The organism is Arthrobacter sp. S39, from assembly GCF_004320525.1.
Taxonomy (GTDB): Bacteria; Actinomycetota; Actinomycetes; order Actinomycetales; family Micrococcaceae; genus Arthrobacter.
On sequence record NZ_SIHX01000003.1, the window covers coordinates 513,596 to 570,805 of the forward strand.

Below are 57,210 nucleotides of genomic sequence, written 5' to 3' on the forward strand. Positions count from 1 at the left end.
CGTGCCACCAGCGCGCTTTCCTCCTCGTTCAGAATGCCGGTGCCCAGCAGGTGGCCCATGTTGCTCGCGACTCCATCCACTGGCCGCTTATCGACGTCCAGGGCTATCGCCGGGTAGGCCCCGAGATCGTCGCTGCACCAGAAAGCGTTGCGGAACTTCTCGGCCATCTCTGATGCATAAGCCCTCCATTCCCCAGCACCTTTGAGGCCGAACGCCTCCAGCAGGTCGGCCGCGTTGGTCGCGGCCTGGTAGGCATATCCCTGCACCTCTGCCAGTGCGATGGGACCGGTGGCAAGGGAACCGTCGTTCCAGCGGATCGAGTCGGCCGAGTCTTTCCAGCCTTGATTGGCCAGCCCGAATCCTGTTTCGTCGATGTACTCAAGGAAGCCGTCACCGTCGGGGTCCGCCCAGTCCCGGAGCCACAGCAAGGCCTCTTCGAGGTTGCTCATCAGGTCCTTGACTTCCTCCTCCGGCATCCCCCATTTCCAGGCGTCGTGGAGAAGGGAAATCCAGAGCAGCGTGGCGTCCACTGTTCCGTAATACACGGGCGGAAGGCGGAGTTCGCCATTGCCGGCATCCCCGGGCATCCGAAGCTCGCCGCGGCGCACTTCGTGAAGGATCTTGCCCGGTTGTTCAGCCGTCGCAGGGTCGTACTTTGTGCCTTGGCGGGCTGCGAGTGTGCGGAGGGTCCCGGCTGCCAACGACGGATCAACGGGAAGGAGCATTCGGGCTGCAATCAGCGAGTCCCGTCCAAACAGAGTGAAGAACCAGGGAGCCCCGGCGGCGAGGAAAACATCCTGGGGCGAGGAAGCAGCGGACATCCGCAGCCCTTCGAGGTCCCCGAGTGCCCTTTCTGCCAGGGCGGCCAGGCGCCGGTCATCGGCCCGGACGCGGAATGATGCCGGCATGGGCTGGGCTGCGGCAACGAAGGGGGCAAGGCTGTCCTCGGCCTGGATCTCCCAGCCAACCCTGGCGGTACCCCGCGCTGGAATCGTCAATTCCCACCTGAGACGAAGCTGGCTGTTGGTCTGTTCAGCCTGGGCCCCAGGCGCGCTGATCGACGAGGTGACGCCTTCCTCCGCTGCATGCCAAACGCCACCTTCAAACACCGGTGGGACAGGGTGGGCGCGGCCGCCGCCTTTGACCGACTCCAACGGTGAAAAGTCGGATCCGAGCTCCATCTCAACCACCGCGGTGACGTCCTTGCTCAGATCGGATCGCAGGATGATTTCCTCGCTGACGCGATCGGTGAGGATGCTGCGGCGGCGGGTCAGGCTGACCAGTGGATCGGGATTCTCACTTCCCAGGGTCCGGACAAGGGCCTGGAAGGAAATAACGGAGCCTTCCGCCGAAGTGGAGCCCACCGGTTCGGGTTCCTCGCCATTGACAGTCAGGACAGCCTCATCGATCACCCGGGTATCAGCACAGTAGATGCCCTGGACGCCGCCGCTGCGCCGCAACTGTCCATCATGGCCGGACCAGACCTGCATCGGGGCGGCCAGAAGGACATTCAAATCGTGAAGGAAGGGCTGCCTGTTGTTCATTGATACTCCTTGGCCGCAAGCGCGGAACGTTGCTTTCGGGCACTGCACGTGCGCGGATGAAAATTGCTGGGGAAGTGAGCCCGGATTCCCGGCTCACCGATGCTGACGTCTCAGGCCTTGACAGTGGCGGAACTCACAACCATCATTGTGAAACACCCATTTGATCGTTCAAATACAGTTTTACAGCATAATTTGATCGATCAAAAGCCCCCCGGTCCTAATGAGATAACCCCGGCGCCCGCTGCATCAACAGCGGAGTGCGCTACCCGGGGCCGAGGAAACCTGGTCAGCCCGGCACCACGGACCGGCCACCCGAAGTGCACGCAAGCCACGTTCAGTGCGCCCATTGACGGACGCATTCCGAAACAGAGGATCCCCACGAATGAAAACACCACGCGCCTCACGCCTCGCCGCAGTGATCACCATTTGCGTTAGCGGGGCCCTGGGCCTTAGCGCCTGCGGTTCCGGCTTCGCCAGCCCCTCCGCCAACGAATCATCCGATGCGGGCTCCGGACCGATCAGCGTTCTGATCGCCTCCTCTGGCGATGCCGAGGCAACTGCAGTGAAAGCTGCCGTTGCTGACTGGTCCAAGACATCAGGCACGGAAGCCTCCGTGAACGTAGCCTCAGATCTGATCCAGCAGCTTAGTCAAGGCTTTGCCTCGGGAAAGCCCGCCGACGTTTTCTACCTGTCGCCGGACCAGCTCAGCGGCTACGCCTCCAACGGTTCCCTGGAGCCCTACGCAGACTCGCTTGCCAACAAGGGCGATTTCCAGCCAAGCCTGACCAGAGCCTTCACGTTTGACGGGAAGTTCTACTGCGCACCCAAGGACTCCTCCACCCTGTCCCTGGTCATCAACAACGACCTATGGCAAGCGGCGGGCCTGACCGACGCCGATATTCCCGCCACGTGGGACGAACTCGAGGCTACGGCCAAAAAACTTACCTCCGGCAATACCGTCGGCCTCTCTTTCAGCCCTGAAGTGGCTCGCGTCGCGGCTTTCTTTCCCCAGGCGGGCGGGTCCCTGCTCAGCTCTGACGGCAAGACAGCCACAGTCAACAGCACCGAGAACGTGAAGGCACTGACCTTCGTCAAGAAAATGCTCACCGACGGATCAGCAAAGTTCTCCTCTGACCTGGGCGCAGGCTGGGGAGGCGAAGCCTTCGGCAAACAGCTTTCCGCCATGACGATCGAAGGGAACTGGATCTCAGGAGCCCTGTCCAAGGACTTCCCTTCCATCAAGTACCGCACAGTAGAACTTCCGGCAGGCCCGAAGGGCAAGGGCACCCTGCAGTTCACGAACTGCTGGGGAATCGCGGCGGACAGCAAGAACAAACCCGCAGCTAAGGCATTGGTTGAGCAGCTGACAGGCACCCAGACCCAGATGACCTTCGCGAAGGCCTTCGGCGTCATGCCTTCCGTCATCTCCGCAGAGAGCGAATTCAGGAAGGAATTCCCCGAACAGGAAGCATCGATTGCAGGCGTCGAGTATGCCCAGACCCTCCCGTCGCAGCCCGGCGCCGCTGACGTCCTCAAAGACTTCAACGCCAAACTGGCAACCCTGCAGACTTCAGATCCGAAAGCCATCCTGGATGCAATCCAGGCCGAAATGACAGCGACGCTGTCAAAGTGAACACCCTGACCCGCAGTACCCACAGCAGCGGGACGCGAGGCAGCGGGACCCGGGGCAACCATAACGCTACCGGGTGGCTCTTCACGGCTCCCGTGCTGATCATCCTCGGCCTCTTCCTGGTCCTGCCTGTCATCATGGCAGCCTGGGTCAGCATCTCGGACTGGACCGGAAGGGGGAGCCCGTTCGCCGCCGGCACGCAGTTCGTGGGAGCAAAGAACTTCGAAGCGGTTATCTCCGGCGGCGGCCTGGCCGAAAGGGACTTCGGGACCGCCCTGCGGAACAACCTGTACTACGTCGTGCTGGTTGTTCCGCTGCAGACGATTGCGTCCCTCTTCTTGGCGGTACTCGTCAACAGCAGAGTTCTGAAGGGAAAGGGCTTCTTCCGGACCGCCTTCTACTTCCCCTCCGTCACCAGCTCAGTGGCCATCACGGTCCTCTGGCTGTTCCTGTTCAGTGCCACAGGAGCTGTGAACAAATTCCTGTCACTGCTCGGGATTACCGGCCCGAACTGGTTCCAGGAACCTGCAGGGATCATGCATCTCCTGGCGCAGTCGGTTGGCATCGACAGCCCGCCGCCGGCAATGGAGTCCGGAACGTTCCTGGGCGTGAGTTGGTGGGACTGGCTTTCCGGGCCGTCGGTGGCCATGTCCGCCTTCATACTCATGGCGATCTTCACCACCTCCGGGACGTTCATGCTGCTATTTATCGCAGCACTGCAGAACCTGCAGGGCGAGCTTGAAGAAGCGGCAATGCTCGACGGCGCCGGCGTTTGGCAGCGCTTCTGGTACGTAACCCTTCCCATGCTCCGCCCCACGCTCTTCACCGTGATCACCCTCGGCCTGATCGGGTCGTGGCAGGTGTTCGACCAGATCTACACCGGCACGGAGGGAGGCCCCGCCAAAACCACTGTCACCCCCGCCTACCTTTCCTTCAGCACCGCATTCAACAATCAGCAGTGGGGGCAGGGCGCGGCCATCGCATTCCTGCTGTTCGCCATCATCATCGTCTTCACCGTGATCCAGCGGGTGTTGCTCCGAGAGAGCGACTCCGTGCCCCGCCGTAAACGAATGAATCCAAAACCGAGCCGAGGGAGATCACTGTGGCCACGCTGATATCGGATACGCCGGATACCACCGCTCCGGCATCCCCTGTGCCGGGCAAGAGCCGCCGGCAACGCCAAGGGAAATTCATCTGGCTGGCCTACGTGGTTCTCATTTCGCTGGCCATGGTCTACATCTTTCCGTTCCTCATCAACCTCGCGACATCATTCAAGACCGAACCCGACGCCGCGAGCGATCCCCTGTCCCTGTTTCCGGCAACCTGGTCCACGCTGGCCTACGAAAAGCTCTTCCTCAACTCGGATTTTCCCTTGTGGTTTGGCAACTCTGTAGTGGTAACGGTCCTCGTCACCTGCGGACGGGTCTTCTTCGACCTGCTCGCCGGCTATGCCCTGGCCCGGGTCCCCTTCCGTGGAAGATCAGTCATTTTCGCCGGAGTTGTGGCTGTCATGGCCGTGCCCGGAGTGGTTCTCCTGATCCCGAAATTTCTGGTGATCAACCAGTTGGGACTTTACGACTCCTACGCGGGCATGATTATCCCGCTCATGGCAGACGCGGCCGGGGTGTTCATCATGAAGAACTTCTTCGAGTCCATTCCGGCCAGCGTCGAGGAACAAGCCCGAATCGACGGTGCAGGCACTTTCCGCACTTTCTGGTCGGTGGTCCTGCCCATGTGCATGCCGGCCGTTATGACCATAGTCATTCTGTCGTTTCAGGGTTCCTGGAACGAGCTGAGCCACTTCATTGTCGCCGCCCAGAGCCCGGAACTGACGACGCTCACCAAGGGCGTGGCCCAGCTATCCTCCGGCCAACTCAGCGCCGGAACGCAGTATCCGCTCAAACTGGCTGCGGCGGCCATCATGACCGTCCCGGTGGCCATCGTGTTCTTCATCTTCCAGAAAAAGATCATGAACAGCACTGCAGGAGCACTCAAGGAGTGAGCGCGCCGTCGGTCTAGGGCCGTTGCCTTTGGACTGGAATTTGCGATCCAGGCTCCAGTCCAAAGGTTCCCGCCTATACCTGTGGGAGTCCTACACTGGTCAAAACAGGGTTTGATCGTTCAATGACCATCCCCGATGTTCACTTCTATCCGCAAGGAAGCAGAGGATCCATGGGTTCCCGACCAACGCTGGCGAGCCTGGCCGGGCAGCTGGGAGTGTCCCGGCAGACAATTTCGAATGCCATCAACGCTCCCGAGCGTGTCAGCCCTCCCACTCTGGAACGGGTTAAGGAGCTGATTGCCGCTTCCGGATACCGGCCAAACAGTGCCGCGCGTCAGCTGCGCACACGCCGATCCCGGAACCTTGGTTACCGGCTCTTTCCGTCCGCGGACGGGATCAACGGAGCGGTTATGGACCGGTTTCTTCACGCGCTTACGGAGAGGCTGTATGAGCACGGCTACCGCGTCACTGTATTTGCCGTACCAAACGACGACGCCGAAATCGAAGCCTATGAGGAGCTTCTGGAGACCGCCGACCTGGACGGATTCATTCTCGCAGACACGCGGCCAGACGACCCACGGACGAGCTGGCTGTTGGACAGGGGCGTCCCCTTTGTCACTTTCGGGCGACCTTGGACCGCTGACCGCAGCTCCCCCCACTCCTGGGTGGACGTCGACGGCCGGGCCGGAACAGCGGAGGCCACCAACTACCTGCTCAGTCAAGGCCACCGTCAGATAGGCTTCGTCGGCTGGCCGGAAGGCAAAGATCTCCCCGGCGGCCGGCCCGCCGGGTATGAGCTCGGACGCGACCGGATGGAAGGCTGGAAAGGGGCCCTTTCACCTCATCTTGAGCCAAGGGAGCTGGAGCGATTGTTCGTGGGCGTCCCTGACAGGATCCGCGACGGTGCAGCCGCAGCCCTGACCCTGCTTGGGAACGGCGCCACCGCATTCGTCTGCGCCAGCGACTCCCTGGCGCTGGGGGCCTCGGAACAGCTCAGGGCCGTGTTCCCGGACAAGCCCCCGGCTGTTATTGGCTTTGACGACACCCCCGTCGCCGCAGCAGTAGGGATGAGCAGTGTCTCCCAACCGGTTGAATGGGTGGCCGAGGAGATAGTGGGGATCATAAGAACCACGCTCGACGGTCCTGCAACCCAGACGAAAGCACCTCAGCATCTGTTGCTTCCCCCGCGGCTGGTGCTGCGCGACGGCGGAGGACCGTTGGCCACCACTCCAGCCGGCTAGAGCCCACAGCCGGATAAGCGTGGCCGTGCCCTGATAAAGGACCTAAGCCGAAACCTCAGGCTCTGTGCCGTGCGAGCAGGCTGAACGCATTCGGGACCTGGCCGTTCCAGGCGGCCGCGTCCACGCCGTCGGGCCGCCAGAACGGTTCGGGGTGCTCCTCGAGATGCAGGATCTCGAAGCCTGCACCGGTGATCGCCATGATCGTCTCCGCGAATGTCCGCTGATACTCCACGGCCTCGCCTGCAGGAAAAGAATCATTGACATGGCTCCGGGCGAAGTACCCGCGGTCGCTCCGAACCTCGACCTTGTCACGATCCCAACTCCACAGTGGCGTCAGGGGGTGCGCTTCGTAGATGAAGAGGTGGCCTCCCGGTCGCAGCAGGCGGCGCATCTCGGCCAGCCATGCCTCCAGATCCTCGACCCAGATCAGCGCACCCTTGCCGGTGTAGATGACGTCGGTTGAGTTGCCGATGAGGCCACTCGCCGGCAGCGTCGCGGTCACATACCTGCAGTCGACGCCGAGTTCGTCCGCCCGGCGCTGCGCTGCGGACGCGGCTGTGGGACTGTAGTCGACCCCGGTGACGCTGCGGGCACCGAGATGTATCAGCGCGACGTCGTCGATACCGTGGCCGCTCATCGGATGCACCACGTCGGCGCCGACGACGATGTCGCCGAGCACAGTTTCCTCGATGGGGAGCAGACGGGCGTACTTCGCCTCGTCGAGCAGCTCGTTGTACTCGCGGATATGCTTCTGCGACGCTGACTCCCACGCCTGCTGCGTGTTGCTGTGAACGCTCATCTCCCCCACCCTGTCAGAGAATCGGGGTTGACACCATCACCCGGTCGCCTGCGATCACGGCGTGGGCAGCGCTACTCCGCGGCCCTTCTGGAACGGGCTCCCGCCCGCCCGTTCCGGCCACACGTCGAAAACCGGCAGGGTCTCACCCCCGCATGATGCGGTCTCCATGCTCAACTCCCCCTGCACCAGCGGGCGCGTATCAAGGTCCGCCATGTAGATGAAGCCCCATTCGTTGAGAATGACCGCCCTGTTGGCCAGCGTGGTCCCAAAGTAGGAAACGTGGCCTTCGGCGTCCACCATCAGGGGCGTGACCTTCGCGGTGAACCCCGCCGGCCAGCGCAGGTAGACCTTCTCGGTACTGTTCGAAAAGGTGAAGCAGGCCTCGGACGCTGCAACGTAGCCGCGCACCTCGCCGTCCCGCTGACCGTCTGCAGCCTGGGTGCCCAAGATCCTGTCAGGCGCGGACGCAGCCAACGAACCGCCGCCGTGCGTGGCAACGGGTACGTCCCCAACCGGCGCCACATTGATGCGCGACTGCAGGTCTGCACCAATTTCCACCGGTTCATCCGTGGCGGGATCCACGGTGGCCGCCGTCCTGATGTTCTGGATCTGCAGCAGCGCATGAGGCGCCTCAATGAGATGCAGCCCGCCATCGGCTCCCCGGGCAAAGAACCCGAGGTACGTAAACGGCGCTTCGTTCCGGCTGTCCCGCCACAGAAGGGATCCGTTGATGCCTTCCTCCGCTGATGCCACGTCAACAGCCGTTTCGCCGGGGGTCAGGTCGCCTTTCAGCACCTGCCGCACGTTGACGGGTTCGACGCCGAGCCCCGCCCGGAGGTTCCGGGCCGCGTTGGGCAGCGCCTCCAGGACGAGCACTTCGTCTGCAGAGAGGAAGAGGTCGTGGAACGGCCCGGCGGGAGGGGTGGGCGCCGGCGCGCTGGTGGGAGCCGGCGAGGGAGCTGAGACGGATTCGGTGGCGGCCGGTGTTTCCACGGGGACGGCCTGCAGGAAGTTGGCCGTGAGGACAGCTGCGGCCACGGCAGCGGCAGCCAGGAAGGCTCCGGCCGCCCGCCAACGTCTTGCGGGGGGCCTGCTGTAACTTTCCGGGCCGCCGGCGAAGATGTGGGTCGCGTCGGATTCCATGAAGGCCAGGCTTCGGGACCGGCTCCGGGCCAGCTCGGGCTCCGTGACGTTGGCCGCGGGGTCGGCGGAGAGGATGCGCTGCTCGTCGGCAGCGGACAGGTCCTTCATCGTTGGTACTCCTCTGACTCTTGTTCAGCCTGAAGCAGGCGGCCGAGTGCTTTGCGTGCCCGGTGGAGGCGCATCCTGATGGCCGTGGCGGTGGTGTTGAGCAGGTCGGACAGCTCACTGGAGCTGAAGCCGTCCCAGTACGTGAGCAGCAGGACTTCCCGCTCGTCGGGCTTGAGCCGGGCCAGCGCCTCATGGACGGAGCCGTCGGCGTCGCGGGCCTGCCCGGTTCGTTCCAGCTGGAGCTGCAGCATCAGATTGGCCGAGCGGGCGGCGGACCTCAGGTGGTTGCGCAGAACGTTCTGTGCGACCCCGAAGAGGAACATCGCTGAGAGCTCCTCCCCATGGCCCGACTTCTCCCAGGCGATCCGAAAGACCTCCGCGCACAGGTCCTCGGCGGTGGAAGCATTCTCAGCGCGGCGGCGAAAATAGCGGTAGATGCGGTCGTGGCAGGCAGCGTGGGCCGCCATGAACCGCTTTTGTCGTTCCAGTTCCACACGCTCCCCCAGAGGCGTTTGTAAGCTCATACCCCGTTAATGTCCGGCAGCCCGGCAAGTGTAACGGGGATCCTTGATTTCCCTCGGCCCGGCCCAGGCCTGACTCAGCTACACGCCAGTTAACAGTTCTTGTCACGCAGTTAACCGCCCATTCACGCCGTCCTCAGGACCTGTCCAACCGGCATCCGTAGGTTCGAAGCCATGGACAACATCTCACGCAGATCCCTGATTTCCGCCGGCCTCGGGGCCGGGCTGGTCGCCGCCCTGCCGGGTGCCGCCGTCGCCGTTTCGACCGCGGACGACGCCGGTCTCCGCACCGATCCGTTCCTGCTCGGCATCGCCTCGGGCGAGCCGTGGCCGGACGGCTTTGTCATCTGGACGCGGCTGGCGCTGGATCCGATCGCGGAGGACGGCCTGGGCGGCATGCCTTCCCGCGACGTCGCGGTCGCCTGGGAAGTGGCCGAGGACGCCGGCATGCGCACCGTAGTAGCCCGCGGCGTCGAAACCGCCCGGATCGAAACCGGGCACTCGGTCCACGTGGAGCTCAAAGGCCTGCGCCCGGGGCGCGAGTACTTCTACCGGTTCCGCACCGGCCGGCACGTCAGTTCGGTGGGGCGCACGCTGACCAGCCCGGCGCCGCACGAGACGCCGGCGGCGCTGGCCATGGCGTTCGCCAGCTGCTCGCAGTACGAGCACGGCTACTTCACCGCCTATTCGCGGCTCGCCGAGGACCACCCGGACCTGGTGCTGCACCTCGGCGACTATATGTACGAGTACAAGAAGGGCAGCTACGTGATCGGCGGCGGCAACCCGCGCGACCACCAGGGCCCCGAGACCTCCAGCCTGGCCGGTTACCGGCAGCGGCACGCGCAGTACAAGTCCGACGCCGACCTGCAGGCCGCGCACGCGGTCGCGCCGTGGCTGGTGGTCTGGGATGACCACGAGGTGGACAACAACTGGGCGGACGAGGTCCCGGAAAACACGGATGCCGCCCAGCTGAACGACTCCACCGAGCGGTTCCGGCAGCGCCGTGCCGCGGCGTTCCAGGCGTACTACGAGAACATGCCGCTGCGGGCCTCGTCCGTGCCGGCCGGGTTCGACATGAAGATCTACCGGACCATCCAGTGGGGCCAGCTGGCCAACTTCCACATGATGGACACCCGGCAGTACCGTGACGACCAGCTCGCCGGGGACGGCTGGCGGAAGAACGTGGCGGAGCGCCTCGCCGAGGACCGCACCATCACCGGCGCCGAGCAGGAGAAGTGGCTGCTGGACGGGTTCAGGAACTCAACCCAGCGCTGGGACGTCCTGGGCCAGCAGGTGTTCTTCGCCGAGCGGGACCGCGCCCAGGCCCTGGATGTTGACGACGTCTCCATGGACGGCTGGGACGGCTACGCCGCGTCGCGCCGCCGCATTACCCAGGGCTGGGTGGACGCGAACGTCCGCAACGCCGTGGTCCTCACCGGCGACGTGCACCGCAACTGGGCCAACGACCTCAAGGTGGACTACAAGGACCCGGCCTCCCCCGTGGTCGGCTCGGAACTGGTCTGCACGTCCATCACCTCCACCGGCAACGGCACCGGCTCCACCACGGACCCCACCATGGCCTGGAACCCGCACCTGAAGTTGTACAACGACAACCGCGGCTACGTAAACACCCGCATTACAAAGGATGCTTTGACCGCGGACTTCCGGACGCTGGACTACGTCACGACGCCGGGATCCCCCGTCAGCACGAAAGCCTCCTTCGCGATCCAGGACAGCGTGCCGGGTCTGCAGGCACGCTAACCGAAGAACCCCTGCACCAAGGAGGCGGACGACGGCGGGCGCGAACCCGCCGTCGTCCGCCCACTTTCCCGACGGGTTGTTGTGCCCATGGCCGGATACGGCGCAGGTGTGACAGCATTCCTTGTGGGCCGGTCACCGAGCCCGTCATCAGCAGTGGGGGGAAAATGAACGGCCGAAGACAACCGCACCTGTCGCACCGCGCAGGGGCAGCCCTCATGATCCTCGGGACAACCCTCATGGCTGGCTGCACGGCACCGGAGGAGCCCAAAGCGGTGACAAGCAGCGCTCCGCCGGTCACCGTGGCCCCCGCGCCAGTGGCGGAAAGCTTCCCCGAATACGATGCCCTGCGTGCAGAGCTCATTGCGGCACTGGAAGCGAAGATGCCGGACATCAGCTGGACCATGGACAAGCCAGCCACGCTGGCCACGCTGAAGGACGGCAGATGCATGCTCTACCCGCAAACCATGAAGAGCAGCGCCGACGTAGTAGAGCCATCCAACCAGTTCGCTGACATTTTCGCCGCTGGTGATCCCGTTCTGACGAGGCACGGATTCCCTCCCTTCGATGGAACGGACGCAGTTCCCGGGGGGTGGGTGGTTGCCCGCAGCACGGACGCCGCCGGTGCCACCCTGACCATCGAATCAAAGAGCCCGGCCTACCTGCGCATCAGCGTCCCGGTGGACTCCCCCACGTGCAGCGCGGACGAGATCCCGCCAAGCTGACGGCGGCATTTTCTCCCGGAGCGCGGGAACGGCAGCATGCAAACAACCAGTGTGGCTTGAACATTATCTAAAGGGGGCGGGCGGATGCCTGGAATTTATGGCGCCGACATTGAACAGTTGCGTGCACTCGCAAAAACGATGTCGCAGCATTCGGACAAGGTGAACTCGTTGTCCACGGAACTGGGCCAACTGCTTTCCCGGGCACCTTGGGACGGGCGTGACGCCGTCGCGTTCCGGGCCGCCTGGGACTCGGAACACCGGCCGGTGCTCAAGCGCGTTGCCGCGGAACTCCACAGCCAGGCACAGGAGCTGGCCCGCAATGCGGACCAGCAGGAGAAGGCCAGCACGGGAGCAACGGAGCCTGGGAGCTCAGGAAAGCCTGACTCGAACCCTCCCGGGGATCCGAGACCGTTGGACCCGGCCCGCCCCGACGTGGACGTGCCGGGCGATGTCCGCGAGGACCCGGACGCTGGCGATCCCCGCGATATCAAGCAGGGACAGATCGGCGACTGCTGGCTCCTGGCAGGCATAGGCTCCGTTGCCCAGACCCTGGAGCGGGACGGCAAACTTGATGAGTTCCTCGCCGAACACCTGAGCCCCGTGGGTGATCCGCCGACGCACTGGGTGGTAACCCTCTATGAAGACGGCAAGCCCGTGGAAGTCACCGTCGAGGCAAAGTCCACCGACGGCGGAGTCCGCGGTGCCGATGGCCAGCCGAACTGGCTGTCCATCTACGAACGCGCCGCGGCGGAGCACCGGGGTGGTTCCTATGACGACATCGACGGCGGATTCAGCCACGATGCGATGGAGCTGATGACGGGTAGGTCCGCGGACAGGGACGGCGAACTGGACCTGGCTGAGATCGAGGACAAGCTCGCCGGCGGCCAGGCTGTGTCCGTGGGCACCGAAGCTACCAAGGACGACGATTTTGACTGGGTCTGGGAGTCCGACGAAGTCAACCGCACCGATGTGGTTCCCAACCACGCCTACGTTGTTGTTGAGGTCAAAACCAACGACGACGGCGAGAAGGTAGTGGTTCTGGCCAACCCGTGGGGACCGGCCGGCGGCCGCATGGACGGCGACGACGACCTCAAGGCGGGCACGCTGGAACTGACCGAGGATGAGTACAAGGAAAACTTCGATTCCGTGTACTCCGTGGACACGAAGTAAGGATGGCCGTGGAACAGCTTGTAACAGTTAAACAGGGCATGCAGCCCACGTTCGGCGGTGTCCAGGTGGGAATCGTCAAGATCGGCTTGGCTGATGGCGCCCCCGCAATCCAGGTGTGGATCCGGACCGCCGAGCAGGAGCGCAAGCAGGCCTTCCGGGAGGGCCACTCGGTGGCCCTGCCCGGCGCAGGAACCTTGCGGTTCGATTCCATCCGGCCAGCCGATGGCAGCACTGCAGCCTCGGCCGTCCTTGCTTACGACGCCCCGGACTGACCCCAGTCCTGGGACCTGCGCCCGCCCGGCGCCTCAGAGACTGAACACGCTTTATCAGACTCAGTCCAGGACCGGCGTCGAGCGGCGCCCAGGCGAGAACATGAGTACTACGGCCGCGATCGTGATCAGGACGGCTACGCCAACCAGCAGCTTGATGCCTGCTGGCACGTCGACGAAGAACGCCGGCAGTGCGGTGAGGGTCATGATGATGATCGCGCCGGCCGCGACGCGGAGCGCGGCGCGGTTGCCCGTACGCCACGTGATGATCACGGCGACCAGGCCAACCAGGCCGAGCACGGCGTCGATGATGAGGATGCCGATAGGCGGGCCCTCCTGGCCGTCCGGGGTGGGGAACAGCACGCCCAGGACGTTCAGCGCGCTGTACAGGCCGGCCAGCACGAGGCCGACCTGCTGTCGTTTCGATGTGGTGTTCATGGTTTGCTCCTCGGATGGGTCGGATGAAGTGGACCACTCCAGTGTCGGCCCGCGCCGCTTCCCTGAACGAGGGACGGCCTGCCTCTCCATTTTCCCGCGTATCCCGGGTGAAAGGGAGGAAGTTCCCGGATCAACCCGGAGCGGACGCGCCCATAATGGGTTCATGAACCTCAGGGTGCTGATCGCGGACGACCATCCTGTCGTCCGCGGCGGGCTCCGGGCGCTGATCGAGACCCTGGAAGGACTCGAGGTGGCCGGCGAGGCAGGCGACGGCGAGACCGCCGTGCGGGAGGCCCAACTCCTGCGGCCCGACGTCGTGCTTATGGACGTCCGGATGCCCGGTCTCGACGGTGTGGAGGCCACCCGCCGGATCCGTGCGTCGGTGCCTGAGACGGCCGTGCTTATGCTGACCATGTACGACGACGACGCGACCGTCTTCACCGCGATGCAGGCCGGAGCCCGTGGCTACCTGCTCAAGGGGGCCGGGCAGGAAGAGATCGTCGCGGCCATCCGCGCGGTCGTCACCGGGCAGGCGATCTTCGGGCCGGGCGTGGCGGCACGCATACTGGGCTACTTCACTGCACCACCCACACCACGGCCCACCCCCTTCCCGGAGCTCACCGCGCGCGAGCGCGAGATTCTCGACCTGCTCGCGTCCGGACGGCGTACGACGGCGATCGCGGAGGCGCTGTTCCTCTCCCCCAAGACGGTCAGCAACCACCTGACCAGCATCTTCGCCAAGCTCGAGGTGCTGGACCGGGCCGCCGCGATCATCCGCGCCCGTGAAGGCGGGCTCGGCACGTGACCGCCTCTCCTGCACTGCTCGCGCTGGCCGCCCTTGGGTTGAGCGCGGCCATCAGCGGGTTGGCGCTGCTCGGCGTGCGCCGGGTCCGGCCCAGCGCCGTACTCATGGTGTTCGCAGGACTGGCCACCATCGTGGGGACCGTTCTGGAAGCGACGGGCGGAGCCTACGCGTCCTTGGCATTCATTATCGGCGGCATGTTGCTGGCGCCGCTCGCACTGACCGCGTACCCGGCGATCACCTGGCGTCACCCGGTGGACTTCGTCTCGCTGGTCGTGATCGGAGGCTCGGGCGTCCTGGCGGTGGTCTGGGCAGGGAGCGAAGCGGCAGTGTTGACGATGGTCCTGGTCATCGCCTGTGCCCTGATCGCGCACACCTGGTGGAAAATCGAACGCGCCACGGGCCGCGACCGGTGGGCCCTCAACTGGATGGCGCTCGCGGGTTCACTGGTGGGGATAACCATGTTCATCACCCCGTTCATGCCGCTGGGCACAGTCGGAGAGGTGATTGCCTACCTCGCCATGAGCACCGTCGCACCGGCCCTGTACATCGGGGTCCGCCGGCCCGAGGTGGTCGATGTCAGGGGTCTGATGGTGCGATCCGTGGTTTTTGTGACCGCGGTTGTCGGCTACGTGGCCCTCTTCATGACCCTCGAGTCTCTGGTCGAAATCCTGGGCGGCCGCGTCCCGGCTCCGGGCACGCTGGCGATCATCGGCGCCGTCGCGGCGACAACCTTCCATCCGCTGCAGGTCGTTCTGCGCGCCGTTGTCGACGAGCTCCTCTTCGGCACGCGTCCGGACCCGCTGGGGGCGGCCACCCGGGTCGTCGGCCACATCGGTGACGACCCGGTGCTCGCACTGCGGGCGATTCGCGAGGCGCTGGTCCTCCCGTACTCTGCGCTCCGCCTGGACGGGAAGACCGTCGCCGAGTCCGGGGCAGAGGTCACCCACACCCGGACCCTCGCGCTCGCCCTGGGCCCGGACCGGACCGGAGAGCTCGCAGTGGGGCTGCGGCCCGGTGACCTGACGCTGTCCGCGGGCGACAGCCACGTGCTCAGCCTCGTCGCGCCGCTGCTGGCCCAGACCCTGCGCGCCCGGGCACTGGCCGACGAACTGCGGGAGTCACGTGGCCAGGCCATCACCGCCATCGCGGAGGAACGCCGTCGGCTGCGCCGCGACCTCCACGACGGCCTCGGCGCCCGGCTGTCCGGGATCGCGTTCACGTCGGACGCCTTGCGTAATACCCTGCGCAGCGACCCTTCCGGAGCAGAGGACCTGCTGCGGACCCTGCGCCAGGAGACAGTGACCGCGCTTGAGGACATCCGTGGACTGGTCTACGCGATGCGGCCACCTGCTCTCGACGAGCTCGGTCTCGTCACCGCCCTGCGGCAGCAGGCACTGGCCCTGCGAACTCCTGACGGGACACCACTGCGGGTCGATCTGCGCGCAGACAGGCTGGAGGCGCTTCCCGCGGCCGTCGAGGTGGCGGTCTACCGCATCGTCATCGAGGCGCTGACCAACGTGGCCAGGCACGCCAAGTCGACCAACGCGACGGTCAGCCTCGCACTCCGTGCGGAGGCCCTCGAGATCGAGATCACCGACGACGGGAGCACCGGTACGCCGTGGCAGGCCGGCGTCGGCATCGCCTCCATGGGAGAGCGGGCGGCCGAGCTCGGCGGCACGCTCTCCGCCAAGGGCACCCCCCGGGGCGGCCGAGTGTATGCAGTGCTACCAATCCCGCCGTGACACCATGCGGCATATTGGTTGGTGTCGGCGGCCAAACAGCCATGGTCCGTCCGAGGCATTACCTTCCCTGGACTGCGGCTTCGAGGACCTGCTGCAGGCCTGTGACGGGAATGTCGGGGAATTCCGCCCGCGAGGGTTCCCACTCGAAGCCGGCGGCTCCCGTTTCCTCCAGGATCCCGGCCCGTGCGACTCGGGCGAGGAAGGGTGAGAAGGGCTTCGCTGCGACAGACAGGACGCGCTCGGCCGCGACCGGGATCCGCTGGACTGACCCGTGGCCGGCCCGGCTGAGCAGCGCCTCCGCCAACTCGTTGGCTGTGAGTGTCAGCGAACCCCATTCGAGGACACGGTTCCGCAGCGCAGGGTCCGTGAGCGCACGGACCACAAGGGCGGCTGCGTCCCGGACAGATGTGAAGGTGACCGGGGCAGACCCGGAACCGAACACCAGCACCTTGCCCTTGGACTCGAGCGGGGCGGTCATGGTCTCAAGCCGCTGCTCAAGGAGCGACCCGATCCTGATGATCGTCCACTCCATGCCGGATGTGCGGACGGACTCCTCGGCCGCGGCCTTGCAGCGCAGGAAGTCGATGGGTCCGTCAGGGGCGGCACCGTGCATGGACATCATGACCAGGTGCTCCACTCCGGCGGCTGCCGCCGCACGGACGAGCCGGATGGCGCCGTCCCGGTCCACGGTGCGTGGATCGGAGTCCTTGATGCCAAACCCGGAGGCCGCGAACACTACCGCGTTGCAGCCAGACACCGCTTCCCGGCAGTCCGCTTCGGAGGCGAGGTCACCGCGCAGGAGCTCGACGCCGTCGCCCGCCGTATCGGGGAAGGGCTGGGAAGAGCCGCGGGCCATGACGCGGACCGGATGCCCGGCGTCCACAAGCAGGGGAACCAGCGCGCGGCCAAGCCGGCCCGTACCGCCCACCACGAGGATCATGACCGGTCACCGCTTCCTGCTGCCCCGCGGACGGCCATGGCCACCGCAGCGTTTACGTCCCCGGACTCGCGCTCCACCGGTTCGAGGTAGAAGTGCGCCGCAGCGATCCTGTCATCACGGACGGTGAAGATGGCCACCCCCGCGGACTGCGTTACCGAGCCATCAGGCCGGGTACCCCTATTGCTCCATTCCATCCAAACCTTGTTGCCGGCTCCCGTCGTCGCGTCGTGCACGGTGAGTCTCAAATCCGGAAGCCCGGCGAAGAGCGCGGCCCAGTTCTTTTGCACCTGCGCGGAGCCCGTGAAACCGCGGGCAGGGTGGGCGGGGGTGGTGTTCTGATAGTCCTCGGCGAACTCTGCCACCATCGCCTCGAGATCGTGGCGGTTCGCGGCGGCCATCATGCGCCGCACCGGACCCTCGGGAAGGCGATCGATTCCTGAAGCGTCCATGATTTGCTCCTCTATTTATCCGTCGCGGGTGGACGGGGACGCTGGTATGCTAAATTTGATACAGTCAGCTGTAATTAACTGATACAAGGAGTCTAAGCCTCGTGGGATCCGTGGTCAATGAATCGCATGGCCGGGCTTCCCGCCCTCGCGCCTACGACGCCCGGCGTCGCCAGGAGGCAGCTGAAGAGGCGAGGATGTTGGTTCTCACGCGGTCGCGCGAGCTGTTCCTGACGGGTGGATATGGCCGGACCACCATTGCCGCGATCGCCCGGGCTGCCGGGGTCTCAAAGGAGTCCGTGTACAAGGGCTTCGGCGGAAAGCCGGGGCTGGTGCGGGCAATCTATGAGCAGAGCCTGCTCGGAGCCGGCGGCCCACCCGCTGAGGAACGGTCGGACCACGCGCAAACCACCGTTACCGACCCCCGTGAACTCATGGAGCGGCTCGGCCGGTTCACCACCGAAGTCAGTCCGCTCGGCTCCCCAATCTTCCTTCTCATTCGGGACGCCGCCGCCAGCGGGGATCCGGACATGGCCGCGCTCCTGCTCGACGTCGACGACGCGCGGTATCGCCGGATGCTGCACAACGCGCGGCAGGTCCTCGCCCGGGGGTTCCTGAGGGCGGACCTGACAGAGGAGGAGGTAGCCGACGTTATGTTCACCTGCACCTCGGCTGAGCTCTACGAAAACCTTGTTCTCAAGCGCGGCTGGACCGCGGACCGCTACGGCCGCTTTATCGCCAGAACGCTGGCAGCGAACCTCCTGCCCGAGCCTCCGGCCTAAGCCCCGGGCACCCCCCACCCACCCCCGGAGTCCCTTTTCGGTAGGTGGTGAAGTCCTTCCCCACCACGGCGGCGTGGCGGCCATCTCGGCTGGCCGCCCCTTCGCTGTTGTTCAGTCAGCCGTGGCGGGCCTCCGACCATTGTGCGGCATGAAGGCCCGGCGATACGATGCTGCCGGGGAGAGGTCCTCGTCTCGCACGTCGACCGTTAGGGGCCAATCTAATGACTGATTTCTTCACCATGCAGCCCGGCGAGACCGCAGCGCCGCTACCACCGGGACCCGTCCTGTGTGCCGGAACGGCCGGCATGCGGCGCATCCACCGCTTTTTCCTGTGGGCCTACAACGAGGCGCCGGGTCTGGTGCGCTCCGCCGCAGCCGGCGACACCGCCCGCGCCGCTTATGTGGGCGACGTGCTGGGGAACTTCGACAAAGTGCTCCATTTGCACCACGAGGGCGAGGACCAGCTCATGTACCCGCAGCTCGCGGCAAGGGCACCGGCGTGTGCCTTGCACGTAGCGCAGATGCTTGAGCAGCACCGTCAGGTGACGCAGCGCCTTGAGAGCATCGAGCCGGTGCGCCTCCGGTGGATGGAGACGGCAGATGCAGGAGTTGGCCGGGAACTCGCAGAGCGCTACGAAGACTTAAAGGCCGTCCTTAACGTTCACCTGCGCCGCGAAGTCACCGAGGTGATGCCCGTCGTGGACAGGGTGCTGACCGAGAAGGAACTGGAGGAGGGCGCGAAGCACGGGATCGACCAGCTCGACAAGAAGTTCCTGGTGGGCTACCTCGGGATGGTGCTGGCCACGAATCCGCCCGAAGACCAGAAGGAAATGATCAAGGACATCCCCGCTCCGGTGCGCCTTGGCTACCGCCTCGTGGGGCGCAGGATGTACCGGAAACAGTACGCGACACTTTTCCCTGGGCGCCCGATTCCCGAGACACTCTAGAATCGGCAATGGCGCCGATCCCTCGGCAAGCCTCCGCGTGTCCAACAAGCGCGTCACACCGGTAGGCTGGGAATCCCCAGACCACGAAGCGAGGCAAACGTGCACGAGGACGCCGCCAGGTTCCTGTCCCAGCCGGTGGAGGCCCAGCCCGGCTCGCCGCTCCGGGTTGCCGTGTACTCCCGGATCGCCGAGGCCATCCGCAACAGCCTGCTGACGCCCGGCTCCATGCTCCCCACCGAAACCGAACTCGGCGCGGACATGAAGGTCAGCCGCACCGTGGTCCGCGAAGCACTCATGCTACTCGAAGAGGACGGCCTCATCCGCGCCCGCCGCGGCGTCGGCCGCTTCGTCGCAGACACCCTCCCCCGCATCGGCATCGAGCGGATCCGCCCCTTCGAGGAAGTCCTCGGCGGCCCCGGCCAGCACCTCGAAATCAAACGCATCCAGCGCGAGCGGCAGCCCGCCTCGGAATTCGTCGCCCCCGGCGTCGGCGTCGAACCCGGCGCCGACTGCTGGCTCTGGGAATCCGTCCTGATCCGCGACGGCGAGGCCATCGCCCACCTGCAGGAAAACATCTCCGCGCTGCCCGTGAGCCTGGGCAGCGGTTCCGCGGCCGCCGCGCCGCTGGAAATAGAGGACGACGGCGGCAGCACCCTGCTTGCCAGCCTGAACACCCGCTTCGGCAAGGTCCTCGGGCCCGGCGAGTGCCAGATCAGCCTCAGCCAGGTGGGGCCCAGCCGCGCGAAGCTGCTGGACCTGCGCGCCCCGGACCCGGTCCTCGTGCTGACGCAGTACGTCAGGCACGCGAACCGGCCCTTCTACCTGGCCAAATGCCTCATCGCCGCCCGCGCCGGGCACCTCTCAGTCATGCAGTCCCTCCAGTCCTAGAGCCGGGGACCGGAAACTACCGGACGCAACCCACCGCATCGCAGGCGTTCACGAGGCCGTTGGCCCAGTATGTGCCGGTGCCGTAAATATTCTCGTTCGCGGATGATTCGACTTTTGCGCGGACTGACGTGTTTGTTGTGCCCGCCGGCGTGCTCCAGACCAGCGCGGCAACGCCAGCCACAACCGGTGAAGCCATCGAGGTGCCGCTGGCGATGTCGTAGCCCTCGGAGCGGCCGCCCGGGCCACCAAGGGCGAACGGGTGCTTCGGGAACGTCGAGTACACGCTGACCCCGGGAGCTGCGATATCCACCCACTTGCCGAAGGTGGAGAAGGAGGCTTTGGCATTCCTGTTGTCGGTGGCGGCGACGGCAATAACGTTGGGGTAGGCGCCCGGGTAGATCTTGGCCTGCGTACCGGCGTTGCCCGCCGCAGCAACGATCACCACGCCCTTGTTCCAGGCGTCATTAACGGCATTTTCCAGGGTCCGCGAGGAAACGCGCTGCCCCAGGCTCATGTTGATGACCCTGGCACCATTATCGACAGCCCAGCTGATGCCCTTGGCAATGCTGGAGGTGGAGCCTGCCCCCTGGTTGTTCAGGACTTTGCCGTCCAGAATGTCGCAATCCGGGCACACACCGGAAACCCCGGCCGCATCTTTGGTGGCGGCAATGATGCCGGCCACATGGGTGCCGTGGCCGTAATAGTCCACCAGGTCCGCACCGGCCGGCGGAGCCGAGTCACTGAAGTTCGCGCGTGCAACAACGTTTGCCGAGATGTCGCTGTTGTCGGTGGTGACGCCGGTATCGAGCACGGCAACCCTGATGCCGGCACCTGTGATGCCGACACCGGTCGTCTTCGTCCACGCCTCCACCGCGTCCACATCAGCGTCCGGCGTACCCTCTGCCACCTTTACGTTTCCCAGGGTGTTGGTGAAGGACTGACCGGTATTGTGCAGGGCGTACTGGCGGGGGAAATAGTCCGGGTCAGCTGCAGCGACCGTAACCACCTCGTCCGGCTCGGCGTACTCAACGTTCGGGTTCCGGCTGAGCGCGTCGATGAGCTGGAGTTCCTTGCCGGCCGGAACCTTGATCAGGTGGGCGCCGGTACTGCCGATCCCCGGCCCGTCGCCGAGGCCATGGCGGCGCAGGACCCCGGCCGCCGCCGCATCGTCACGGAACTTGACCATAATCTGCCCCGCGGCGTGCGACGGCCCGGGGGCTGCGTTGCCCGGGCCGGCGAAGGTGATGGCGCCGAGCCCCATCATGAGCGCCGCGAAACCGGCGATAACTGTCTTCTTCATGGGGTTATCTTCCGCCTGCCCGGACCGGCTGGATAGTGGTTGCGGAAAAGTCTGCGGATAACTCAGGCGGCCGCCGCACCCGCGGCGAGTGCCGCCGTCGTACTTTCACCAAACGACAGCAGCGTCTCCACCAGGTGCGGCGCGAAGTCCCCCTCCAGCGAGAGGACCACCCGGCACCGTGCGCCGGGCTGGCCCGGGTAGCCGAGGTAGGAGCCGCGCAGGTCGCAGACGGTCTGCCCGCGGCCGGGACCGTCGGTGGTGTCGACGGCGGCATGCACCACCGGGGCCACCGCGGCTTTGACGCCGCCCACCGCGAGCGCCGCCGCCAGCGGATCGTGCATGGCGGAGCAGGGCCGGCCGAAGATCCCCTCGTAGAACCGGAAGTAGTAGCCCAGCATCTCCCCCAGCGCCTGCGGCACCGGACCCGAAGACAGCAACAGCTCCTGCCGGTGGCTTTCCTCCAGGACGTTGGCCATGGTCACGTCCAGCGGAACCAGCGTGACGTCCCAGTTTGCGGCCAGGACCTCGGCGGCGGCCTCGGGGTCGTTGTGGATGTTGGCCTCGGCCACGGGAGAGATGTTGCCCGGGGCCAGGGCCGCCCCGCCCATGATGGTGACCGAATCCACCAGCGTAGGCAGTGCCGGTTCCAGCCGGAGGGCTTCGGCGATGTTGGTCAGCGGGCCGATGGCCAGCACCCGCAGCGTTCCCGGATACGAACGGGCGAGCCGGACCAGCATCTCGGCCGCGGACTCCGGCGCAAGCCCGGCAGACGCCGTCGTCAGCGAAACCCCGCCGATGCCGTTGTCCCCGTGGACCCACGGCGCCCCTCCGCCGAACTCCCCGGCCAGCGGATCGTGGGCGCCGAGCGCCACGGGAATGTGCGCGTGGCCGGCGAGCTGGAGCAGGTCAAGGGTGTTGCGGGCGCCGACGGCGGCACTGACGTTGCCGCTGACGGTCCCGATCCCCACAACGTCGGCCGTGGGCGCGGCGAGCAGGTAGGCCAGGGCGAGGGCGTCGTCGATCCCGGTATCGCAGTCCAGGTAGAACGGGTGGCTGGTGGTGGTCATGGCGGTATCTATCTTTCGTTGGAGGGGCGGGTTGGTCAGAGGGTCTCGCCCTTGGGGGCGGCGACGAAGAGGCTGACGATGAACGCGGCGGCCGTGATGGCCACCGAAATCCAGAGGGCGGTGGCGTAGCCGGCGGCGGTGGCCTGGGCGGCGAACGGCGCCACAAGGACGACGCCGAGGCTCGCCCCGATGCCGAAGGAGGCACCGTTGATGCCGGGCAGGGCAGCCGGGGCTTCCTTGGGTGAGAGCAGCACCGAGAGCCCGTTGATGGCGGTGAGGAAGAAGCCGTTGTAGAAGATGCCCAGGGCCGCGACGGCGATCAGCACCGCCACCTGGTTGTCGGAGAACGTGGCGGCAACGATGGCGCAGGCCAGGCTGAGTCCGGTGCCGGCGCGGAGGGTTTTGATCCAGCCGCGGCGGTCGGCCAGCCAGCCGGCAAGGGGTGCGGCGAAGACGCCGATCAGGGCGGCCGGGGTGAGGAACAGCAGCGCGGAAACTGATGCGGTGAGGCCGAAGCCGGCGCCGGCGTCCTGGCTGAGGAGCACCACGGTGAAGTTGATGATCGCGAAGATGCCGGCGAGGGTCAGGACGGTGGTGGCGATGACCGGCCACACCTGGCGGGAGCGCAGGTGGTGCACGGCGATCAGCGGGTGGCTGCGGCGCTTTTCGATGATCCAGAAGGCGGCGAAGGAGGCAACGGTGCCGGCGAGCAGGGCCAGGGTGCTGGGGGCGGTCCAGCCTGCGGCCGAGCCGCCGGAGACGAAGTAGGTGACGAAGACAAGGAACACGGACAGGGATCCGGCGCCCCACCAGTCCATGGCGCCGCGCACGCCGGCGGGGCGTCCGGCCGGGACGATCCTGATGATGCAGGCCGCGGCGATGGCGGTGAGGACCAGGACGACGACGAAGATGGACCGGAAGCCGAGGGTCTCGGCCATGAGCCCGCCCACGTAGCCGTCCACGCCGCCCACTCCCCCGTTGATGGCGGCGATGATGCCCACCGAGGTGCCGAAGACTTTGGCGTGCAGGTTCTCGCTGAGCACGATGTAGGCGAGCGCGAAGACGGCGCTGGAGACGCCCTGCAGGAACCGGCCGGTGATGAGCAGCGGCAGGGTGGGGGCGGCGATGCAGAGGATGGTGCCGGCGCCCATGATGCCGAGCACCAGGAGCAGTGCGGCGCGGCGGCCGATGAAGTCGCTCCAGCGTCCGATCACGGGCCCGGCGATGGCGCCGGCGAGGAAGAACATGGACTGGACGGGGGCGGCGCTGTCGGCGCTCTGGCCGAAGCTGGCGGCGATCTGCGGCAGCGCGGGGGTGACCATGCTGGCGTTGAGCTGGAAGGACAGCACGCCGAGCAGCAGGGTGGAGATCAGCAGGGCGGCGCGGCGTCCGGCGAAGGCGGGCTGGGCCGCGGTGGCCGGCGGGGAGGCGGTGACCGGGGTGGGGGTGTTCACATCAAACTCCTTTGTTCGAACGGGGATCGTCCGGAAGGGCGATTCGAGTTGTTATACAACCATGTATGACGCACAAGTACAACCATGCCGTACACTATTTCCTAATCCGGCCGCTTCCGGTTTCCCCTCGAGAGAGACTTTCCATGAGCAATCGACTTCCCGCCGTCGCCGTCGTCGGCAGCATCAACCTGGACCTGATCGCCACCGCCGAAAGGCTCCCGACGGCGGGCGAAACCATCGGCGGCGCCGTGCTCTCCGAACAGCCCGGCGGCAAGGGCGCCAACCAGGCTGCGGCGGCCGCGCGGCTGGGCGGCAGCGCCCGCATGGTGGGCGCCGTGGGCAGCGACGCCCAGGGGCAACGGATGCTGGACGCACTGGCGGGTGCCGGCGTCGGCACCGCTGATGTTGAGGTGCTTCCAGGCGCGACCGGGACGGCCTTGATTGTGGTGGACCGCGACGGCGAGAACCAGATTGTGGTCTGCCCGGGCGCCAACTCGAACCTGTCCCTCGACGGCGTGGAGTTCGGCCGGGAGGAGACGGTGCTGTGCCAGCTGGAGGTGGGCCTGCCCGTGGTGCTGGAGGCCGCCAGGCAGTCCGCAGGGTTCTTTGTGCTGAACGCCGCCCCGGCGATGGACCTGCCGGCGGAGCTGCTGGAACGCTGCGACCTGGTAATCGTCAACGAGAGCGAGTACGCGCTGATCCCCCCCCTCGCGTCGGCCAAACTGGTGGCCGTGACATACGGCGGGCACGGCTCGGCGATGTTCGAGCACGGACGGAAGGTGGCCGAGGCCCCGGCGGCTGCCGTGAACGTGGCGAACACCGTGGGCGCCGGCGACGCATTCTGCGCCGCCCTGGTCCTGGCCCTCCGCAGCGGGCTGGACTACACCCGTGCGCTGGCGGTGGCCAACGCGGTGGGGGCCGACGCCGTGGGCGATCCGTCCTCGCAGCCGGATTTGGCACAGCTGGGCCATTACGTGGAGCGGACCGCGGCAAACACGGGCGCACGGTGAGTGTCGCACTCAGGCGGGCGACGCCGTCGGACTTTCCGGACGTCCGCCGGATCACGCGTGACGCGTACCTGCGGGCCGGGCACTTCGCCGCGGACCATCCCTATATGAGCGTCCTGGAGGACGTGGAACACCGCGCCGAGCACGCGCAGGTGTGGGTGGCGGCGGCCGCCGGGCAGGTGGTGGCGGCGGTGACGCTGACGTTCGCCGGCGAGCCGTACAGCGAGATCGCGGCCGACGGCGAGGTGGAGTTCCGGATGCTGGCGGTGGACCCGGCGTGCCAGGGCGGCGGCGTGGGGCGCGCGGTGGTCCGCGCGGTGGTGGACCATGCCCGGCAGATGCCCGGCATCGGGGCCATCAGCATCACCAGCGCCACGTTTATGAAACGCGCCCACGGCCTCTATGAGTCGCTGGGCTTCCGGCGAGCACCGGAGCGGGACTGGTACGTGCCGGGCGAGGACGTGCTGTTGTGGGTGTTCCGACTGGAACTATGTGGGCCCATCGTGCACTCCCGGGCCCGGGTGTAAATGCGGGCTGACTGAGATGGAAGCCGCTCAGGTGGTCGGGTGTTCTATCGGCAGCCCTTCCGCCTTCCACTCGGGGAAGCCCTCCTCGAGCCGGGCGGCCCGGCGCCCTTCGTCCGTGAGCATCTGCACCGCTTCGTCCGCGTAAAGGCAGTATGGTCCGCGGCAGTAGGCGACGATTTCGCCCCCCTGGGGAACCTCACGGAGTCGCGACTTCAGGTCCGAGACGGGGAGGGAAAGCGCACCCGGGATATGCCCGGCGTCGTACTCCGGCTGCGGCCGCACGTCCAGCACAACGACATCGCCCTGCCGCAGCCGCCGCCGCAGCTCGTCGCGCGTGATCATGTTTAGGTCGGCGCGGTCGCCGACGTAGGCACGGACAAGGTCCCCCAACGCCTCCGTGTGGGCTTCGGCCGTGTCCCGAAGTGCCCGCCATAGCCGCTCCACCGCCGGGCTTGCAAGCGAGTAGTAGATCCGCGTCCCGGAGCGTCGGGAGCAGACGAGGCCGGCGCGCAGCAAGCGCTGCAGGTGCTGGGATGTGTTGGCTATGCTCTGGTTGATCTCGGCGGCCAGCTCGTCAACCGGCCGCTCGCCCTGGGCAAGGACATCGATTAGCTCCGCCCTTCTTCCGTTCCCCAACGCCCTGGCGGCTTCTACCAGGCCGTCGAAGAGCGCCTCTTTTTCCTGATGGTGTCCCATTCACGCCTCCTATTCAAGAGTTCTCTTGACAAGCCTACCGCCTTGGGGTTCTTATTCAAGTATCCACTTGAATAAGAAAGGGGGTGGTGGCCATGTCCACCATCCAAGCTCCCCAGGGTCAACAGTCCCGCCTCCGGACAGGAGCCGCTCTCATGACACTGGCCGGCCTGGCGTTCGTGGGATACGCCGTAATTTTCCTGGTCCTCAACTTCACGGACGCCTTCCTCGAACTGGGGATCGGCCCCGATCAAGTGGACAAGGGAAAAGCGGAGATCGAGGCCTTCAGCCCGCAGCTATACCACTACATCAGCCACCTGCACATCGCGGTCAGCGGCTTCATTGCGGCCACCGGCCTCGCCGTCGCGGGCCTGTCCTGGTATGGCGTGCGCCGCGGCGAACGCTGGGCCTTCGCCACAGCCGTCATCGTCCCGGTCGTCGGACTCGCCGTGGCCCTCCCCGCGCACTATCCCTGGGGCCTGGCAACACTTGGACACCTCGGCCTGATCTACCTCGCCGTCTTCATTTTCCTCGTCGGAGTCGTCGCAGCCTTCAGTGCAATGCGAAGCCCCGCGGTGACACACCACTGACATTCCACTCGACGGCCTTGCCCGCGAATTGGAGGATCGACATCACGGCCGCCCGACTGCGCTGGAGATCTTTTGGGGCAATACACCCATCCGACATGCGATAACGCCCGAATAGCTGGCATAACACCTTGGGTTGGCATTCAGTTACCGGCCGGCCCAGGACCACATATCGCATTCAGGAGATCACCATGGCAACACACACCAGCACCGGCATCGCGGCCCGCAGCAACGTCCAGAAGGCATCCCTGGCCGTGGGTGCCGTGTTCCTTCTGGTCGGCGTCTTGGGCTTCATCCCGGGCATCACGGCCAACTTCGACCAGCTGCACCTGGCCGGCCACCACTCCGAGGCCATGCTGCTGGGCCTCTTCCAGGTCTCGGCCCTGCACAACATCGTCCACCTGCTGTTCGGCGCGGCAGGCATCGCCCTGGCCAGGACCGCCGGCGGCGCCCGTTCCTTCCTGCTCTACGGCGGCGTCATCTACCTCGTCCTGTTCGTCTACGGCCTGGTGGTCCCGCAGGATTCGTCCGGGAACTTCGTGCCGCTGAACGGATTCGACAACGTCCTGCACCTGCTGCTCGGCGTCGGCATGGTGGCCCTGGCGCTGGTCCTGACCAAGAGCCAGAAGGCACGGGCTTAACCCCGCACCAACTTAGGCAGGGCAGTGGCCCCGATCGCAGCTTCGGCTGTTATCGGGGCCATTTCCTTTACCGCTCTACCCGTGACCCGGTCCCCGCGAGCTCACCAATCTCAACGCCCGCCGGCACCAGCGCGGCAGCGTATTTCCTGCCTACCCCGACGGTGGTTGAGCCTGTCGAAACCCGAATCCGATCCCCAGAACGAGGGTTAAATCGATAAAATGGGCCATGGTGCTCTTCGCCGCAATCGGGCTCCTCATGTGGATCGGCTTTCTGTTCGCTGCCTGGGTTTTGTGCATGATCCTCTGGCTCCTGTGCCAATCAGTGGTTTGGCTTATGGACCTGCACGCCGCGCACGCCCGCCGAAAGAAGGCTTCTGCCCCCAAACGGGTGGTACAGCCAGCCCGCAAGGCGCCGGCCCGCAAACCTGCCGTCCGTGAAGTCACGTCCGACATCATGCCCAAATGGACACCGGCGCATCGGCGGTACGTGAACCGCGACCGGGCCGACTGGCAGAAACAGTTCGACGCCCTGGACTCCCGCAGGTAGTGCGCGGCCCAAACCAGCAATCGCGCGGGTACCGGTAAAACCACAGACGGAAGGCATTTTCATGCTGAAGCAAGTCGCTAAGGGCGTTCTGGTTCACGAAAGCGAGTTCATCCAGAGCAATTCCGTTGTCGTTCAAGGCCGGGACGGTGTGTTGCTCATCGACCCGGGCATAACCGGCGACGAAATGGCGGCCCTCGCGGACGACCTTCGCGGACTGGGCCAGCCCGTCGTGGCAGGCTTCTCCACGCATCCGGACTGGGACCACGTGCTGTGGCACCCGGACTTCGGCGATGCGCCCCGTTACGGTACGGCCCGCTGCGCGGCCTCGATGCGGGATCTGCTGTCGAACGCGGGCTGGAGGGAGCGCGTAGCCGAGGGGCTGCCGCCGGAGTACGCCGAGGAGATCCCGATGGATCTGCTAGGTCTCATTACCGGTTTGCCCGCCGGCGCTGCGCAGATTCCCTGGGATGGCCCTACAGCCCGCATCATCGAGCATCAGGCCCATGCCCCCGGCCACGCTGCGTTGTTGATCCAGGAGCGCCGCATCCTCGTCGCCGGCGACATGCTTTCTGACATCCTGATGCCGTTCCTCGACCTGGAGGCCGCGGATCCGCTCGGGGAATACCTCGACGCGCTGCGGCTATTCGAGGGTGTGGCCGACGGCGTTGATGCCGTCATCCCCGGTCACGGCTCAGTGGGCGGAGCCGGGCAGCTGCGGGCCCGAATCAAACAGGACCGCGCGTACGTCCAGGCTTTGCTCGATAGCGGTGTCCCCGACGACCCGCGGATCGGCCCGTCGGCTCCGTTGGATTGGCTGCCCGACGTGCATGGATGGCAGCTGCAGCGGCTCGCCGAAAGAAGCGAGCGCGGCGACACGGCCGGCTAGACCACATTCGTCAGGGCAGATGTACCCATCGCGCGTGCGGAAGTGCCGCAGAATGATCGCGGGCCTGCGACGGGCACCCGGATGATGAGTCCGCTACCGATAGTGATTGGGGAATTTTGTGAAACTTTTGATCCGTAAGACTGCCACTGCAGGGGCTGTGCTGGCTTTGGGGGCTGTTGGATTTCTGGCAGGGGCGCCGGCAGCCAGCGCTTCGGGCTCGGGGACGGAGTGTCCGTCAGGACGGGTGTGCTTCTTTTTCAGTTCAGATTTCCAGGGTGCACGGGCGGACTACATATACAGCGACGCCGGGATGGGAATGAGTTGTTCACGGACGGCCCGGCCGGGCGGAACGGATGGGGCGTCCAGGTTAACAACAACGCAGCCTCGGTGATCAACAACAGCGGCCACACCCTCTACCTGTACACGGAAGCCAACTGCGCCTACTACAGCATGGTTGGCGGAGGCGGCCTGTTTCCCGGCACCCGTTACAATCTGTCCGCCTTCAACGCCAAGAACGACATCTCTTCAATCCAGATCGCTGGGGTCGGGTCGGACTGCATCTCGCGGGACCAGTCCTGGGCTTAGCCCTGCAGTACGCGGGTGGTGGCCCTGTCACTTCTCAAGGGGCAGGGCCACACCTGTTGGCACACCCCAGCATGTGCACCCGGTTGGAGTCCGCGTTCTCTGAAGGGAGGCCGTTCAACCTCAAGCAAAGGCCAATTGCACCGTCGGGAGATTGGTAGGAAGGCAGCGGAGGAAAGTTCCTGCACCATAAGGCACGCACCGTGTTGGAAGGGGTTCGACGGCGTTTGCCGGGTTGGAGTTGTCTCTTCCGGTGGTCGGTGGTTGAGCCTGTCGAAACGCCGAAACCGGTTTCGACAGGCTCAACCACCGGCGTCACCGCGTGTCAGGCCGGCCTCCAGCTCTGTCCCGTCGTTCAGGACCACGGCGTTGCCGTTGAACTTGGAAACCGCCCGGACGTCAATTGCACCCGACCGTCGATGATCAGCTGGAGGCGCCGACGTCGATGTAGTAGCCGGAGCCGCGCCTAACCACTACCGGGAAGAAGCGGGCGGCGCGGGGGCGCTCCCCTACCCCTGTAGAAGATCAGCATTCATGAGCTGATCAAGCGCGCGCTGCTGTTGTTCGACGCGTTCAATGAAAGCCTCGATGGCTTGCCATCCTTCTTTCGTGGCCGCGTCCAGTTCAGTCCGGGCTGCTACCTTCATGAGTTCATCGATACCCGCTCGTACAGGGTCCGGCCCGATGAGTCGTACTTGATTTGCGGCATCCGCAACTTTCGTATCCCACGCCCAGATCTCACGCGGAGACAGCAATCCATAGTCGTCCTGAATCTTCTTTTGAATCCTGGCGAGGACGGACTCCTTGTCAGCACTCGCCGTAGCCTCATTCCAGAGTCCCCCTAGCTTGGAGTCCCCGTTGGTGAAGTGGGCGGCGGCCTGCTCGCTCGAAGCCCAGTTGAGCTGCTGCTGCGTGGTGGTCAAGTCAAAGTACTCCTGAAATTGCTTGAGGAACTGCGCATAGGCGACCCGCCGCTCCTGCCATTCAAGGATGCGGCGATTCTCGACCAACTGCTTGTCTTGGACGGCCAACTGTATTTGGCCTGAGCGTCGCCCGGTCCAGACCGTCGCAGCCAATCCACCCAGAGCCACAATTGTTGTACCTATCCACGCGGCGTCCATAACCCAATCCCAATTCACTGGATGATCGTCTCACGGGCGGCAGGTGCATAGGCGTCATTAGTCCACGGGCAAGAACAGGGACCAGATGTTCGCCGCTGTACCCAGAGCCAGACCGGCGCCGACAAGCCAGACCTGCAAACCAAGGCCACTGATTGCATGGCTGTAGATAAGATGCTTGACCAACTCCGGCATGTTATCCATGTCGCTGTACGTGAACATGGTCTTGCCTGCTGCACGCTGCTCCGCACGCATCGCTTCTGTGCGCGAACCCCCGCCAAACATTGAGGCTGGCTCATTGGCGTATGTCCGCTCAATCTCCTTCAGCCGAGCGAATAGTGCCGAATTAGCCCGCATGTCCTTGTGAACAATGATCCAGGCCCACAGGATCGCCCCGAACGAGACAACGAAGGCCAGGACATTCATCACCACAAGCAGCGTCTTCATTGTAATGAGTATGCCAGTCGCTTACGACAGCAATGTCTCTCAACGTATGGGTATTAGGACAGTTTCCGGAAGGGCACACTTCCCAAGCATGCAGCACCAGAATGTGTCTCGCGTCTATGTCTCCCAAGCAGCTAATGGCTTCCCGCTACTGAATCACTGTTATGAGACGAAAGCGTCGGCGCCACTCAACTGATGATCGGGTAAGGCTTCCGATATCCGCCGGGACCTCGCGCTGCTGAAAGGGCGGGCCGGCTTGCCCGCACCATGGCGGTGCCATGGCCCTGGCGCAACAGCACGCGATCGCCCGGTGGGCGGCATCCATGATCCGGCCCGGAGAGAAAATCCTGCTTGACGCCGGATCTACGATGGGTGCCCTGGCCCACGAAGTGCGGGGCTGTGACAAGCTGTCCGTGACCACCCCTGGCATCAACACCTTGCAGGAACTGGTCGATTCCGAGGACATCGAGGTGGACTGCCTTGTCGGCCGGCTGCGCAGCGTCAGCCAGAGCTCCGTCGGGCCGCTGGCCGAGGCGGCCCTGGAACGGATGAGCCTTGACCGGGTTTTCATGGGCGCCGACGCCGTCACCGCGGAGGACGGTATCTGAGAAGCCGACTATGCCCAAACCCGGAGCAAGGAACTCATGGCCCGCAGCGGCCGGGCTGAAGGGAATGGAGCGAAGTTGAGTCAATGGTCCGTGTTCTTGCGCCAAAGCTGGGAAGAAACTGCGGAGGCTTTGAGTCAGGAGGGTCAGGATTGCTTCCATGTTCCTGCTCATCCCCGCAGAGCCGACGCAACTCCCGTGCTGACTCAGCGGCATACTCGCCCAGCAATTTCACTAGGATTCCACCGCTGGTCGCAGCTAACAGCCGGTCCGTGGCGATGACCAGGTCCCGCAGCATAACAAGGGCGTGCCATCTATCCGAACCATGGGGAGCAATAAATGAATACACATTCTCGACGCAATCAAGCGCAAAATCCGGTCAACAATGAGATTCCCGAGGCGGTCGGCACCTCGCCGCGTTCATCGATTACCCGGCAGCAAGTGGCTGGTGCTGCTCTAGCTGTCGCCGTAGTGCTGTCAGCGACCGCATGCGGTCAATCGGCCGCCTCGTCCACGGCCGCGCTGACAAGCGAGTCCGCGTCCTCGACTGCGACGCCAACACCCACTCGAACTGCGCCGGCTTCATCCGCCTGCGTCACCGAGAATGCGACTGAAAAGTACGCGCCGAAGGTCTTCATCTGCACCAAGAGCGACGCAGGGAGTCTGCTGTGGATGGAGCAGTCGGAATCGAAACGCGTAACCGACGCTCGGGCGGCAGCGGCCGCCAAGGCCGCTGCCGAGAAGGCGGCGGCAGACAAAGCAGCCCAGGAAGCTGCGGCAAAGGCGGCAGCAGAGCAGGCCGCCGCGGAGCAGGCCCGACAGGAAGCTGCTGCCGCAGAAGCCGCCCGCCAGCAGCAAGCCGCTGCTGCAGCAGCCGCGGCCGCAAAAGTCCCGGCCCCCGTACAGCCCGCCGCCCCCGCTGCCCCTTCCGGATGCGACCCCAACTACGCGGGGGCCTGTGTACCCGTCGCATCTGACGTCGATTGCGCCGAAGGCAGCGGCAACGGTCCTGCGTACGTGAGGGGGCCTGTCACTGTCGTGGGATCTGACATCTATGGTCTCGACAGGGATGGGGACGGTCTGGGATGCGAGTAGTGGCCAGCTAATTCATTGAGCACCGGAACGCTCGACAGTACTTTTTGACTGTACTTACGGGGTGGGGGCAACTCGATGGTGGAACTGAGGCGCATCTATTGGAGCCGGCAGGTCCTGCGTTTGGCATGCTCGGCCGCGGTCTTATGGCTGGCCGCTTCCGTGGTCCCGGCGCTGGCGCCAAAGAGGAACGCCGGCACCGGCCAGCTAACCTCCTCAGTCTCAAACATCCTTCGTGGCATGTTTGACGCCGTTCTGGCGGCAGCGGCGCTGCCTGGCCTGTTCGTGGTCGCCCTGACAATCGCGGCGGTCATCATCCGCTCCTAGAACGTCCGGCGCCGGGACCCGGTGCGGAGATTCACCCGCCAGCAGCGGCGCGAGGGCATGGCACGGGCCGGCGGCCAGCGTGAGATGGAGCCGGGGTTCCGGCGCCGGTGTTCCCGCCCTGCTGAGCACGGCGACCACTTCTACGCGTGGTCCAAGGGCGGATCCACCAGCCTGCAGAATTTCGTCGCCAGGTCAGCCGGAGAGGATGGAACGACGACGGCGGGACTACCTCACGCCCGTTGGTTCGGTCAGCGTCGGCGAACGGCAGCCGCTGAGGTAACCGGTCTTCCAAGGCCCAGAGCTAGTCGTCCAACAAAACAAACCTTTCTTGTCGTGCTCTGGAAATCTCGAAAATTTCAGCGAGGAATAACGTTGGCCAACGCGGTGGGGGCCCACGACGCCGTGGGCGACGCTGCCTCCGCGCCGGCCACTTTCCGGCGGACTATCCTTATATGGGCGTGCCAGCCTCCGTGCTGCGGGGTCGAGGAGCTGCCCGCGACCGTACCATTTCTTGGCCCGTTGGCCTTATGTGGAGGATCTCGACGGCAACGCCTATCCGATGAAAGTGTTCGGGATCGATTTGCCTTCAGAGGGCTTCATCACAGGTACTGAGCAGGTGACGAGCCTCCCTGGAAAATACAGCAAGAGGGACCCGGAGATGTTGGCCGAGTACCAGTACTTAACCTTTTTTACAGTGCTGTCCCAACTTCTACTCACTGCCGTGTAGCTCACTGACTCTCCTGGATTCAAGATGAACTCCCCCATACTGGGTTGGCCCGGTGGGGGCGCCCAATCGTAAGTTCCGTAAAGCTCGATCATGATGCTTTGCCCGCGCTCGTCCAGGCCCTGGAAATTAGGGATGTCGCTGTCACCGACTGCGAAGGGTGAGGTGGTCCCGTTGGTTAGTGTGCCTCGGGCGGTGACAATGACTTGCGTCAGGCCGCTACCCGCTGACGGCGGGGTTTCTGGTTCAAAATCAACCGACGTAAGTCCCGCGGTGACGGAGCCGGTCGGACACTGCCGCTGGGCGGGCGACGGAGCCGGTGCATGCACGGGCGCTGGGGCCACAGTTTGGACTGGAGGCGTTGAGGATGCCGCCATCTCCGGCGGAGATAATGCCGGATTAGGAGTGGCGCTGCGGGTCGGGAACGGAATGGCGGTTGGGCTTGCCGCTGGCGACTTGACCGCTTGTGAAGACGTTGACTGCATTGAAGTAGGCGTGAAGGCGGCTTTCCCGGGTTCCTCCTTACCTGACTCAATGACACCCGAAGCCACGGCTCCGGCCGCTACCGCAAGGGCGAAGACGCTCAGGACCACAACGAGCCAGATCGGCAATTTCCGAGTCCCCAAAGAAGTCATATACGGAGTGTAAGCGGGCCGCCGTCGAGCGGCGGGAGTATTTCAACACGGAATTGGTTGCTTCACAGAAACGACGAGCGGCCTGGCGAATTCACCACATTGCCGTAACCACGGGCTGGCATCCAGACGGGGTCGTGCAGGTGCAGGGACTTGTAGCGGTTCCGCCAAGAGTCGCCCGGCTTCTCGTTTTCTCGATGACCCGTGTGGGGACGCCCAGGCGACGGAGCCGGGCGGCGAGGCCGATGCCACTCTGGCCGCCGCCGATGATGACCGTGTAGGGCTGTTCCTCGTAACCGAGCCGGGCCTCGCGATCCTCCTTCTGTTCCAGCCAGGAGCGCCGGCCCTTGATGATTTCGTGCGCCACGCTCTTCTCGCGGCGCGGGCCCTTCTTCCCGAAGCCAGACCTGCGCCCCGCCCACGAACTGGTCATATCCGGCGTTCCGTGCCCGGAAATCTCCAACAACCTGGCGGACTCGTGGCGCCGCTCTGGCCGACGATTCCAGTTCCGGCCGGCACCTTCTGGTGCTCACCGACGCCAGCGGCGAGATCCTGTGGCAGGTGGTAGCCCGGACGTGCTCCGGCGCGCGGACCGGCTGGAGTTCTCCGAAGGGGCCGATTGGTCCGAGGCCGGAATCTACACAAGCGCCTTCGGCGAGGCGCCGGTCACCGACCGGCCGGTGCAGATGTTCTCCGCCGAGCACATGGTCCGCACCCACCACGAGTGGGCCGGCACCACAGCGCCCATCACGGACCCAGCAAGGGCCGGCTGGCGGGCGTGCTCGACGTCTACGGACCGCTGGACACCCTCAGCACGGACACGCTGCGTATGGTGCGGTGCGCGGTGAGGGTGGCGGAGGCGCCGATGGTAAGGCCCGACGACTAGACGTCGTTGGCTGCCCCTTCGCCCGTTCGGGCGTTCCGACAGCCTGTCCGCCAGCCAGTGGCGGCGGTTGAATCGCTGAACCTGCTGGGCGGCATGCTGTCGACTGCTGGGCGCGTCCGCTACCAGCCGGGGAGAACCCTGTTCGTTGACTCCACCGTGGGTGCCCGGGTGTACGTGCTGCGGGGCTTCGAAAGCTGCACACAGGCAAAAGTCATGGACAATTGCTGAATGCATCTCATCATCCAGGTCAAGAGGCGTTCCGACTTTCAGCCGCAGTCACGTCCACCTACACATCCCCTGGAGCAGGGCCTCACAACCTTAGACTTGGCTACAAGGATTCGACAAAACCTGTATGAGGCGAAGACTTACGCGCGCTGGCGCCGCAAGTCCTGGAGAGTCATGGCAAGCGGAACTCACCTATTGGGTCTCGCAGTATCAGCGACCGCAACAGTTATTCTCGGACTTGCAGAATTGAATGGACCAGCCCAATGGGGATTTATTTTTTCTGCACTTGTAACCACATTGACCGCCATAGAGCCATTTTTCAACTGGCGCGCCCGCTGGGTCTTTGCCGAAGAAGCCCTCGCGGAGTGGCACCGCATCGACAGTGATTTAACCATGTACGTCGCTAGCACAGAGACAAACGATTTGGATCGAAGTAAAGTTTTGGGCTATCACGATGAATGTTCCAAGGTGTGGGAACAATTTAGCGGCCAGTGGCTGGAACAACGTAAGCCGAAAGCCACCCCTAGCGCTTCCTGATGGATCATCCTCGAAACCGACCGCCCCCTGACGGCAAGGCTCCCATCCCGGCGGCGCGAGGCTGGATAGACGTTGTCCGCCTTGAATGCGGACATCTCGTTAGCGTCGCTGAGGAAGGAGATTTTTATCCGCGGGACGAGCGCTTGATTATCCTTCCCGGTCTTGGCCATCGTCGTCTGCACTAGCGGTACGGAATTGAACTGACTGCAACCTTTACGTCGTGATACCCCAGAAAGCTCAGGAGTTGGAGCAGACCAAACCTGGCCTCTTCCGGAAAAGGTGTTGGCCCGATATTGATCTGTCTAATAGGCAAGCGTTCCATCTCTTGCTTACCCCCGTCACCAAACTCTCGGCGGCGGCCATTCGTGCCCCCCTTTGGGATGCCCAATTCTATATATGGAATTAGCCCATAACGGCCCGCTCGATGAAGTACGTACTTCCATGCGGGCGAAACTTCAGCAAGGGTCCGTAGTTCCTGCTCATCGCGGAAGGAGTAATTCTTGACTCGGTTCAATTGAGATAGCAGCGACAGCCTTTCCACATAAACCGAGAAGTGAAACCTTTTTTCATCTCGCTTGGCTTCCTGATGGGCGTCCCGCAAGTCGGACAAAGCCTGCGACAGGATCTTTGTTTGTTCGTCCGGATCGTAGACCATCTCATCCCACCCCTCGACAATCTGGCCATCTTGGTCAGGGTCCTGCTCAAGCTGTCCGCTAGGGTCTTTCGGGCCATCTCGGTATCCTGGTGGTGGAGACGGATGCCTATCGCTCTCCTTTTGAGCGCGCACACCGAGAGAGACGTCACGGTCCAAGCCAACGGCAAAGCTAACTTCATCCCTCCCGTAGTACCGCCACATTGTCAAGCTGTCGCCATGTTCACAGGCTGACAGTATGAAGTACTCTTCGCGTGGTGTGGCAAACCCCTTGAGAGTTTCTTCGAGCTCCTCCTGGAGTTCCGCATACTCCTCCTTGAGTTCTTCGTACACCTCCTTTAGCCTGTCGCTACCGCTCACTAGCTCCTTGAAGTCGTTAAGGTATGCAGCTGAACTTCCCCAGAGGACATTGTTCTCAAGGATGCCCTTTAGCCCTGCCCCGTCCGTGTAGTGCCACACCCATGAACCAGTTCCGGTCATGTAGTCGTCCTGCATCCTCGCGACGCTCCCCTCAAATAAAGGCCCCGCATTTACTGGGACAAGTCCTCCCGGCTACGTTATCCGATATAGGTTTCGTTGTTCTGCAGGCCTCCTGGTCGGCAACGACACCCCGAATCCGCAGATCGGGGCGTGCGCCAGCAACCCGCACGCGGTCGAGAACCGTCTCTTTGGACAGGGCAGGACCAGAAATCGAACCGGGCGTGTGGGGCCCTGTGAAGGTGCCGGGCAACGAGGCCAGCGTGAACATCACCGTGGGCCTGCCAGTGAACCGGACCTCCGTGGACCACGGCACCGCCTTCGACATCGCCGGTAATGCTACTCCGATCAGCGCAGCATGGTGGGAGCCCTGGAACAGGCGGCGAAGATGGCCACCCGGCCGCCGTGGCCTTGTAGGGTGTTCCGGGCGATGCGGCAGCCAGACGAGATTGACGAGTGCTCTGATCATCTTGGCGGGTATCCTCATCATTGTGACGGACACACTATTCAACATTGGCCCACACGACCACGTGCCAAGCGCTGGCCCCGCCGAGCAACCCATTCGAGACGACCAGGTGGTCGCCATCCGCGAAGCGTTCACCGCTGCCGGCATAAACAGTCTCGAACATCGAAAAGAAATAGCACAAAGTTGCGTCGTACGGTCACTGGGGTCGCTTCGCGAGCTCACAGCAGCCGAGGCCCATCGCGTGTTAAAGCGTCTTAAGGCGGATGCCGAGGATCGACCGCGAGCCCCTGGCGCTTCCGCGTGGGACCTTCGAGAAGAAGACACCTGGATCGACAAGCTTTAGCTCAAGTCCAGAAATCCCCGTGAATCGATCGATGCTGCTGCCTCGTAGGTAGTCATGCGCTCTGCCCTAATTCGCCATACTCTGGCGGCAGCATTTCGGAGCACCTTAGCTGGCTGACCGCCCGCTCAATAACGGTCGGTATCACTCCGCGGAGGGCCGTTCCGAATTCGGCTTGGCCGCGCTCACTCTCGTGCCGCTGCACCTGCGGTTGCGTCACCGCGCCAGGCACATCTGTCAGTTGTCGTAGGCGGTGGTCGTCTCAAGAAGTTCGGGGTGTCACGGCGGACAGAGCGGCCAGTAGTACTGCGTTGCCTCTTGCGCCGGCCCAGGTCCATCATCGAGGCGCCGGCTCCAACAACGACAGTCCGGACTCGGTCGACTCTGTTTGTGTACTCGTCCCGGATTCCGACGTCATGTTCTCAGCCCTCTTGGTTCTTCGGACCCCTTGGTGGATGTCCGCACAAAGCAGCACATGCCTGAGCGCATCGGACCGCGCGAAAGAATACAGCTGCGGAATGCTGGCCCACTTGACCACTGCGCCCTGGCTTGAGGGCTCAATGTGAAGTCCGCTTGCGCGGCCATCCACTTCCGTTGGAGCAGCATCGGGTCAACCGCCCGGTCTCTTGGCTGCCGTAGAGAATCACCGTCTGAGGATCCGCAGAAAACACCGCATCAGGTCCCGACAGTGGAGGCGACTGTATCATTTTCGGCCACAAGTCCCACTTCTGTATCGACTGCCATTCGCCCGGAGGCCCGGAAGAATTCGGACTCCTCGGTGGCGACCAACAACATGTTCGCGTCGGCCGGTTATGCCAGCCGCTGAAGCAAAGAGGCTATCGTCCGTGGAGAGACGAGTTGGATCACCCGGTCCAAGTCCCATACGTCAATGCCTAGCTCGAGTGTTGATGTGGAGACAAGGACGCAGTCGCGCCCGAAGGCGAGAGCGGCCTCCGAGCGACGTCGAGTGCCCACGGACAGCGAACAATCGGAGACATGGGTCTTTACTCCGTTGAATGCAATGTCGTTGAGGAGTCGCCCAGGTTCACATGGATTCGCTGCCCGCTGTCCGGCGTGAAGTCGGCTAGCAGCCCCCACAAAGCACCGTTGGTCGAGGTGTCGCGATCACGATCAGTGTGCCCCAGACAAGGGGGCAAGCAAATGCCGAGATTCACTTCACTAACACATGCCGATCGCAATCACGTGGCGTCGATAATCGCTGAGTTCTCCTTTGACGCGTCAAGAACACGGAATCCGATCCTTCCCCTCGGCGCTGAGGCATAGGGGACAGCCAGCGAGAAAAGCGTTGCCACGTCCCTGACGTGTATTGGATCTGTCAAGGCGTTCGGCTCCCGATCTTCCTTCAGGTCCGACTCAGGGTCGGCGGCAAAAGTCAGTAGCAGGGCGCCGCGGGTTGGCGTATGAAGTCTAGAGGCTTCCGAACCGCCCGCGGCGCTGCGATTACCCGCGATGTGCTCAACGGCCGCTCGCTGACGGAAGGAGCTTCCGGAAAACCCGCCGCGATCACTACGCCGTGTCCTGCTGAGCAGCTGAATCGATTCGCCATCGACATCGCGCGTAAGGATCCCCTTAAGCATGGGTACCAAGATAGCCCAATCGACCAGTTCGCCTCGATCCATAGCCTGCTGCATGAAGCGAAGGGTCGGAGCGAAGGAATAGCCCTTCGTCCAGCTAAACGCCTCCAACGCGGCGTACACTTCGGCGGCAGGAATAATCGCCACTCGCGACTCAAAGGTTTTGGTCTTCGGCTGGCCAGCGCGTTGTCTGTCGACGTACTCGAACTCGATCGGTTCGCCGAGTCGGTCAAGCCACCCACGAACTGACTCGAAATGCGCTGCGTTGGAGGACCCGTCACTTCTGTCCGCCTGGCGTGGGAAGTCACGAAGCTCGCCGCCATCGCCCTCGAAGTCGAGTACCGCGTTGTACATTTTGTTGGCCCCTGTCGGTTTGAGCCACGGAAGTTGTTGAAACACGAGCGGCGGCACGTCAATTGGTCTGACCTCCGGCCTTCCCAGGTCATCGAGTTTGGAAAACGTGCGCAGTTGCGCGCGGAACGACTCCTCGTCCTGGATTATGGCCGTAAATGCGTCATACAGATCGTAGGTCTTGCCACGGGCGTCGACAATGTCACGGGCGATGTAGAGACGGACCAGATCCCGGTATCCAGGACGGTAGCCAAACCAACGTCCCATTTGCATCAGCGTGTCCGCAGCGTTGGCCCGCCTCCTATAGTAGGAGACCGTGAGCCCTTCGACGGTGAATCCCCGGCTCAGCTTTGCACCGCCGACCATAACGCGCCAATATCGTCCCGTTGCAAAGTCCATGGCCTTGTAGTCGCTCTCTCGCGAGCCGTTGACGATCACGACGGGATCCGCGGCAACTAGGATGAGGTCGATGGCCGCACCGATGTGCTTCTTGAGTTCGTCGAAGTCTCCGGGCATAGTCGTTCCCCAGTCTGCGCGAGATTTATACACCTTCGAATAGTCATTGATGTAGAGACTTCGCATGCGCGAAAGGCCCACAGGTGTGTTGAATTGGGCCGTCATCCACACATCACGAATCAAATCGGCGAGAGCTTTATGTTCAGCCTGTTGCACTGATTCGTGTGCGAGCATGGTGTGGTGCCGGAACTGGAGTTTCGGGTCTTTTTCTGCACGCCACAGTTTGATTGCTCCCGAGAGGACGAAGGAATCCAGCGCATTAAGGATCTCTTCTCGTTCAGCCTCGTCGCTCACCGCCAGGAGGCTTCGCACGTGCGCTACTTCATTCGAATTGGATGCAGTGATTGGCTCGTCTTCGGGTAGGGGATCCAGATCGTGGAACTGTTTACCGCCCATGTATGTAGGAGCGGGTTCCAGTGCCACGATGAAGTCACTAGGGAAGATGTCCGCAGAATCGTCGGGCGATACGAAGACGTTGGCAAACGGCGTCGCTGTGTACCCGATGTACTGAGCGCGCGGCATTTCGCGAAGGATCTGCGAGATCAGCTTGTTGATGGCAGTCCGCTCCTTGTCGTCCCGCGTCCTTTTCCTGTTCGGATTGGTGGTATTCACAGAAGCCTGATCCGCCTCATCATCAATGATGAGCACGGGAATCTCCTTCAACGACGCGTGCACGTCGTGAAGGTCGCGGAGCAGCTTTTCCAGAACTGTCTTATTTTTCTTTACGACCGCGAGACGAACGTCGGTATTGAAAAGGTTGATCGGGTCGTATAGGGGCTTATGGGGGTCTTTGAGCTCCCCGGCACGCCGGAAATCGAGGGTGTCCAGTCCTGCTTTCAGTGCTTTATAGTCCCCGACCGCCGTGGTAAGGCGCTTGATCGCGGGAATGTTCTGTTGCGAATTGATGTCTATGCCGTGGTGGAGAAACTTCCCATCAATCCAGTCGGCATCGCCATCTCCGATGTAGTCGAGACCGCGCACCGCGTCCGGATCATTCCGGTCACGCCCTCCTAGGATGTTCTCCTCACCGACCAACTCGCGGTCGAGTCGACGTTGCGTTTGTCCTCGCAGCAATTCGATGGTGCCTGTCAGCACTATTACCAGTCGGTAGCCAGCGTCGATGGCCTTCGCGGCGATCCCGGTGAAGTTCGCCGTCTTGCCACTCTGAACGTAGCCAACTACCAGGCCCTTTGACTGGTAGGACGATTCGCCGGCGGGATCGGCGAGTCGACCGACGATGTCGGACGTCGAAACATCGAGGTTTGCGATCGCCTCCGGCTCCCAATTCGCTGCTTCCAGGACACCGCTATATGCCTTCCAATAGAAGTCGTGCGCAGCCTTACGTTCGGTGGTGTACCAAGGGTCCCACGGCCCGGGATTGGCGATTACGATGTCCCGTTGCGCCACACTCGGGAACATTTCATCGAGTGCCTCACGGCTTCCCGTGCCCAATCCGAGCCTGTCGTAGATCAGTACCCGACGCTGTGCTGTCTGCGGTTCCGTCTCTCCCGACCATGCCGCTTCGGGCTGTGAATCCCACTTAGCCAAACACATATGCGCTGCTTTGCGCGCCGAGGCATTGCCGTCGCCGTTCGCAATGGCGGAAACCACATTCTCTTCGGTTGCAGTCAGATCCACGTCGTCCAGCCACACATTCACCCGCGACAGCAGCTTTGCGGGGCCAACTTCCCTCATGCCGTCGAATGCGGCACGAATAGCGGTTTCGATCTCTGGTTCGAAATGGCTCACGACAGTTCCTCACAGAAGTTGTTGAGTGGCGCCGGCGGCGCTGTGAAAGGCAAATGACTTACATCGATACGATATGAGACGGCGCTGACAAGGCCTCGCTGCGGGACCACCTGGTCAAGCCGCGGACCGGTTATGGCGGGAAAGTCCGGATCGACCAGGTACGCGCGAGGTGTGGAACGGAGTTGGAATTTATCCCGGTACAAATCGGCATCTGCGTCGGCCCATCCGAGCCCCTGCAACGCGATGTCGAAAACGCGGCGGGACCGGTCAAGCCGGTCACGTGTAGTCGCGATGAGCTCCGGTAATGTAAATCCCGCCGCGGCAACACCCGCTAGCGTGATCTGGACGGACACTAGGTACAGCGGCCGTCCGGGTGCCGGTTGAAGCTGGGAGTCGCTACCGATGATGTGGCTGCGACCCTCCGACCGTGTTGTCTTCACCTCGGCGTCGAAGTCTTCGAATCCGAAGTCGTGCTCCTCTGAACGCGGCCCGATCCATGCGCCCACCGCGGCGTCTTCATCCTGGAGCCCGATCGCGTGCCCAAGGATCAGTAGCTCCCCTATGAGTCCGGTCTCCTTCTCCTCGGACATTCGGCGGCGGCCGGCAAGCAGCCCCTTGAGGCCGGACAGGGATTCGGAAACCGCATGTCGGAAGGACGCACCGCTCTCCAGCTGGTCAACTATAGACTCAATGAGGATGTAGGCCTCATAGTGCATTCGTGTCGCGTCGACTACCAATCGAAACCAGTCTCCGGGTTTGCCGATTATTCCGATGCGCTCTACGCCGATACGTTCGTATGCGGCAACGTCCGGATCCGCGCCAGAGGCCGGACTGATCAGCCGCATTTCCTGATGCCGTGGATCGACTTCCAGTACGGCATCAACTTTATTGCTGAGCGAAAAGGCGGCCTCCACCCCGGCCGAAAAATAGTCTTCCACCGTGTCAGGTGTCAAGTGGTTCCGCGCATTCGACGGTTCATTCATTGATCTTGGCCCCCCATTTTTGTTGCCTCACGCGCGATTTCGTCGCGCAGCGCTGCCGTCAACAACTGCTCCCACGCGGCAAGTTCGGTCTTCTCCCGTGAACCAAGATGTGCGCCCTCGAAGTATTTGGAGTACACAAGCAACAGCAGCGTCTTCACGAAGGGAGCATCGTCAGCATCCATGCTTCGGGGACCAGCGATGATGTCCCGGTATTGTTCGTTGAGCCAAATAGTGCGATTCTCCAAATCCACGTGTATCGGTGTTTCCAAGAAATCGACCCGCCAGCGGATATTGATCGGTTCGGCGCTGTGAAACTCGACCGTAGCCTCAAAAGCATCGATCATGTCAGAGCCGAAGCCTCGCGCAGGCTCGACTAATTCCACGGGCCGTTTGGTGTATTTGCGCGACTCGCGGCGCGCACCTGCCGCGGCAGCCATGAATTCCGCCAAAGTTAGGTCACGCTGGCCGATGGCAGAATGGAGCAACGCCTGTTTAAGGTCTGAATCCAGTTCCAGACCAGCCTTCTCCGGATTTATGGTGACATGAGGTTTGAATGCGTCTGTGAGATCGATGGCAATACGCGCATACTCGAGCTCGGGCTTGTTGACTGCGAGTGAATTCCACCCGCCGATCTGCAGCAGACGGTCGGCCCGGTAGAAGTAAAAACCCTGCGCTAACGACCCCGGCCGACCGCCCAAGCGGTATGCGGGTCGTCCGGACTGCGTCGCTGGCCAGATATGAGCCGTCCCATAGACCGAGACACCGTCCAGCTCAATCCTCAACACGGCCGGGAAGGAGTCATTAGTGAGCGGCTCATACCCGAACGGATCTATGGCGGCAACGGTACGCGGCACGCCGGACTCATTATAATCAAGGTCGAAGACATCCACGGTGATCTCGACGTCCTGGCTGGATATCTTGCGGTGAAACACGATGCCCAGATGCGACATCACGGAGCTGACTCGTTCGTCGAGCCAACGGGAGCGGTCTGAGGGATCCACACTGGTGAGAAATGTACGTGGCTCCCCCCATTCGACGACTGTTCCGCTCAGCATGGAGAAATCGGTACGCGTGGAATTCATGAAGTCATCGACATCGGCGCCGTTCAAGTCGGAAACCCTCGTAGGTGCCGATGCCTCGATAACACGTCCAGCGGGTAAGGCACCGATGCGTCGGGAGTACACGCGCAAAATGTCGGCCTGACTGAATGAGGCTGCTTTGAGACCCAGCCCGAAATGTCCCTGTTCATCTTCGCCGTACGTGCGTTTGCGTGCAAAAGTCATAGCGTCATCAATCAACGCTGCATCCATGCCGCGGCCGTTATCGATCACACGGAGGCCAACTATCTCACCGTTTCGCTCAAGAAATCGCAACAAAATGCGGGTGGCCGTAGCGTCGATACTGTTGTCCACCAAGTCGGCCACCGCCGTCTCGAATGTGTGGTGACGGCCCACTGCGGCCGTAATTGACGCGTCTGGGGGCACGTCACGAATCCGGGTAACGCGCGGTTCCCTACCATCCATCAGATAGCTCTGAACCGGTTGGTGCTCAGTCCCAGATTCGTCCCGTTCTCACGAACTGTGCGCACTACGCCTTCGGAGAATCCTGCCCGTTTGTCGGCATCGATGACGAGCCTTATCTCGAACGTATCCGGCTCCGCTGACTGCAGGTGCACCAGCAATTCCTCAGCGAGGGCCTTTAGCTGGGCTGCTATGTCGCCATCGGGCTTCACATCGATTGCGCCGGAGTAGCGCGCGTGGGTAACGGCCGGCGGCCCGCCAGGACGGATTGTCGTAGTGATGGGGTCCGGTAGAGCGTCAGCCTCGGCCAGCCTCGGTCCGGAAGGTGCTGCGATCGTACCGTTGACGCCAGAGAGGGCTGCCTTTTGCTCGTCCTCGCGCTTCCGCTGATCGCGCGCCAGCGCCGGGCTTACGAGCAGCATCGAGTCTGAGATGACAGTGGGTGGTTGGTCCGACAGCGGGAGACGCAGTCCAGCGAAGTTGCCAGTTTCGGCATCGTACCCATCGGCCAGGGCGAAGCCCACTGCTTCCCACGCCACGTCTTCGAACACAGCCGAAATCGCATCCAGTAGCACCTGCTTGTCGCGGAAGCGGGCCAGATACGGGTATCGGGTATGGTACTCCCACAGATCGCCCACCAAGATCCGGCCCTCGTTCCATTTGCTGCGCAGGTGGTTCCGGAGTTCGAGCAAGATCGACTGGGGCGACGACTGAACAATAACTACGTCCGTCTTGCGCAGCCGTTCACCGACGTGCCGCGATATCGACTCGGTTGCACCGTCTGCTTTGGCAACCGCGATGCGGAACGGCTGGCTACCTTCCTGCTGCTCTGGATACAGAGTCCAGATCCAGGTCTCGCGAATGCGCTGGCCCACGGTCCGATTCAACGCATCGATCCTGCGTCCAACCTCGGCGACCTGACCCTGGGTGAGGTCAAGGACATCTTTGTCGCGCATGATGTCGGTCCATGCCAGGTGCTGGCGCACCGCAGAGTCCAGCTCGAGCCACCGGGCACTATCGGCGGCGAGCACAATCACCGTGTTCGCGTCGAGGCGCGGAGTCGTTCCCCTCCGTGCCACGAGTTCCTCCGTGTAGGCACGGGCAGCTGAGTCTTTGCCCCTGCTTTCATGGGCGTAACGTGGGTGGGCGATGACGAGCCGCACTCGGTCCGATTCCGTCACGTCGACAGTGTCGATCGGCGCGAAGATCACCTCCGGGAACTCCGGTGTGCGGTTTGGTTCTGTGGAGCGAATTCGGTCAACGACGGCGGCCCAGACGTCGGTGTCAGCATACGATTCGGCGCGTTCGGTGACCTTGCGGTTGAGGGATGGCTGCCGATCGAACCAATACCGGTCTTTGTCTGCGTAAAGGTGCGTGGAGCGGTCTCCGAGGAGCGACATGGCCGAGCCGAAGTTGCCGATCGTGTCGCCAGGCATGGCCACGCCGAGGAACACGCGCTTGCGTTCAATTCCCTTGTGCTGCGTATGCAGTGTCGCTGCCGATCCCATGAATGTCGCACGGGCGATACGACGGGTCAACGCCCTTCCACCGAAGAGTGGCTTTTCCCTGTCGATTTGCACCGACGTGGCCTGCGCGCCGTCGACGTCCTTGTCGATGATCGCTTTCCATGCGTCGTCGAGATAACCGGTGATCTCGTCGCGTACGGCTGCGGAATCGAGCGGCATGGAGCCCGGCATGATGAGAGGTGAATCATCGCCGGCGGAATAGAGCGCATGAACCACTGCACTCATGAGACGAAGCACACCACGGGTCCTCTGGAACCTTTCGAGCGTCGACCAATCACCATACAGCCGGTCGAACAGCTCCGGATGAATGGGGAACGCTGCCCGGAGGCGCGCCTTGTATTCGAGGTCCTTTGTCTCGCTCGGCAATTCGCCGAAGTTCTTGATGTAGTAATCGAAGAACCGCTCGACAGTCGCGTCGATTTTACGCTGCGCATCGGCGTCCGGCTCTTGGAAAAGGCGCCGCTTGACGATTTCGAATGATTCCGTACTCGACGCCGGTGTCCAGTTCTGCGCGATACGCGAGACGACGTTTTGCAGTCGTTCCAGGGCCGCACGCCCGTTGGCGCCGCCGACTTCCAAATCGGAGGCGGCAGGCCCCTCGTCGTCGCGGCGCACATCGGAGGCCGGAATGGAAACAAGCAACAGCGCCCCGGGTACCGCCTTGACCGCTTCGGTCAGCAGCTGGGCGAAGGTGAACTGCGTCTCGAAGGTTCCGCCGACGAGCGGCGAGCCGTCGCCGTAAAGTCCGCGGGCGTATGCCACCCACTCGTCAATGAGGATAAGTGCAGGCGAGTAGCGCGCGATGAGGTCGCGCAGTGCGGCACCGGGGTTCGTGCCCGTTTGATCGGCAACTGCCACCATGGCATACCCCTCGGCCCCACCGAGCTGCCATGCTAGCTCCCCCCAAATGGTATGAATAATCGTACCGTCGGACTTCTTCACCCATGCTTGCCCGGGTGAGAGCTCGTTGCCCACGATGGCCACGCGTTTGATCGGGCGCTTCAGCACGGTCGTGTCGAGATCTCCCAGCAAGGTCTGCACGCCCTGGGGATAGTCGGTCAGCTGCCGTTCGCCGAACAGGTGCCAGACGGCGAGCATCGAGTGAGTCTTACCTCCACCGAATGTAGTCTGGAGGTTGATGACCGGAGCGGCGTTGAGATCGCCCCCCATCCGTTTCACCGCCAACGTGAGGAGGGTCTTAAGCCCGTCAGTGAGATACGTTCGGGCGAAGAACTCGACCGGGTCGTTGTAGTCGGCGGAAGCCTCAGCCCCAGTGGACACTTGGTGCAGGTCGGCAGCGAACTCGGCGCGTGCGAAATCGTTGGAGGCGATGTCGGCGTGCGGCTTCAATACCTCACGCCAAGGCGTGAGTTCTGCAGATCCGAGTTCCGGCATCCGCGACGCCGCACGCTTGTCCCGCCGGGTCTCTTCCGCATAGGTGGCCCGCTGCACGTCGAGACGGGACTTCCGGACTTCATCGGCGGGCCCTGCCGAACCGATCGCACGCAACAATCGTTCCATAGTGTCGAGCGCTCGGTACGTGTCGTCGGCACCGAACGGCTTGCGATGGGCCCAGTTGTCACGCACACCGCGGAGTTCACTGGCAAGATTCTGTTCCCCCCGCGACAGCACAGCGTTAAACGGGTACCCCAAACTGCCGAGCGGCTCCGTGACCACACGAAGCTGCACCTGTGGATCGCTCCGGGAATATGGCTTGCCTGGCACGCCGTCCTTGGCCGCAAGGACATGCGTCCAGTCCTTGATCCCCTGGGGCAATTGTGGTGCCAGCACACGCTCGATAAATGGTTCGAGCGCTGAAGCCAGGATGTCAAGGCTGGCGCCGACACGGTCAATGTTGGAGAGAGCCATCGTCTACCTTTCAGGCCAGCGATTCGAAGTCGAACTGCTCAGCGACCGGATGTGCGGAAGTCGTAGCGTTTGCAGCGGCCCGGACTTCCGGCCACGACACGCCGAGCGTATTGAATAAAATGCCGGGCTTGGTGAGGCCGCACTTATCACTGATGGAGTATAGACGGTAGGCCAACTCGTGGGCCGCCGACATGTCCAGCCCACGCGCCTCCGCTCCGGCCAGTAGGCGACCGGCCGCGTCGAGACCCTTCTCATCGAGCGCTTTGGCCAGATACAACACGACCTCCCACAACGAGATTCGGTCATCGAGGCGCGGATCGTAGTCATCCGGCAGGTCGGCAGGGTCGAGGAGCTTGACTTTGCCGCCACCGCTGGAGATAACACCCGCACGGGCCAGGGCAGCGACTGACGCATTCTTAGCGTTCGCGAGTGTCTCGGCCTCACCATAGGCGGCCACCTCGAACGCGTGCGTCTCGAACCACGCAAGGCACCAGCGGGTGTCTCCGTCGAAGTCGCCTTCCTGCTCGGCGAGAACCTCGTCTAGAATCGCATTGATCTGTCTGAGAGCATCCCGCACGCTCATAGCCTGGCCGTTCGGCTCGAGAACCTGGGCGTACTTTGAGAAAATCGCCATCCCCGGCCCGATAGCCGCCTGGGCCAAGTCCACCGGTGCGATGCTGCCCTGCTGAAGGACACGCAACGACTCCGGCAACGTCGAACGCAGCTCGACGAGAAGTCCCCGACGATCAATGATCGGCGCATCCTCGGGCCGCGGTCGGAGGACCAGGACTATGGACGAAGCGAGGGCATTCGTGCCGATGCTTATCATTCGACCGCTACGTTCTGAGCGGACTGGCCACGTTCCGGAAATCGTCCAGCCAGCGTGGATCATACCACCCAAGATCGTTTCCCAGCCAGTAGAGGCAAGACCCTCGGCCTCAAGTTCTGACTGTTTGAAAGCATAATAAACGGTCATCGGATAGTGCTCGGATGCAGTTTCACGCGCGCGCTCGAAGACTCTCTCGAATCCGACTTCGAAAAACTCTCTTGCCCCGTTCACGCCACCATGGCGGTACGGATTAGCGACCAGTTCATCCGCTTTCGGCACGAGCATCGTGGAAAGCAACTGCGGCATTACTTCACGAAGAGAACGTCGGAGCCAAATATAGAAGAAATCTGACAAATCCGAGTACGCTATGTTGTCGTAGTAGGGCGGGTCCGTCGAAATGACCATACCTGTGTAGTCAGTGTTGGCGGCGTCACGCTGCTCGGCAAGGCCAAGACCCTGAGCAGGCACTTTCTCGACGGCACGCGTTACCGCTCGGATCATAATGTCCAGGCCGCCCGACGAGCCTGCCAACGGATTGCCTTCGGCAAAGTCCCACGCCATCGGAATAGCCTGACGGGCGAAAACGTTCCGAAGGATTTCCATCTGCGCGTTGCTTGCCCATGTCGTCACCGCAGATGAGTAGTCAGTCAGTCGCGACACAACGAACCCGAGATAAATGGCAACGGCGTCGGCATAGGCCGCCGCGTCGCTTCCCCCCGCTTCGAGGCGTGAGCCCTCGGCCATCCCAGTGGCAAGCGCGTCTTGGAGTACGCGCGCGCGCGCCTCGCCCACTAGGTCACTGAACGTCGCAAGCGCGGTCAGCTGCCTGTTTGTGAAGAGCGATGCGAACGTGTCCAGCCCGTAGGAAGGAGTCCAGATATTGCGTGGGTCGATCCCTAGTTTCTGGGTTGGCACATCGCCCGGTGCGTCAACCAATGCTGCCTCCTCGTGCTCGGACGTAGGAGATAGGTAAATCCGTTTCCGGGTCCCTTCAGCGACCGTAGCCATGAGCCTGGCACCCAGCCGGCCTTCTTTGCCCTCGCATTTGATATAGGGGACCGGGACCGCTGTATTGCAAGACACGCACACCCCACCCGCACGGCCAGACATCGTTCCGTCGTCGACCTTCGTCGGCGCACGCTTCGGGTCATGACCGATCGCGAAGTCAACCTTCCCGTCTACAACAGACGGCACGATGTAAGCTTCCTTGCCTTTTTTCTTACCCAGCCACCACGAGCGAACGAGCGGCGTCTCGATACCGCAAGCCGGATTCGGACAGGTGACGGTGCGGCCCCAGATCCAGGCGATCACGGTCGCCGTGGCGCCATTCTCGAGCGTTGCCTGAGGATACATGTGCCCGATGCGCTTTTCGGCCTCATCACGCATCCACTCGCCGTATCGCCGCACATCTTCGGCTAGGCCGGTCGCCCCAGCCCAGTCGAGCATTCTACTAGCGGCGCTTCCAGGGAACACAGGAGCGTGGTTGGCGAACTTCGGCGGAATCTCTATGAGAGCCTTGTTGATGAGCACAGCGACAGGATTGAGATCGCTGGCATGGGATTGGAGCCCCAGACGTTGAGCCTCGAGCGGAATGGTGCCACCGCCGGCGAATGGATCGAAGATGGCTGGCGGTTTTCCATCCGTTGACCTCATGATTTCGGCACGTACTTGTTTGAATAACGCCGTGTCATTGAGGTTGTCCCAGTCGACCATTCTCTCGATCAAAGCGAACAAGCGCGCCCGCTCGGCGGAGACGCGTCGCTCGACGTAGGCATTGACGTCAAGCTCTTCGCGACGCATGCCCTCCTCACGGTACTCGCTGGCATTCTCGCTCGGATCGTCGACGAGCTGGGCGAACAGCACAGCTCTGGCAGTCGCCAGGGGCCTGCGGGCCCACCAAAGATGCATCGTCGAGGGGTGCCCGTGTCGAATGGATTTCTCCCGAGCCGATTGCTTGTTGATCGCATCAAGGGGTAGTGCAACTTCAATAAGCTTCTTCTTCGCCATGCCATCCCAAAAGTCGTTTCGCCGTGAGGCACCCGCTGCCGCCCGCTTACACATGGCGCCCGTCCATCTTCTCTTAGAATCGTACGATAGACGCCACTGTGGGCTGCCAACGGAGCAGCGACTCGAGGGGGCAGTTTTTTCTCCCGTGATTGTGACCACTCAGGGCCCCCCAATCCGTGTCGTCGAGCATTTTAGGCTCCGGGATGTTCGACGGCAGGCACGTCGCATCCGGATGGCCCGGGCTGGCTCCGCATGACCACAGGTCCATCGCCACGATCCGTTTGCAGAACTCAGGCCAGCGCAGGTGCTCGCCAACTTCGGAGGCTATCGCCTAGCGACTTCACGCACCCCTCATCCCGAGCGACCGGTCGTCTCTGCCAACCAATATTTCGGCGACGAGAGCGGGCCTGTCGCGCGGCGGACGGCGCGGTGAAAAATGATGTCTGACCGGCCGGCTAGAATCGTAGCCATGACTAGACCCCTTCGCCTGATCGATCTCTTTGCCGGAGCTGGCGGAATGACCCAGGGATTTGAGTCCACAGGACGTTACAAAACGTTAGTCGCCGTCGAGCACGACAAGTACGCCGCGGCGACGTACTCGCTCAACCACACGGCAGATCGCATGTACGCGGGTGGCATCGAGGATTGGCTGGCTGAAGGCAGCGTCCCTGAAGCAGACGTCATCATCGGTGGACCTCCGTGCCAGGGGTTTTCCGGGCTCGGCAAGCAGGATGTCCTCGACGAGCGCAACTTCCTCTGGAAGAAGTATGCAGAGACAATAATCGCGGCTAGGCCAAGGTACTTCGTTTTGGAAAACGTCCGCCAATTCCTGTCGTCTCCACAGTTCAGTGAGTTCGAGACGTCCACGCATCCGGGCGGCCCTTTGGAGGCGTACGTTCTACAGCCGTACCTACTCAATGCCGCCGACTTCGGTTCTTTCCAGGCAAGGGTCCGCACAATCGTGATTGGTCGCTTGCGGGAGCTTCCCCGCGTTCCGGATCCTGCGGGACCTTTTCGCGACAACCATCGGACGGTCCAGCAGGCGTTCGCAGGAATTGACCCGAATACGGACGTCGTCGATTTCCCCCGATCCACTTTCGAGTTCGAGGGACGGCCGATGGCAGGCCCCTATAAGACGACTCAGCTCCATACGACTCGCAACTACACTCAACTTTCCCTCGAGCGATTCAAGGCAATCCCGGCTGGTGGAAATAGATTCGATATTCCCTTTGATTTGCTTGCCCCTTGTTGGAAGAAACACAAGACCGGCTCCGGTGATGTGATGGGACGGCTTCGATGGAAGAAGCCATCTGTTACTATCCGGACTGAGTTCTTCAAACCGGAAAAGGGGAGATACCTCCACCCGGAAGAAGATAGAGCGATCACTCACCGTGAAGCCGCCAAGCTCCAGGGATTCCCGGACGACTACCTTTGGGCCGGCAGCAAGACCGCAATTGCCAGACAGATTGGCAATGCAGTGCCCATTGAACTGGCTAGATACTTGGCTAGTCTGATTGCTGATCACGACGCGGCGCAATGAAGCCTGCCACGTAGCTGCGTGTGGGCGAACTCGCTTATCCGGATAACGCTCGAGTGCCAAGGCCGAACGTAAACGGCCTCGTTAATCGACTTTCTGCGCGTCATGGGACGCGTACAAGATCCTCGTCGACGTCCGCTGACTGCTCCGCGGAGGACTATCAGAGGGCGCTCGGCTGATTCCAGCGAACTAACAATATGGTGATTCAATGGCCCTAATCCAGGAATCACTCGTAGTTCAGCGGGCTAAGGTTCTCGGGCGGGGGACGCCATTCTGGGTATACGCTCGCGGTGCCGTCGCCGGTGAGATAGAACGATCGATGTGACGTTCCCGATCGATTTCCGCCACTAAAACTAAATCCGTTCGGCCGAATGTGTTTGCGTGCGAAACCTCATTACGATGTGCCGAACCTCGCCGTCACGCTCAGCTTTGGGGGGGGTAGCATGACTCGAACACGCCGACATCTCGAACCGTCAGCGGAGTCGAATCTCGCGTGCCAGCATGTGCCCATCAGATGGCTCGACGGAGCACCCGAATCGGGTCCTCAAGCATCTGCCCACCAACGTCTCGCTCATCGACCGTCGGACCGCTGCGATCCCACCCCGTAAACCTGATGATTTTCGTTCGGGAGCCTTCGGCCCGCGGCGCAAGCTTTCGCTCGAGCAGCCCGGATAGGCGCCGTTCATGTGTAGACACAATGAGCTGTCGACGCATTCTGAGGTGCCTACATAGGTCAGCAAAACCGAGCACATTCACGTCATCCATTGACTGGACTGGGTCATCAAGCATTAGGAATGGCAGTCCGTTCCCCTCCATCGACAGGCTCATCGCGATGAAGTAGGACAAGGCGACAATGTTGGCCTGAGAGGTCGAAAAGATCAAGAGCGGCTCCGCCGAGATGCCCTCCACCTGGTCAATGACCATGGGGCTCGTAGTCCCCCTTCGATAGTAGGTGTCTAACTCGAACTCAATAGTTTTGAATGCTGGATGTGGGTCGAGCCTGCGGAATATGTCCGCAACCAAAGGCTGAATAGATCCTAAGCGCTCCTCAGTGACTACAACTCGGGCCTCAAGCGTCTTCTCGAATAGTGCCTTCAATTTCTGGCAGCGGGCAGTTTCCGTGGCGAGTTGCTTACCCGCGGCGGCAAGCGCCATCTGCAGGCTCGTGCGTTCTGCAACGGCGCGCTCTATTGCGCTTTGGTCACTTTGTCGGTCAAGCGTTTCTAAGAGGTCATGCAGGATCCTACGCGCTCCGCGGAGATATTCCGATACTTGACCAGCGACCGCTCCAAAAAAGTCCGTATTGTAGTGATCGAATCTCACGAAAGGTATTTCCGCAGCGAGAGCTTCGACGGCGCCGGTGGCCGCCAGGACTGCGGCGCTGGACGCGTGCCAGCGCTCAGCTTGCTGCTCCGCGGCAGCAAGTGCGTCCGAAGCCTCGGCGGCCGCAGTTGAAGCCTCACTGAAGTCGTTCGCGCGCTGTATGAAAGTGTTCTCCAGTTCGAGGAGCGTTCCGGTTGCCTCCGCCCGCTGAATTAGTTCACGCTCCACGTGCTTTCGGTCGATACGCTGGCGGCAAACCGGACAATCATCCGAAAGCATCGGTATAGCAAGCGCAGCCAACTTAGCCACATCAGCAGCTGTCAGCCGTGCCGCGTTCAGCTGAGACTGCGCTGCTCCTCGTAAGGCTTCGGCCGCATTCTTGGCTGCTTTCGACCGTTCTACCTCCTCACGGAGAGCATCGATCGTGTCAGAAGTTGGTGATTCCCCCAAGCCTTCGCGCAGCTGAAACGCACCGCGGACGAGCGCGTGCGCCGAATCTACTTGGTCAGCCGCACGGCCGAAGGCTGTCGCCGCGAGGCGAACATCATCTAGCAGCTCCAGGTTCACGCCAGCGTCGCTGAAGAACACCCCGGAGGGCGTTGCTCGTAGCCTCTCAATTACCTCATCTCGCACGGCTTCGATTTGGGGGCGACTCGCCAACTTTGCTTGTGCTGTCTCTAGTCGGTCCTGAGCTTGCTTTAGAGCGACGGATAGCTTGGAATGTTCACTCCGGACCTGTTCCTCACGCTCAGACGCCTGCTTTGCAGCAGACTTCGTTGCATCCTCGAAGTCCTCCAGCACGCTAAGTCCGAGCACTGTACTCAACTGCCGGTACCGCTCAGTTGGCTTTGCTTCCAGCACACTACGCAGTACGTCTTGCTGCATCAGACCGGACGTGGTTAGCGCCGATTGGAGGGACAGTTCGCTGTTGGGCAACAGAATACGGCGGAGCTCGGCTTCTGCGTCTTCGCCAAACATCGGTGGCTCGCCCCGTCGACTGAGCTCAAGAGTGCTTCCCCCTTGATCACCAGTACGTCTTAGCAGCACTTGTCCTGCCGCGAGACTAAGGTCCATCTCGACCGAAGCCTTGCGACCTATGCGGTATTGATTCACAACGTACTCCGCGTTGCGCCGGGAACGCAGCACTTCAAGTCGTTCGATCTTGCCGAGCAAGACCCACTGCAAGGCATCGAAGAAGCTCGTCTTCCCAGTGCCGTTTGGACCGGTGACAACAACTGCCGAGGCCGACAGATCGAATTCACGGGCGTCGCGAAAACCGCGAAACGCTTCAATACGCAGTCGGTCGATGGTGGGTCTAAAGAACGTCATCGAGAGATGCCCCCTGTTCGAAAGCCGTAACGGCACGGTGCGCAAGCTCCTCGCCAACGCCGTGCGAGATGAGAGTGTCTAGAAGCGACTCGAGCGCGTCGGCGTGTGCGACAGTGGGCGAAAGGGTCACTGGCTCAATGAAGGGTGCTAGAGCATGTCTCACCGCTTCTGGCGTCGGGTCGACACCAGTGTGGGCGATGCGGCGCACACGTGACGTGTCGTGATTGATGGCGTAAAGGTCCCGAGTAACAGCGTCATCTTCGGCCGACTTCTCTTGGGTGAGTAGGACGAGGTACGTGTCCCACTTTTTAGGTCCAAGTGATATTGACTCGATGCGTTGAGAAAGAGCTTCGAAGACAATAGGTTCCGCCAAAATAAGGTTGCGAATAGTGTTCATCGCGGCCACAGCGACGACGAAATAGCTGTTCTCCGCAAGAATCAGCTCGATCTCCTCTCCCGTAGTCTCGACCTGGAACCCCTGCTCAGAGAGTACGGTTTTGGTGAAAGTGAGGAGTTCGTCGTCGGACCGACTCGACAATGATGTGGTACTCACGCCGCGATCACCTCATCAGCATGTGTAATGTCTGGCACCAATGCAAGAGGCCCGTCAACAATGTCCAGTTCGTCCGATTCACCCATGATGTTGTTGGGTAAGGAGCGGGGCTTCGGGATCGGCCCCACTCCGCCAGCAACGACAAAACGCGGATGAGGCTCACCCTGGTGCGCATGGGCCTGCAACCGGAATTCCGCAACTTCGACGAGACGCCGCGGCGGCACCATCTGCGTCGCGACGAGTACCTCAACAGGGCCCTGATCGGTGTCGAATACGTGATTGTGGCCGAGCCTAACTGAGGTACCCGCCAGTCGCCCCAAAGCGATAAGGACCTTACCCAGCTCAGGACTCTTAAGGACGGCCTCGCCAACCCGCGGGTTGATATCGACGTCACGCGCCCATTGGAGTACTGACAACGCGTCAGACTCGAACAGCCCTTTTGTTGCCTTATCTAGGTCAGAGGTGAGTTCTTCGTCAGATGCTAGGCCTGCACTGTGCTCGCTAAATCGCTCCATGATGTAGGCCGAAGCGATCTGCTCCATGAACACGTCGGCCGTCGCCGCGATCTTATGATCATCCTGAAGATTGGGCGCGACGGCCTTCCACTGGGAGTTGTCCCAGTCGGATTCGATGTTTGGCGTAACGACACGAATGTTCTCTACAGCGCCGACCTCGTTGATCGCTTCCTCGATGCGCTGCTTCACGTACCCTGCAACGTCCCCGATGCCAACGAACACCACGACGGCACTACCGAGCCTTGCGTGCGTCTGTTCTCGCACCCAATGAGGTGGATCCTCTAAGTGACCGCTAGTCACAAGCAATGAATTCGGCTGCGAGGCGCAGCCGTGAATCTTGAGAACCGAGGGTGGGGAGATATCCGCTAGGTCACGGTAGGTAGTGACGGTCGGCAGGCGCTCCTCACCGGCTCCACGCTCTATGCAGTTGTCCCAATTCGTCGTTAGGACGTCAATCACTCCCTCGAGCATCAGATGCGCCAAGACGCGGTGAGCATACCCGGGCTTCGCCGACTTGAAGTTGGCCGCTATGGCAGAGGTTTGACGGAGGGCGTTTTCGCCGCCAGGAAGAGCAGCGACGGCATCTGCAACGGCAACGAGGTCACGCGGGTCAATGTCCTCGAGAACTGGGAACGCTACCTTGAGCCGCGTATGGATTATTTGTGCCAGAACCGCGCCCGTCGGGAGGTTGGTTGGCTGGGACAAGCTAATGCCTGCACCGGCGTAAATCACGATCTTGCCGGAAGACATGGCTTTAGCTGCCAACGCGACTGCATACGGCGGAACGTTGGCCGTGACCGGAGACGGGGAGTGTGGCATGCCGCAAGTCTAGTGGTTACAAGTACCAGCAAACCGTGACGTGACGGCGCCTGCTCGCGCCTCTCCGGCTACATGGTCCATGATCGCCAGGACCCCCGGGGGGGCTTCCCCGCGTGGCGACGAGACTCCCGCCGGTTTTGAGCCTCCTCCACCGAACGGGCCTCGCGGAAGGCGCAGGTAACGGCCGCTGCGTTCTACTCACCCCTCCGCAGCACCATTCAGGCCCTTCATACCTGCGCAAGACGGCGACTACCAGCCAGTCGAAGCCAAGTACTGCTTGAATACATTCAGCCCAGCCTGCCAAGGTGCGAATTGGGTCCTCCCGCGGCTCGATCCAAGCCGCGTCGGGCCCGGGTGCATGGGCTAAGGCAGGCCGTCAGGGCAGTTCCTCATCTCCAATTCGATGACTTTCTGCAGGGCCCACTGGTTCAGGTCCCTGGGCAGTCCGTCTTGAAAGCCCGCGGCGGGGCATGTC

At 62.9% G+C, this 57,210-nt stretch carries 52 protein-coding genes and 1 pseudogene (1 of these 53 running past the window's edge); 29 read left to right on the forward strand and 24 right to left on the reverse strand.

From position 1 onward, the window contains the following. On the reverse strand, positions 1-1,544 hold the 5' portion of the coding sequence (locus EYS21_RS08790) for a glycogen debranching N-terminal domain-containing protein (protein WP_131132806.1). Its footprint begins 490 nt before the window's first position; only the first 1,544 of its 2,034 coding nucleotides appear in the window; it begins with the start codon at positions 1,542-1,544; its stop codon lies beyond the left edge, outside the window. Between the two features lie 382 nt (positions 1,545-1,926). On the opposite strand from EYS21_RS08790, the gene EYS21_RS08795 reads away from it, so the two are divergent. From EYS21_RS08795 to EYS21_RS08810, 4 genes are all read left to right on the forward strand, one after another. After that, positions 1,927-3,177 (forward strand): extracellular solute-binding protein, encoded by a 1,251-nt coding sequence (locus EYS21_RS08795; RefSeq protein ID WP_131132807.1) that lies wholly within the window; start codon positions 1,927-1,929, stop codon positions 3,175-3,177. Between the two features lie 5 nt (positions 3,178-3,182). Further along, a complete protein-coding gene (locus tag EYS21_RS08800; RefSeq protein ID WP_242633356.1) occupies positions 3,183-4,289 on the forward strand; it encodes a sugar ABC transporter permease in 1,107 nt (368 codons plus the stop codon). A 77-nt stretch (positions 4,290-4,366) separates the two neighbouring features. Further along, the gene (locus tag EYS21_RS08805) at positions 4,367-5,176 is read left to right on the forward strand and encodes a carbohydrate ABC transporter permease (RefSeq protein ID WP_242633357.1); all 810 of its coding nucleotides are present in this window, start codon (positions 4,367-4,369) and stop codon (positions 5,174-5,176) included. A 170-nt stretch (positions 5,177-5,346) separates the two neighbouring features. Next, positions 5,347-6,417, forward strand: a complete 1,071-nt coding sequence (locus tag EYS21_RS08810; RefSeq protein WP_131132808.1) for a substrate-binding domain-containing protein — start codon at positions 5,347-5,349, stop codon at positions 6,415-6,417. A 55-nt stretch (positions 6,418-6,472) separates the two neighbouring features. Here the strand turns inward: EYS21_RS08810 and EYS21_RS08815 are convergent, their stop codons facing one another. The 3 genes from EYS21_RS08815 to EYS21_RS08825 are packed head-to-tail and all read right to left on the reverse strand — an operon-like array spanning position 6,473 to position 8,991. Continuing rightward, entirely contained in the window at positions 6,473-7,216 is a 744-nt protein-coding gene (locus EYS21_RS08815) for a class I SAM-dependent methyltransferase (RefSeq protein WP_131132809.1), read from the reverse strand. 54 nt (positions 7,217-7,270) lie between these two features. Further along, a complete protein-coding gene (locus tag EYS21_RS08820; protein WP_131132810.1) occupies positions 7,271-8,467 on the reverse strand; it encodes a hypothetical protein in 1,197 nt (398 codons plus the stop codon). After that, positions 8,464-8,991 carry an RNA polymerase sigma factor gene (locus EYS21_RS08825; RefSeq protein ID WP_131132811.1) on the reverse strand — a complete coding sequence of 176 codons (528 nt, stop codon included), beginning with the start codon at positions 8,989-8,991 and terminating at the stop codon, positions 8,464-8,466. The genes EYS21_RS08820 and EYS21_RS08825 overlap by 4 nt, the downstream gene beginning before the upstream one ends. A gap of 171 nt (positions 8,992-9,162) precedes the next feature. Between EYS21_RS08825 and EYS21_RS08830 the strand changes: the two genes are divergently transcribed. From EYS21_RS08830 to EYS21_RS08845, 4 genes are all read left to right on the forward strand, one after another. Next, positions 9,163-10,749 carry an alkaline phosphatase D family protein gene (locus tag EYS21_RS08830; RefSeq protein ID WP_131132812.1) on the forward strand — a complete coding sequence of 529 codons (1,587 nt, stop codon included), beginning with the start codon at positions 9,163-9,165 and terminating at the stop codon, positions 10,747-10,749. 272 nt (positions 10,750-11,021) lie between these two features. Continuing rightward, entirely contained in the window at positions 11,022-11,471 is a 450-nt protein-coding gene (locus EYS21_RS08835; RefSeq protein WP_242633341.1) for a hypothetical protein, read from the forward strand. Between the two features lie 84 nt (positions 11,472-11,555). Beyond that, positions 11,556-12,641, forward strand: coding sequence for a C2 family cysteine protease (locus tag EYS21_RS08840; protein WP_131132814.1), 1,086 nt, complete (start codon positions 11,556-11,558; stop codon positions 12,639-12,641). 8 nt (positions 12,642-12,649) lie between these two features. Then, positions 12,650-12,913 (forward strand): hypothetical protein, encoded by a 264-nt coding sequence (locus EYS21_RS08845; protein ID WP_131132815.1) that lies wholly within the window; start codon positions 12,650-12,652, stop codon positions 12,911-12,913. A gap of 60 nt (positions 12,914-12,973) precedes the next feature. On the opposite strand, the gene EYS21_RS08850 is transcribed toward EYS21_RS08845, so the two are convergent. Next, positions 12,974-13,348: a hypothetical protein gene (locus tag EYS21_RS08850; RefSeq protein ID WP_131132816.1), complete on the reverse strand. Its 375-nt coding sequence runs from the start codon at positions 13,346-13,348 to the stop codon at positions 12,974-12,976. A 163-nt stretch (positions 13,349-13,511) separates the two neighbouring features. Between EYS21_RS08850 and EYS21_RS08855 the strand changes: the two genes are divergently transcribed. Together EYS21_RS08855 and EYS21_RS08860 are read left to right on the forward strand one after the other, a co-directional pair. After that, positions 13,512-14,153 (forward strand): response regulator transcription factor, encoded by a 642-nt coding sequence (locus EYS21_RS08855; protein WP_131132817.1) that lies wholly within the window; start codon positions 13,512-13,514, stop codon positions 14,151-14,153. Continuing rightward, a complete protein-coding gene (locus EYS21_RS08860) occupies positions 14,150-15,895 on the forward strand; it encodes a histidine kinase (RefSeq protein WP_131132818.1) in 1,746 nt (581 codons plus the stop codon). The genes EYS21_RS08855 and EYS21_RS08860 overlap by 4 nt, the downstream gene beginning before the upstream one ends. Before the next feature lie 58 nt (positions 15,896-15,953). Here the strand turns inward: EYS21_RS08860 and EYS21_RS08865 are convergent, their stop codons facing one another. Then, positions 15,954-16,835 carry an SDR family oxidoreductase gene (locus tag EYS21_RS08865; RefSeq protein WP_131132819.1) on the reverse strand — a complete coding sequence of 294 codons (882 nt, stop codon included), beginning with the start codon at positions 16,833-16,835 and terminating at the stop codon, positions 15,954-15,956. Then, the gene (locus EYS21_RS08870) at positions 16,832-17,284 is read right to left on the reverse strand and encodes a nuclear transport factor 2 family protein (protein WP_131132820.1); all 453 of its coding nucleotides are present in this window, start codon (positions 17,282-17,284) and stop codon (positions 16,832-16,834) included. Before EYS21_RS08870 ends, EYS21_RS08865 begins: the two co-directional genes overlap by 4 nt. 194 nt (positions 17,285-17,478) lie before the next feature. On the opposite strand from EYS21_RS08870, the gene EYS21_RS08875 reads away from it, so the two are divergent. The 3 genes from EYS21_RS08875 to EYS21_RS08885 all read left to right on the forward strand — a co-directional run bounded on the left by EYS21_RS08875 (position 17,479) and on the right by EYS21_RS08885 (position 19,898). After that, positions 17,479-18,063, forward strand: a complete 585-nt coding sequence (locus tag EYS21_RS08875; RefSeq protein ID WP_131132821.1) for a TetR/AcrR family transcriptional regulator — start codon at positions 17,479-17,481, stop codon at positions 18,061-18,063. Between the two features lie 221 nt (positions 18,064-18,284). Further along, positions 18,285-19,010 carry a hemerythrin domain-containing protein gene (locus EYS21_RS08880; protein ID WP_131132822.1) on the forward strand — a complete coding sequence of 242 codons (726 nt, stop codon included), beginning with the start codon at positions 18,285-18,287 and terminating at the stop codon, positions 19,008-19,010. Positions 19,011-19,109: 99 nt separating this feature from the next. Further along, positions 19,110-19,898 carry a GntR family transcriptional regulator gene (locus EYS21_RS08885; RefSeq protein WP_131132823.1) on the forward strand — a complete coding sequence of 263 codons (789 nt, stop codon included), beginning with the start codon at positions 19,110-19,112 and terminating at the stop codon, positions 19,896-19,898. 16 nt (positions 19,899-19,914) lie between these two features. On the opposite strand, the gene EYS21_RS08890 is transcribed toward EYS21_RS08885, so the two are convergent. The 3 genes from EYS21_RS08890 to EYS21_RS08900 all read right to left on the reverse strand — a co-directional run bounded on the left by EYS21_RS08890 (position 19,915) and on the right by EYS21_RS08900 (position 23,719). Next, positions 19,915-21,198 (reverse strand): S8 family peptidase, encoded by a 1,284-nt coding sequence (locus tag EYS21_RS08890; RefSeq protein WP_131132824.1) that lies wholly within the window; start codon positions 21,196-21,198, stop codon positions 19,915-19,917. A 62-nt stretch (positions 21,199-21,260) separates the two neighbouring features. Then, positions 21,261-22,265 carry a nucleoside hydrolase gene (locus EYS21_RS08895; protein ID WP_131132825.1) on the reverse strand — a complete coding sequence of 335 codons (1,005 nt, stop codon included), beginning with the start codon at positions 22,263-22,265 and terminating at the stop codon, positions 21,261-21,263. A gap of 35 nt (positions 22,266-22,300) precedes the next feature. After that, a complete protein-coding gene (locus EYS21_RS08900) occupies positions 22,301-23,719 on the reverse strand; it encodes an MFS transporter (protein ID WP_131132826.1) in 1,419 nt (472 codons plus the stop codon). Between the two features lie 143 nt (positions 23,720-23,862). On the opposite strand from EYS21_RS08900, the gene EYS21_RS08905 reads away from it, so the two are divergent. Beyond that, complete coding sequence (locus tag EYS21_RS08905; RefSeq protein WP_131132827.1) at positions 23,863-24,729, forward strand: ribokinase; 867 nt, start codon at positions 23,863-23,865, stop codon at positions 24,727-24,729. Beyond that, entirely contained in the window at positions 24,726-25,253 is a 528-nt protein-coding gene (locus tag EYS21_RS08910; RefSeq protein WP_131132828.1) for a GNAT family N-acetyltransferase, read from the forward strand. Before EYS21_RS08905 ends, EYS21_RS08910 begins: the two co-directional genes overlap by 4 nt. A 27-nt stretch (positions 25,254-25,280) precedes the next feature. On the opposite strand, the gene EYS21_RS08915 is transcribed toward EYS21_RS08910, so the two are convergent. Beyond that, positions 25,281-25,949: a metalloregulator ArsR/SmtB family transcription factor gene (locus tag EYS21_RS08915; RefSeq protein WP_131132829.1), complete on the reverse strand. Its 669-nt coding sequence runs from the start codon at positions 25,947-25,949 to the stop codon at positions 25,281-25,283. Positions 25,950-26,041: 92 nt separating this feature from the next. Here EYS21_RS08915 and EYS21_RS08920 point away from each other — a divergent pair, with 92 nt between their 5' ends. The 5 genes from EYS21_RS08920 (at position 26,042) to EYS21_RS23685 (ending at position 29,192) form a co-directional block, all read left to right on the forward strand. Further along, entirely contained in the window at positions 26,042-26,536 is a 495-nt protein-coding gene (locus EYS21_RS08920; protein WP_131132830.1) for a hypothetical protein, read from the forward strand. Positions 26,537-26,724: 188 nt separating this feature from the next. Continuing rightward, positions 26,725-27,174 (forward strand): DUF4383 domain-containing protein, encoded by a 450-nt coding sequence (locus EYS21_RS08925; protein WP_131132831.1) that lies wholly within the window; start codon positions 26,725-26,727, stop codon positions 27,172-27,174. Positions 27,175-27,400: 226 nt separating this feature from the next. After that, on the forward strand, positions 27,401-27,721 hold the full coding sequence (locus EYS21_RS08930; protein WP_131132832.1) for a hypothetical protein: 321 nt from the start codon (positions 27,401-27,403) through the stop codon (positions 27,719-27,721). Between the two features lie 61 nt (positions 27,722-27,782). Continuing rightward, positions 27,783-28,607 (forward strand): MBL fold metallo-hydrolase, encoded by an 825-nt coding sequence (locus tag EYS21_RS08935; RefSeq protein WP_131132833.1) that lies wholly within the window; start codon positions 27,783-27,785, stop codon positions 28,605-28,607. A 321-nt stretch (positions 28,608-28,928) separates the two neighbouring features. Then, entirely contained in the window at positions 28,929-29,192 is a 264-nt protein-coding gene (locus EYS21_RS23685; RefSeq protein ID WP_242633342.1) for a peptidase inhibitor family I36 protein, read from the forward strand. Positions 29,193-29,698: 506 nt separating this feature from the next. On the opposite strand, the gene EYS21_RS08945 is transcribed toward EYS21_RS23685, so the two are convergent. Together EYS21_RS08945 and EYS21_RS08950 are read right to left on the reverse strand one after the other, a co-directional pair. Continuing rightward, on the reverse strand, positions 29,699-30,310 hold the full coding sequence (locus EYS21_RS08945) for a hypothetical protein (protein WP_131132834.1): 612 nt from the start codon (positions 30,308-30,310) through the stop codon (positions 29,699-29,701). Positions 30,311-30,367: 57 nt separating this feature from the next. After that, positions 30,368-30,754 (reverse strand): hypothetical protein, encoded by a 387-nt coding sequence (locus tag EYS21_RS08950; protein ID WP_131132835.1) that lies wholly within the window; start codon positions 30,752-30,754, stop codon positions 30,368-30,370. A gap of 275 nt (positions 30,755-31,029) precedes the next feature. On the opposite strand from EYS21_RS08950, the gene EYS21_RS08955 reads away from it, so the two are divergent. Then, a complete protein-coding gene (locus EYS21_RS08955) occupies positions 31,030-31,359 on the forward strand; it encodes a hypothetical protein (protein WP_347559542.1) in 330 nt (109 codons plus the stop codon). A gap of 491 nt (positions 31,360-31,850) precedes the next feature. Here EYS21_RS08955 and EYS21_RS23955 read toward each other — a convergent pair whose 3' ends face one another. After that, positions 31,851-32,003 carry a hypothetical protein gene (locus EYS21_RS23955; RefSeq protein WP_347559543.1) on the reverse strand — a complete coding sequence of 51 codons (153 nt, stop codon included), beginning with the start codon at positions 32,001-32,003 and terminating at the stop codon, positions 31,851-31,853. A 25-nt stretch (positions 32,004-32,028) separates the two neighbouring features. Here EYS21_RS23955 and EYS21_RS23960 point away from each other — a divergent pair, with 25 nt between their 5' ends. The 3 genes from EYS21_RS23960 to EYS21_RS08970 all read left to right on the forward strand — a co-directional run bounded on the left by EYS21_RS23960 (position 32,029) and on the right by EYS21_RS08970 (position 33,502). Further along, complete coding sequence (locus tag EYS21_RS23960) at positions 32,029-32,451, forward strand: hypothetical protein (protein ID WP_347559544.1); 423 nt, start codon at positions 32,029-32,031, stop codon at positions 32,449-32,451. A gap of 75 nt (positions 32,452-32,526) precedes the next feature. Continuing rightward, entirely contained in the window at positions 32,527-32,775 is a 249-nt protein-coding gene (locus EYS21_RS23690; RefSeq protein ID WP_242633343.1) for a hypothetical protein, read from the forward strand. 529 nt (positions 32,776-33,304) lie between these two features. Next, the gene (locus tag EYS21_RS08970; protein WP_131132837.1) at positions 33,305-33,502 is read left to right on the forward strand and encodes a hypothetical protein; all 198 of its coding nucleotides are present in this window, start codon (positions 33,305-33,307) and stop codon (positions 33,500-33,502) included. A 754-nt stretch (positions 33,503-34,256) separates the two neighbouring features. Here the strand turns inward: EYS21_RS08970 and EYS21_RS08975 are convergent. Continuing rightward, positions 34,257-34,525, reverse strand: a pseudogene (locus EYS21_RS08975) (NAD(P)/FAD-dependent oxidoreductase); the annotation flags it as partial. 160 nt (positions 34,526-34,685) lie between these two features. Between EYS21_RS08975 and EYS21_RS23695 the strand changes: the two are divergent. The 3 genes from EYS21_RS23695 (at position 34,686) to EYS21_RS08985 (ending at position 35,779) form a co-directional block, all read left to right on the forward strand. Continuing rightward, on the forward strand, positions 34,686-34,979 hold the full coding sequence (locus EYS21_RS23695; protein ID WP_242633344.1) for a hypothetical protein: 294 nt from the start codon (positions 34,686-34,688) through the stop codon (positions 34,977-34,979). 95 nt (positions 34,980-35,074) lie between these two features. Then, the gene (locus tag EYS21_RS23700; protein ID WP_242633345.1) at positions 35,075-35,245 is read left to right on the forward strand and encodes a hypothetical protein; all 171 of its coding nucleotides are present in this window, start codon (positions 35,075-35,077) and stop codon (positions 35,243-35,245) included. Beyond that, positions 35,246-35,779, forward strand: a complete 534-nt coding sequence (locus tag EYS21_RS08985) for an SLATT domain-containing protein (protein WP_131132838.1) — start codon at positions 35,246-35,248, stop codon at positions 35,777-35,779. 181 nt (positions 35,780-35,960) lie between these two features. Here EYS21_RS08985 and EYS21_RS08990 read toward each other — a convergent pair whose 3' ends face one another. Further along, positions 35,961-36,926 (reverse strand): DUF2971 domain-containing protein, encoded by a 966-nt coding sequence (locus EYS21_RS08990; protein ID WP_131132839.1) that lies wholly within the window; start codon positions 36,924-36,926, stop codon positions 35,961-35,963. Between EYS21_RS08990 and EYS21_RS08995 the strand changes: the two genes are divergently transcribed. Beyond that, positions 36,893-37,717, forward strand: a complete 825-nt coding sequence (locus EYS21_RS08995) for a 4-hydroxythreonine-4-phosphate dehydrogenase PdxA (protein WP_242633346.1) — start codon at positions 36,893-36,895, stop codon at positions 37,715-37,717. The two genes, EYS21_RS08990 and EYS21_RS08995, sit on opposite strands and share 34 nt — an antisense overlap. A gap of 1,196 nt (positions 37,718-38,913) precedes the next feature. Here the strand turns inward: EYS21_RS08995 and EYS21_RS09005 are convergent. The 5 genes from EYS21_RS09005 to EYS21_RS09025 are packed head-to-tail and all read right to left on the reverse strand — an operon-like array spanning position 38,914 to position 50,659. Next, positions 38,914-41,925, reverse strand: coding sequence for a Z1 domain-containing protein (locus tag EYS21_RS09005; protein WP_207307721.1), 3,012 nt, complete (start codon positions 41,923-41,925; stop codon positions 38,914-38,916). Next, a complete protein-coding gene (locus EYS21_RS09010; protein ID WP_131132841.1) occupies positions 41,922-42,908 on the reverse strand; it encodes a PD-(D/E)XK motif protein in 987 nt (328 codons plus the stop codon). Before EYS21_RS09010 ends, EYS21_RS09005 begins: the two co-directional genes overlap by 4 nt. Beyond that, positions 42,905-44,431, reverse strand: coding sequence for an ATP-binding protein (locus EYS21_RS09015; protein ID WP_131132842.1), 1,527 nt, complete (start codon positions 44,429-44,431; stop codon positions 42,905-42,907). The genes EYS21_RS09010 and EYS21_RS09015 overlap by 4 nt, the downstream gene beginning before the upstream one ends. Next, entirely contained in the window at positions 44,431-47,823 is a 3,393-nt protein-coding gene (locus EYS21_RS09020) for a Swt1 family HEPN domain-containing protein (RefSeq protein ID WP_131132843.1), read from the reverse strand. The genes EYS21_RS09015 and EYS21_RS09020 overlap by 1 nt, the downstream gene beginning before the upstream one ends. A 10-nt stretch (positions 47,824-47,833) precedes the next feature. Further along, complete coding sequence (locus EYS21_RS09025) at positions 47,834-50,659, reverse strand: DUF1156 domain-containing protein (RefSeq protein WP_131132844.1); 2,826 nt, start codon at positions 50,657-50,659, stop codon at positions 47,834-47,836. 469 nt (positions 50,660-51,128) lie between these two features. On the opposite strand from EYS21_RS09025, the gene EYS21_RS09030 reads away from it, so the two are divergent. Next, entirely contained in the window at positions 51,129-52,199 is a 1,071-nt protein-coding gene (locus EYS21_RS09030; protein WP_131132845.1) for a DNA cytosine methyltransferase, read from the forward strand. 507 nt (positions 52,200-52,706) lie between these two features. Here the strand turns inward: EYS21_RS09030 and EYS21_RS09035 are convergent. From EYS21_RS09035 to EYS21_RS09045, 3 genes are read right to left on the reverse strand one after another with little or no spacing between them, the layout of a single operon-like run. Then, positions 52,707-54,848, reverse strand: coding sequence for an ATP-binding protein (locus EYS21_RS09035; RefSeq protein WP_131132846.1), 2,142 nt, complete (start codon positions 54,846-54,848; stop codon positions 52,707-52,709). Next, complete coding sequence (locus EYS21_RS09040) at positions 54,835-55,401, reverse strand: hypothetical protein (RefSeq protein WP_131132847.1); 567 nt, start codon at positions 55,399-55,401, stop codon at positions 54,835-54,837. Before EYS21_RS09040 ends, EYS21_RS09035 begins: the two co-directional genes overlap by 14 nt. After that, positions 55,398-56,735: an SIR2 family protein gene (locus EYS21_RS09045; RefSeq protein WP_131132848.1), complete on the reverse strand. Its 1,338-nt coding sequence runs from the start codon at positions 56,733-56,735 to the stop codon at positions 55,398-55,400. Before EYS21_RS09045 ends, EYS21_RS09040 begins: the two co-directional genes overlap by 4 nt. Positions 56,736-57,210: the final 475 nt, after the last annotated feature.

Coding starts and splice junctions, on each gene's coding strand:
- EYS21_RS08795 (WP_131132807.1), top strand. CDS start 1,927: ATGAAAACACCACGCGCCTCACGCCTCGCCGCAGTGATCACCATTTGC.
- EYS21_RS08810 (WP_131132808.1), top strand. CDS start 5,347: ATGGGTTCCCGACCAACGCTGGCGAGCCTGGCCGGGCAGCTGGGAGTG.
- EYS21_RS08815 (WP_131132809.1), bottom strand. CDS start 7,216: ATGAGCGTTCACAGCAACACGCAGCAGGCGTGGGAGTCAGCGTCGCAG.
- EYS21_RS08820 (WP_131132810.1), bottom strand. CDS start 8,467: ATGAAGGACCTGTCCGCTGCCGACGAGCAGCGCATCCTCTCCGCCGAC.
- EYS21_RS08825 (WP_131132811.1), bottom strand. CDS start 8,991: ATGAGCTTACAAACGCCTCTGGGGGAGCGTGTGGAACTGGAACGACAA.
- EYS21_RS08830 (WP_131132812.1), top strand. CDS start 9,163: ATGGACAACATCTCACGCAGATCCCTGATTTCCGCCGGCCTCGGGGCC.
- EYS21_RS08840 (WP_131132814.1), top strand. CDS start 11,556: ATGCCTGGAATTTATGGCGCCGACATTGAACAGTTGCGTGCACTCGCA.
- EYS21_RS08850 (WP_131132816.1), bottom strand. CDS start 13,348: ATGAACACCACATCGAAACGACAGCAGGTCGGCCTCGTGCTGGCCGGC.
- EYS21_RS08855 (WP_131132817.1), top strand. CDS start 13,512: ATGAACCTCAGGGTGCTGATCGCGGACGACCATCCTGTCGTCCGCGGC.
- EYS21_RS08865 (WP_131132819.1), bottom strand. CDS start 16,835: ATGATCCTCGTGGTGGGCGGTACGGGCCGGCTTGGCCGCGCGCTGGTT.
- EYS21_RS08870 (WP_131132820.1), bottom strand. CDS start 17,284: ATGGACGCTTCAGGAATCGATCGCCTTCCCGAGGGTCCGGTGCGGCGC.
- EYS21_RS08875 (WP_131132821.1), top strand. CDS start 17,479: ATGTTGGTTCTCACGCGGTCGCGCGAGCTGTTCCTGACGGGTGGATAT.
- EYS21_RS08880 (WP_131132822.1), top strand. CDS start 18,285: ATGACTGATTTCTTCACCATGCAGCCCGGCGAGACCGCAGCGCCGCTA.
- EYS21_RS08890 (WP_131132824.1), bottom strand. CDS start 21,198: ATGAAGAAGACAGTTATCGCCGGTTTCGCGGCGCTCATGATGGGGCTC.
- EYS21_RS08895 (WP_131132825.1), bottom strand. CDS start 22,265: ATGACCACCACCAGCCACCCGTTCTACCTGGACTGCGATACCGGGATC.
- EYS21_RS08905 (WP_131132827.1), top strand. CDS start 23,863: ATGAGCAATCGACTTCCCGCCGTCGCCGTCGTCGGCAGCATCAACCTG.
- EYS21_RS08915 (WP_131132829.1), bottom strand. CDS start 25,949: ATGGGACACCATCAGGAAAAAGAGGCGCTCTTCGACGGCCTGGTAGAA.
- EYS21_RS08920 (WP_131132830.1), top strand. CDS start 26,042: ATGTCCACCATCCAAGCTCCCCAGGGTCAACAGTCCCGCCTCCGGACA.
- EYS21_RS08925 (WP_131132831.1), top strand. CDS start 26,725: ATGGCAACACACACCAGCACCGGCATCGCGGCCCGCAGCAACGTCCAG.
- EYS21_RS08930 (WP_131132832.1), top strand. CDS start 27,401: ATGGTGCTCTTCGCCGCAATCGGGCTCCTCATGTGGATCGGCTTTCTG.
- EYS21_RS08935 (WP_131132833.1), top strand. CDS start 27,783: ATGCTGAAGCAAGTCGCTAAGGGCGTTCTGGTTCACGAAAGCGAGTTC.
- EYS21_RS08945 (WP_131132834.1), bottom strand. CDS start 30,310: ATGGACGCCGCGTGGATAGGTACAACAATTGTGGCTCTGGGTGGATTG.
- EYS21_RS08950 (WP_131132835.1), bottom strand. CDS start 30,754: ATGAAGACGCTGCTTGTGGTGATGAATGTCCTGGCCTTCGTTGTCTCG.
- EYS21_RS08955 (WP_347559542.1), top strand. CDS start 31,030: ATGGCCCTGGCGCAACAGCACGCGATCGCCCGGTGGGCGGCATCCATG.
- EYS21_RS23960 (WP_347559544.1), top strand. CDS start 32,029: ATGGAGCAGTCGGAATCGAAACGCGTAACCGACGCTCGGGCGGCAGCG.
- EYS21_RS23690 (WP_242633343.1), top strand. CDS start 32,527: ATGGTGGAACTGAGGCGCATCTATTGGAGCCGGCAGGTCCTGCGTTTG.
- EYS21_RS08985 (WP_131132838.1), top strand. CDS start 35,246: ATGCATCTCATCATCCAGGTCAAGAGGCGTTCCGACTTTCAGCCGCAG.
- EYS21_RS08995 (WP_242633346.1), top strand. CDS start 36,893: ATGAACCAGTTCCGGTCATGTAGTCGTCCTGCATCCTCGCGACGCTCC.
- EYS21_RS08990 (WP_131132839.1), bottom strand. CDS start 36,926: ATGCAGGACGACTACATGACCGGAACTGGTTCATGGGTGTGGCACTAC.
- EYS21_RS09010 (WP_131132841.1), bottom strand. CDS start 42,908: ATGAATGAACCGTCGAATGCGCGGAACCACTTGACACCTGACACGGTG.
- EYS21_RS09015 (WP_131132842.1), bottom strand. CDS start 44,431: ATGGATGGTAGGGAACCGCGCGTTACCCGGATTCGTGACGTGCCCCCA.
- EYS21_RS09020 (WP_131132843.1), bottom strand. CDS start 47,823: ATGGCTCTCTCCAACATTGACCGTGTCGGCGCCAGCCTTGACATCCTG.
- EYS21_RS09025 (WP_131132844.1), bottom strand. CDS start 50,659: ATGGCGAAGAAGAAGCTTATTGAAGTTGCACTACCCCTTGATGCGATC.
- EYS21_RS09030 (WP_131132845.1), top strand. CDS start 51,129: ATGACTAGACCCCTTCGCCTGATCGATCTCTTTGCCGGAGCTGGCGGA.
- EYS21_RS09035 (WP_131132846.1), bottom strand. CDS start 54,848: ATGACGTTCTTTAGACCCACCATCGACCGACTGCGTATTGAAGCGTTT.
- EYS21_RS09045 (WP_131132848.1), bottom strand. CDS start 56,735: ATGCCACACTCCCCGTCTCCGGTCACGGCCAACGTTCCGCCGTATGCA.